We start from the raw sequence: 57208 nt of genomic DNA, 5'->3' as shown, positions 1-57208 counted from the left end.
GGTTAGCAGCCAGACTTCGCCTTACCCCTCTTGCATGCATCAAGGATCTGCGATGCCAAGCTGGCTCACCATCACAGACTGTAAAGCTGTTTTAAACGATTTTGTACGGGCAGAGTTGAGCGCGTACCGTGGAGCGCCCATCCCCGATGGGCAACAGCCATCGGAGCTCGATTCATTGGAGCGGCTGCATCTTGCCAGCTGCGTCAACGAGTTTTTCCGTTTGCATGAAACCGGGGCAGAAGATCGGTTGTTGATGACCAAAAGCCTGGATGAATGGGCAGCATTGATAGCAGCAGCCATTAGCGAAACTTCGGGGCTTACTTTCAGAACCTCTGGCAGCACTGGCTCTCCAACCCCTCACGTTCACACCTGGCGGCAGATTGAAACGGAAGCCGCTGCATTGGCTGAGCGACTGACAGCAAAGCAGCCTATCCAGCGTGTTGTGAGCTGGCTGCCACTGCATCACCTGTACGGCTTTATGCTGGCGGTAGCATTGCCCGCCTACGCCAAAGTGCCACGGATTTATGGCAACCAAACTTTACCTGAAGTGCTAAGTGGTGATCTGCTAGTGACTGTGCCACCTCGCTGGGACTATCTGGCACGAACGGGCAAAGCCTGGCCGGCACAGATACTTGGCGTTAGCTCTACTGCACCACTCAGCGACGCCACTGTAGCCAGCTTGCTGCAACAGGGATTGATTGGTTTGCTAGATATTTACGGCAGTACAGAAACGGGCGGTGTCGCTACGCGCTGGCGGCCTGAATCAAACTATCAGCTACTGTCGCACTGGCAGCGTTTTGACAACCAGCATATTCAACGTCGGGGGGATAGTACCATGACCCCATTGATGGATCAGCTGCACTGGCTCAACGAATGCGCTTTTGAGCTGCAAGGGAGGCTGGATGACACCATCAGCATTGCTGGCGTCAATGTCAGCCCAAGCTATATTGCCAGTCGTTTACGAGCGTTAAGTAGCGTACAGGACTGCGAAATACGTCCCACAGGGCTCAATGCGAAAAGACGCTTGAAAGCCTTTGTCGTCCCGGCAGGCGATCATGCAACTGCTAAGCATGATATCGCCAACACGATCGCACTCTGGCCAGCGCCAGAACGCCCCATTAGCATCACTTATGGTGACGTCATCCCAACCAATGTTATCGGTAAGCGGATAGACTGGTAGCGGTTGCCAAGGAAAAAATGCTATGCACGATGAGCAGTTCACGCTTGAAGCCATTGAGGCCATTGCTCTTGGCCGCCAAACCTTGGTTTTGTCTGAGGCACAACAACAAACAGTGTCTGAAGCACATCAGTTTCTGCTGGATGGCATCACCAAACGCCAGCGTATTTATGGTGTCACCACAGGCTATGGCCCCTTAGCAACCACGGAGGTGGACCCAAGGCAGTCGGCACAGTTGCAACAAAACCTGGTGTACCATCTTTGCAGTGGTGTAGGTAAACCGCTGGCGCGCCAGCATGTCCGCGCCATGATGGTCGCCCGTATCGCCAGCCTGGCGCTTGGTCACTCGGGGGCTAACCCCGCATTGCTGCAACGCATGCAAGCCTGGCTAACGGCAGATGTCGTGCCTGAGATACCGTCGCAAGGAACAGTCGGCGCCAGCGGCGATTTAACCCCACTGGCGCATTTGGCACGTGCACTCAGTGGCGGCGGCCGTGTCAGTATCAATGGCGGCTCCTGGATAGAGAGTGCCACAGCACATCAGCAGCTCGGTTGGCAACCACTGGTATTGCATGGCAAAGATGCCATTGCCTTAGTTAATGGCACCTCAGCAACCGCTGGTATTGCAGCTTTAAACGCTACCGCTGCAGAGCGAGCCGTGAAGCTGAGCACCTTGCTGGTGTTGCTCTACTCAGAGCTGTTGACAGGTCATCGTGAAGCCTTTCATCCAGCCATTGGTAAACTAAGGCCTCACCCTGGTCAGCAACAACTGCACCGCTGGCTCTGGTCGCTATCGGCCAGTAGTCAGGCGTTAACGCCCTGGCAAGCAACCCCCGAACGACTGGCGGAAATGTCAGAGGATATCGCGCAAAACCGTCCACTGCTACAGGATTCTTATACCTTGCGCTGTGCACCACAGGCGTTAGGAGCCGTGCTGGACGTAGTCAGTCAGCATGCCAGTACAGTGCGTATTGAAATCGGCTCAGTGACTGATAACCCGCTGCTGCTGGTGGATGAACAACTGGTACTGCATGGCGGCAACTTCTTTGGCCAACACTTGGCTTTTGCCAGTGACCACCTGAACAATGCCCTGATCCAAATGGCACTTTACAGCGAACGTCGGATTGCACGTATTACCGACCCGTTGAAAAATAAAGGCTTACCTGCCTTTATGCAACCACAGGATACCGGTTTGCATAGTGGCTTTATGGGAGCCCAAGTCTGCGCTACATCATTGGTCGCGGAGCTTCGTAGCCAGGCCATGCCTGCTTCCATCCAGTCGATCCCAACCAATGCCGACAACCAGGATATAGTCCCCTTAGGCACCATCGCAGCTAGGCGTGCCAGCATTAGTTTAACCCAGCTCTATCAGATCTTAGCAATTGAAGCTCTTATCCTGGCGCAGGGCGCCGAGTTAAAAAACCGCGAAGTGCTTAGCCATGCCTCGCAAACGCTCTGCGGCTGGGTTCGCGACTTTGCAGCGCCTTTGCAAAAGGATCGCCCGCTGGCTGAAGACATTGCCAACCTTGCAGCCGCATTGGCGGATCCGGATCAAGTAAGACCCTTGATGACATTATTTGATGAAGCAACCACAGACAGCCTCAATACGTTTTGAACCTTTAGCGGTTCTTTCATAGGCTTAGCTTATTGGCTGAGCTGTTGTAAGGTTGTCGATTGCACTGTTGCCTCTTAAACCGCTAGAATGGCGGCTGAATTGCTGTAGGAGGTCCCGGCGCTCATGCCACGACGTGATTATGTAAAAACCGCCCGCCCAAAAGCCAAGCCTCGCAAAAAAGCGCCGGCCAAAGCGCCGTTTCCCTGGTTGTTGCTGTCGGTGACGGCAGGCTTGATGCTGCTGTTTGGCTGGTTTTTGTGGACCATCAACCAGCAAGAGCCGGTTAGTACACCAGCTGCCCCGGTGGTTGAAGTGGAAAAAGATCCCTTGCCAGAGCGACCGACCGAAGAGCCGTTTCAATACATTCGTGAGTTGGAAAACCGTGAAGTGGCGGTGGAAGTACGGGAGCTTGAGTCGCGCGGCCCCTTTCAGATGCAGTGCGCTTCGTTTCGCAGCGAAGAGCAAGCCGATGCGATGCGGGCACAAATTGCGTTTGCCGGTTTTTCATCCAGCATTCGCCGCACCGAAGGCAGCAACGGCGTCTGGTACCGGGTGGTGTTAGGCCCTTACGACAGTCGTCGTCAGGCCGAAGCCGATCGCAACCGCTTGCGCCGCAACGGCATCAACAGTTGCCAAATCTGGAACTGGAACTAGCAAGCACCCTTGAAAAGCAAGCATGGAGCCCTCAGATAGCCGTTATCTGAACTGCCACTAAGGGCTCCTCATGACTACCATCGTTTCTGTTCGCCGCAATGGCCAGGTCGCACTGGGCGGCGATGGCCAGGTTTCGCTTGGCAATACCGTAATGAAAGGCAATGCCCGCAAAGTACGCCGCCTTTACCAAAACAAAGTGCTGGCTGGCTTTGCCGGCGGCACCGCCGACGCCTTTACCCTGTTTGAACGCTTTGAAGCCAAACTGGAGATGCACCAGGGCCACCTGATGCGCGCCGCCGTCGAGCTGGCGAAAGACTGGCGCACCGATCGCATGCTGCGCCGTCTCGAAGCCTTGCTGGCGGTTGCCGATGCCAACAGCTCGTTGATCATCACCGGCAACGGCGATGTGATTCAGCCCGAGCATGACTTGATTGCCATTGGCAGCGGCGGCCCTTTTGCCCAGGCGGCCGCAACCGCCTTGCTGGAAAATACCGAACTGTCCGCGAATGATATTGTGGAAAAAAGTCTGACCATCGCTGGCAACATTTGCGTCTTTACCAACCAGCACCACACCATTGAACAGCTATAAGCAGGTTACCTTATGTCCGATATGACCCCCAGAGAAATAGTGCACGAGCTGGATCGGCACATCATAGGCCAGCATCAGGCCAAACGCGCTGTTGCCATTGCGCTGCGAAACCGCTGGCGCCGGATGCAGCTGCCTGAAGCGCTGCGCCAGGAAGTGACGCCAAAAAATATTCTGATGATAGGCCCGACCGGTGTCGGCAAAACCGAAATTGCCCGCCGCCTGGCCAAGCTGGCCAATGCCCCTTTTATCAAAGTAGAAGCCACCAAATTCACCGAGGTGGGCTATGTCGGCAAGGATGTCGAGAGCATTATCCGCGATCTGGCCGACAGTGCGGTCAAGATGCTGCGCGAGCAGGAAATCGCCAAAAACCAGTACCGGGCTGAAGAAGCCGCCGAAGAGCGTATTCTGGATGCACTGCTGCCACGCGCCCGTGACAACTGGCAAGACGATAAGCCGGCAGAAGACAGCAACACCCGCCAGGTGTTTCGCAAAAAACTGCGCGAAGGCCAGCTCGACGACAAAGAAATCGAGATTGACATAGCGCAGCCTCAACTGGGCATCGAGATCATGACCCCACCGGGCATGGAGGAAATGACCTCACAGCTGCAAAGCATGTTTCAAAACCTCGGCACCGAGCGCAAGAAAAAACGCAAACTTAAGATCAAAGATGCCTTTAAACTGTTAACGGAAGAAGAAGCCAGCCGGCTGGTCAACCCGGAAGAGTTAAAGTTGCAAGCGGTTGAACTGGTCGAGCAAAACGGCATTGTTTTTCTCGATGAAGTCGACAAAATCTGCAAGCGGGAAAATGCCGGTGGGCCGGATGTCTCCCGCGAAGGGGTGCAGCGCGATCTGCTGCCGCTCATCGAAGGCTGCACCGTCAACACCAAGCATGGCATGATCAAAACCGATCACATTCTGTTTATCGCTTCCGGCGCTTTTCAGATGAGCAAACCATCGGATCTGGTGCCTGAGCTGCAAGGCCGCTTGCCGATTCGGGTCGAGCTATCGGCGCTCACTGCCGATGACTTTGAGCGGGTATTGACCGAGCCTAAGGCTTCACTGACCGAACAAAGCATTGCCATGCTGGCGACCGAAGGGGTCAAGCTGGAGTTTACCAAAGACGGCATTCGTAAACTGGCCGATGCAGCTTTTCATGTCAATGAAAAGACCGAAAACATCGGTGCCCGTCGCTTGTACACCGTGATGGAGCGTTTGCTGGATGAAATCTCGTATGAAGCGGCCGATCATGCCGGTCAGACGGTAGTGGTTGATGGTGCTTATGTCGATCAGCACCTGGATGCCCTGGTGCAGGATGAAGACTTAAGCCGCTTTATCCTGTAGCCATGAGCAGCAGCCCCCAACTGACCAAGCTGCATTACCGAAAGCGCAGCAAGCAGCTGGAACTGTACTTTGCCGACGGCAGCACTGCCAGCCTGTCGGCCGAGTTTTTGCGGGTACACTCGCCCTCAGCCGAGGTACGGGGGCATGGCAAGCCGGTGCTGGTGCAGGGTAAAGCCCAGGTTGGCATCCACCAGCTGGAGCCAAGCGGTCACTATGGGGTCTGCATTCATTTTGATGATGGTCACCGCAGCGGCATCTACCACTTTGACTACCTGCACCAGCTGGCAAGCCAACAGCAAGCCTTGTGGCAGCAGTATCAACAACGTCTAAAGGAAGCCCAGGCGAAGCAACAGCAGGTCCCTATTCGTTTTTTCGATGCCGACGCGCCGAAGTGAGCTGAATTTGGCGGCGCCCTCAATCGGGGGCTTTTCCATGCAGTCGCTGAAATGCTCGTTGCAAGCGTTGAATCAATGCCTCATCGGTGGCTTTGCTGGCAGCCAGGTAGGCGGTGGATCTGGATGCGGGGATCGACAGCAGCACTTGCACCGCATCGGCCGATTGCGGGTGGCTGGCCACCAAAGCGGAAGTCAACTGTGGATTTTCCAGCACCGCATCCACCCGCCCATTCAGCAATAACCGCATCGCTTCATCGGTACTGGCGGTGTAAAAAATATCGAGCTGTTCCGCTTCTGGCAAATACTGCACAAAACGCAGCGCCACATGATCGCGCGGCACAGCCAACACCAGGGTATCGCCTTGCTGCAAGCGCTGTTGCAACGACGACCGCTGACTGGCTCGCACCAGCAGCGCGTGCTCAAAACTCGCTATCGGCGCCACCCAATGAAACATCGCTTCCCGATCTGGAGTGCGAGCCAACGCATAAATCAACACATTGGGTTCAGACGATGCCAATTGATAGGCCCTGGGCCAGGGGTAGAGCGCAAAATCCGCGGTTAGTTCAGCCTCTTCCAGCAACTGGCGCACCCAAAGGGTGTTGCTGCCACTGACCTCACCGTTTTGCTGCATCTGGTAGGGTGCCATCGGTGAGGTCACAACTTTAAGTGGCTCAGCAAAGGCCCAAGCTGCCAATAAACTACAGAGTACCAGCCCTGGTCGCATTCCATTGTCCCTAAATATTCAACTACTTGACTATAGAGCTGTCCCTGAATTTGTCAACTCAGGCTTTAAAGCGATCCACCGTCTGATGCAAACGGGCCGCCTGCATGGCAACTTCTTCGCTGATTTCTGCATTGTGCTGAGCATGCTGATAGGACTGCACCGAAATATCGCGAATTTTCACCACATTTTGGTTCACTTCTGCTGCCACCTGACTTTGCTCTTCGATGGCCGCAGCTATCTGAGTGGTCATGTCCATAATGCCGCTGACATCTTCGGTAATTTGTTCCAGCAGCTGCCGGGCCAATTGCGCCTGCTCGGCACTGGATAAGCCCTGTTCACGGCAATGCAGCATCACCTGAACGATGTCTTTGGTACGGCCCTGCAAACCACCGATGATTTGCTCAATTTGCCGGGTGGACTCCTGAGTGCGCATCGCAAGGTTTCGAACCTCGTCCGCCACCACCGCAAAGCCACGGCCCTGCTCACCGGCACGGGCTGCTTCAATGGCTGCATTCAGCGCCAGCAAGTTGGTCTGCTCGGCAATGCCCCGGATCACATCCAGCACGGAGCCAATGGTCTGACTGTCCTGCTCCAGCGCTTCCACCACCTGGGTTGCATCCTGCAATTCGGTCGACAATTGCTGGATGCCGGCGACTGTTTTTTCCACCTCCTGTTGACCGTGCTTGGCGTTGTCATTGGTGGTGCTGGCTTTATCGGCAGTACTTTCGGTATTACCAGCAATTTCATTGATGGTCGCCCCCATTTCCGTAACCGCGGTCGCTACCATATCGCTCTCTTGCTGCTGCAACTGCATGCCATCGCTGGTTTCATTGGTCGATTTTGCCAGTTGCTGGGTAGCTGTATCCAACATATCCAGCGCCTGGTTGACGTTGTTGACCAAATCCTGGAAGTCCGCAATCATGCCATTCACATCCTGTGCCAGGGCCGTCATTTCATCCTTACCATCGACCTGAATGCGCTGACGAAAATCATTGTCCTGCCGCACCAGCCCAACCGTCTGGCACACTGCCAATATTGGCTGCAGAATACTGCGGCTGGTCATAAAGACCAGAGTCAACACCACCCCCAATACCAACACAAAGAAGCTAAGCGCCAACCATTGCGTTTGAGAGACCGAGCTGGCAATGGCCTGACCGGTCGCTTGCGACAATTGCTGCAAGCTTTGCTCGGTGGCATGAATGGCGCGGCGCATCTCGCCCTGCAAGCCTGAATTTTGATCAAGACCAGCCTGCTGATACGCCGAAACCAGATTGGCAAAGGCTTGCTGGTAGTCTGCGGCCAACCGCTGAACTTGCTGGCGCTCAACAGCATCCAACGACTGCATCAAAGCTTGCATTTGCTGAAAGGTCTGGCCAAAGCGCTGGTAGTAATCGGCATCGCGGCGCAATAAAAAATCTTTTTCATGCCGGCGCAGTTGCAACAGCTGCGCCATTAAACGATCATCACCACGCTGTTGCAGTAGATTTTCTATCTGCTGAGCCGCATGGCGAAGCTCGCCTTGCAGCCCCTGCTCCGGTGTTAAACCCATCTGTTGGTATTGTCGCACCAGCGCCGTAAAACTTTGCTGATAACGTTCAGTATCGCGTTGGAATTCAAGCAAAGGGCCACGGTCAATCCGATGCTGTTGCAACAAGGCATCCAATGAGTCGGCTTGTTGTTGCATCGCCCCATAGTGCTGCTGCATCCGTTCCAGATAACGCAATTCGAATCGCAACAAGAAATCTTTTTCATGCCGGCGGAACATCAACACATCGGTGTTCAACCGTTGAACCGTTTCCTGCGCCTGCGCCAGACTGGTCAATTGGCTGCTTTGATAAAACAGCAAACCAAGCATCACCAACATGGCCATAACAAGCGCCAGGCCATTGGCCAACAAACGCTGCTTGATACTGAATTGTCGAAACATACCGACTCCATTTGCTTAGAGAATAACAAGGTTCATGCACAAGCATAGTCAGACCTATTGCAAAGTGCGCACAACCACCAAAAAAAAGTTGCATAAAAACCACCCAACAGCTTGATCCACCACAAACAAAAGCCAAAGCAGTCAGCAAGTTCGGCTTGAGCTGTGGTGGAAGGTCGTTATACTAAGGGCAACCCCCTCGCTGTTTATCCGGAGCACCTGATGGAATACAACACCTCTGAACTTTGTGACCTGTACGCCGATTCCATTGATGTGGTCGAACCCATTTTTAGCAACTATGGCGGCCGTCGCTCTTTTGGCGGTCAGGTGCGAACCATCAAATGCTTTGAAGACAATGGGGTTATCCGCCAGGTTCTATCCGAGCCTGGTGTCGGCAAGGTCTTGCTGATTGACGGCGGCGGCTCAACACGTCGGGCTTTGCTGGATGCTGACTTGATTGCGCTGGCCACCAGTCAGGGCTGGGAAGGCATCGTCTGTTACGGCTGTGTGCGCGATGTCGATACCCTGGAAGATTTTGATGTCGGCGTGCAAGCCATTAATGCCATTCCGGTGGGAGCCGACGACAAAGGCTTTGGCGACATTGATGTGCCGGTGAATTTTGCCGGTGTCACCTTCTTACCAGACGACCATTTGTACGCCGATAACACCGGCATTATCTTATCGCCCGATCCCTTGGATATCGAGTAAAGCATGGCGTTACGCATCTACACCGCGGCCGAGCTGGCCGCCTGGAGCAGCACTCGACCGAATGAGCAACGTCTTGCTCAGCAGCTGCTGTTGCCCGATCCCAGTCTGCCACTGCATCAGACCTTGCAGCAAGCTCGAGCCCAGGGAGCCCGCTTTGCCATCCTTGGCATCCCGGAAGATATCGGCCCCAGAGGCAACCTGGGTAAAGGTGGTGCTGAACTCGGTTGGCAAGCCTTTTTGAAGGTCTGGCTGAACCTGCAAGCCAACCAATTTAGTGAGGCCTTTGGCCCTGTGCTGCTGGCAGGCGAAGTCGACTGCCAGGATCTGCTGCAACAAAGCCAGGCATTGGATCCGCAGCAGCCAGAGCAGCTGAGCCAACTGCGCCAGCTATGCGCTGCGCTGGATCAGCGGGTGGAGGATGCCGTAGCACCTTTGTTTGCTGCCGGTTTTGATCTGCTGGTGATTGGCGGTGGTCATAACAATGCCTATCCCCTGATTAAAGCTCTGGCCCAGCAAAGTGGTCAGCCGGTCAGTTGCGCCAATCTGGATCCCCATGCCGATTTTCGCCCGCAAGAAGGCCGTCACAGCGGCAATGGCTTCAGCTATGCCAAAGCCGAACAACTGCTGGACAAATACTTTGTGCTGGGTTTGCATGAATTAAAGAATAACCAGGCCAGTTTGGATGCGATGAGGCAAGCAGAGGTCGAGTGGATCAGCCTGCAGGCGCTAAGCCCGCGAGAAGAGCTGAGTTGGCCCGAAGCGCTGGATCGTTGTGTCGATTTTGTCGCCAACTCGGAAGGAGCCATCGGCATTGAACTCGATACCGACAGCATCGAGCTGATGCCGGTCAGCGCCTTTACCAGCAGCGGCGTAACCGTTCAGGCTGCCGAGCGTTACATCTACCAGCTGGCGCAACTGCCCCGTTGCCGCTATCTGCACCTGGCTGAAGCAGCACCCAGCCGTCACCCGGCAGGGGTTGAAGCCGGACTGGCACACAGTGGTCAGGTACTCAGTAGTCTCTGCTACGCCTTTTTGCAAGCCAGGGCTAAGCTCGAGGCGCAGACGATTGCTGCCACTGTTTAAGCCAGGGTACCAGACCTTTTAGTTCAAAGGGCCGGGAATAGTAGAAACCCTGCCCCCGGGTGCAGCCCATCCGTAGCAGCTTTTGCTCCACCTCCTGCTCTTCGATGCCTTCAGCCACCACTTCCAACTTTAAGTTGCGGGCGATATCAATAATGGCGCCAGCGATGGCGATGTGTGCATCGCTCTTGTGCAGGTCATTGATAAAGCTGCAATCGATTTTGACATGACTGATAGGAAGCTGTCGTAAGTAAAACAGCGATGAAAAGCCGGTGCCAAAGTCATCCAGTGCCAGCTCCACACCAAGCTGCTCCAAACGTTGCAGCATGGTCAGGGCCTGTACCGGATCATCGGCCAGGGTTTGCTCGCTTAGCTCCAACACCAAAGACGCTGGTTTGACCTGATGCTGCTCCAACAAGCTTTGTAGGTAGTCGATCAACTCAGCTTGCAGCAGATCTTTACTGGACAAATTCACTGCCAGCTTCAGACTCGGGTAGACCGCTTTCAGCTCGGCCAGAGCAGCCACACTGTGCTGCAGTACCCATTCGGTCATGGAGTACACCACTCCGAGTTGCTCCGCCATCTCGAGAAAGTATTCCGGCGCCAGCAATCCCAACCTGGGGTGCTGCCAGCGCACCAGGACCTCTGCGGCCAGCAATTGGCGTTGCTGCAAGTCTATCTGAGGCTGAACATAAAGCAGCAGCTGATTCTGTTCTATGCCCTGACGCAGCTCCGCCATCAGCCGTAACTTGTTGTCGGTGTAGGACAACAGCTCAGGATCAAACATCGGATTATTCGGCGCCTGCCAACGATGGTGCTGCAAGGCTAAAAAAGCATGCTCCAGCAATTCATTCAACTGGCTGCCGTGCTCCGGGTAACAGGCAATGCCAGTGACCAACTGCACATTCATCGCGCTGCTTTGCAACATCAATGGTTCCGAGATGGATTGCTCCACCTGCTTGGCCAGCTGCTCTGCCAGATGCGGCTTATTGCTGACATCAACCCAGGCAACAAAATCAACACCACCCAAATGACAAAGTCGAATGGCTTTTTCTTCACGCCACTCCAGACAAAGCAGGTTCTCATGCGGCTGCAGCAAGGCATTGATGCGGTGGGCCAGCTGCATCAGCAACAGATTGCTGTTCTGATAACCGAGCGCTTCGTTAATTTGCTCAAAATGGGTAATTTTGACCAACAGCAGCCCATAGTGCTTTTGCTCTGCTTGTTGCAGTAGAGGCTGCAGTTGCTGGCGCAGCAACTGTTTGTTGGGAAAGCCTGTGACCTCGTCGTGCCATAGGGTGTAATCGCCATTCTGCGCCTGATTTTTATCAGCCAGGCGCTGCTGCAATTGCCTTACTTTCCAGCCCAACCAAACGACCAGTGCCAGCAACACGACCAGCAACAGCGGCCAGGCAGTTTCCACGCTGAAACTCCCCAACGACTCGGCCTGCACAGCAGCAGTCCACAACAGCAACAACAGCCCTACCAGAACACCCATGCCAAACAACTCGTTCGTCTTGATAAAACGAGCATAGCTGGCTGGCATTAATTGTAAAGCCCTTTAAAGTGGCACCGCCTGCCCTGCGATCACCAATTGCCGCAAGGAATTCACCCCCTGCTGATACACCAGCTCCGCCGGCTGGCTGATGGCATAACAGCCAAAGTTGGCTTTGCTGCCAATGGCCAGGGTGCCTGCATCACGGATACCCAGCGCTGTCGCGGCATGACGGGTCACGCCAAGCAAAGCTTCTTCCGGGGTTAGCGCAAAGAAGGTGCAGGCCATATTCAGCATCAGCGGCAGATTGCACAGCGGCGAGGTACCTGGGTTGAGATCGGTCGCAACCGCCATTGGCACCTGATACCGGCGCAACAGCTCAATCGGTGGTTTTTTGGTTTCTTTTAAAAAGTAAAAAGCACCCGGCAGCAGTACCGCCACGGTACCGGCTTTCGCCATCGCCTGCACACCGGCCTCATCCAGATACTCAATGTGATCGGCCGACAGACCGCCAAACTCGGCCACCAGTGCACTGCCGCCGAGGTTGGACAACTGCTCGGCATGGGCTTTGACCGGTAATCCCAGCGTTTTGGCGGTTTCGAACAGCCTGCGGCTTTGTTCGACGCTAAAGCCGATACCTTCGCAAAACACATCGACCGCATCAATCAACTGCTGGCGGTGCAGCTCGGGCAACATGGTCTGGCACAGGTAATCGATGTAGGCATCGCTGTCGCTAAATTCCGGCGGCAGGGCATGAGCCCCTAAAAAGGTGGTATGGATACGAATGGGGTGATGCACCGCCAGCTCACGCGCCACCTGCAGCATTTTTTGCTCGCTGGCCAAGTCCAGCCCGTAGCCGGATTTAATTTCTACTTCGGTCACCCCTTGCGACAGCAAGGCATTGAGCCGGTCTTTGCCAAGCACAAACAGCTGCTCGGCACTGGCCTCACGGGTGGCGTTAACGGTTGCGCGAATACCGCCCCCGGCTTTGGCAATGGCCTCATAGCTGGCGCCTTGCAGCCGCATTTCAAACTCATTGGCCCGGTTGCCACCATAGACCAAGTGGGTATGGCAATCGATCAGCCCCGGCAGAAGCCACTGCCCCTGCACATCGTACAAAGGGGTACTAAGCGCATCAAAGGCGGGCAGTTCACTTTTCGGGCCCAGCCAGGCAATACGGCCATCTCTCACAGCAATAGCACCATCGGTGATGGCGCCATAGGGTTCGCTGCCGGCTTGCATGGTGGCCAGATTGGCATTGAGCCAAACCGCATCAAATTCAGTCATTAAGCTACTCCGGAATCAATTCAGTGCTGTTTTGATAAAAATAGTGTACCGCAAAAACTTGTATATACAACCAAGATCGGCTATTTTTATCAGCAACCGTTGCCACCAAGGGATCGCCACCGCATGGCCGTCGCCAAATTTGCCGAAATCAAAGATTTTATGCTGACGCAGATCGAAATCGGTGCCTGGCCCGAGCACAGCCGGGTCCCATCCGAAAACGAGCTGGCCGAGCAGTTTGCCGTAAGCCGGATGACCGCGCGCCGTGCGCTGCAAGAGCTGACCGAGCAAGGCATTTTGTACCGCACCCAGGGTGTGGGCAGCTTTGTTGCGGCACTGAAATCGCAATCCTCCTTGCTGGAAATTCGCAACATTGCCGATGAAATCCACAGCCGCGGTCACAGCTACCGGGCCGAGCTGCTCCAGCTGACCGAGCTGCCCTGCCCGGCCACCGTGGCGGCGGCGCTGGGTTTAAAGCACAACGAGCGGGTGTTTTTCTCACTGATTGTGCATTTTGAAGACCGCCAACCGCTGCAGCTGGAAGCCCGTTACGTCAATCCACGGCAAGTTCCGGATTACATGGCGCAGGATTTTTCTGCCATCACGCCGCACCTGTATTTAAGCCAGGTGGCACCGCTGACCGAGGCGGAGCATACGGTGGAAGCCATCTTGCCGGATAGCTTCACCTGCCAGCATTTGCAATTGAAAAAACCCGAACCCTGCCTGCGCCTGACCCGTCGCACTTTTAGCCGCGATGGTGCTGTCAGCCTGGCGTATCTGACCTCCCCGGGCAGCCGTTACCGGCTCGGGGGCCATTTAAATTTCGCGCCAGCAGGCGCAACCAGGAGCTCATGATGTCTGATCCACGTATCGATAACAGCCGGGTGATCCGCGCAACCAGAGGCGCGGAGAAAACCGCCAAAAGCTGGCTGACCGAAGCCGCCAAACGCATGCTGATGAACAACCTGGACCCGGATGTGGCCGAACACCCGCAATCGCTGGTGGTGTACGGCGGTATCGGCCGGGCGGCCCGCGACTGGGCCTGCTTCGATAAAATTGTTGAAGTGCTGGACCGGCTGGAAGACGACCAGACCTTGCTGGTGCAAAGTGGCAAGCCGGTCGGTGTCTTTCCCACTCACCCGGATGCGCCCCGGGTGCTGATTGCCAACTCCAATCTGGTACCGGCCTGGGCCAACTGGGAGCACTTTAACGAGCTTGATAAAAAAGGCCTGATGATGTACGGCCAGATGACTGCCGGCTCCTGGATTTACATTGGATCCCAAGGCATCGTACAAGGCACTTACGAGACCTTTGTCGCCATGGCCAAACAGCATTTCAATGGCGATGCCAGCGGCAAATGGATCCTGACCGGAGGCCTGGGCGGCATGGGCGGGGCTCAGCCACTGGCCGGCACCATGGCCGGTTTTCATATGATTGCCTGTGAAGTGGATGAAAGCCGCATTGATTTCCGCCTTCGCACCGGTTACGTCGATGTCAAAGCCACCAGCCTGGATCAGGCGCTGCAGCTGCTGGAGCAAGCCAAAGCCTCCGGCAAGCCGACCTCCATTGGTTTGTTGGCCAATGCCGCCGATGTCTTTGCCGAGCTGGTAGAGCGCAACATCATCCCGGATGTGGTGACCGATCAAACCTCCGCCCACGACCCACTGAATGGGTACCTGCCACAAGGCTGGAGCATGAGCGAAGCCGCCGGGCGTCGCCTGCAAAACCCGGAGCAGGTGGTCAAAGCCGCCAAGCAGTCAATGGCGGTGCAAGTTCAGGCCACGCTCGATATGCAGAGCAAAGGCGCGGTCGCGGTCGATTACGGCAACAACATCCGCCAGATGGCCAAGGACGAAGGCGTGCAGAATGCCTTTGACTACCCGGGCTTTGTGCCAGCCTACATCCGGCCGCTGTTTTGTGAGGGCGTTGGGCCATTTCGCTGGGTGGCGCTGTCGGGCGATCCGGAAGACATTTACAAGACCGACCAAAAAGTCAAAGAGCTGATCCCGGACAACCCGCACCTGCACCACTGGCTGGATATGGCGCGTGAGAAAATCCACTTCCAGGGTCTACCAGCCCGCATCTGCTGGATCGGCTTAAAAGATCGCGCCCGCATTGCGCTGGCCTTTAACGAGATGGTGAAAAGTGGCGAGCTGAAAGCCCCTATCGTGATCGGCCGTGACCATCTGGACTCCGGCTCCGTTGCCAGCCCGAACCGTGAAACCGAAGCCATGCTGGATGGCTCGGATGCCGTCTCCGACTGGCCACTACTGAACGCCTTGCTAAACACCGCCGGTGGCGCCAGCTGGGTCTCGCTGCACCACGGTGGTGGTGTCGGCATGGGCTACAGCCAGCACTCAGGTGTGGTAATCGTGGCCGATGGCACCGAAGCGGCCGCCAAACGACTGGGCCGGGTGCTGTGGAACGATCCGGGTACCGGCGTGATGCGCCATGCCGATGCCGGCTACGACATTGCCCAAAACTGCGCCCGCGAACAAGGGCTGGATTTACCGATGCTGAGCACCAAGGAGTAAGCCATGACCACCCCATTTACCTTGACACCCGGCCAGCTCAGCCTGAGCCAATTGCGCCAGCTGTGGCAAAATGACCAGGCCATTGCCCTGGATAAAGCAGCTTACCCGGCGATTGCAGCCTCGGCCAAAACCGTGGCCGATGTGCTGGCCAAAGGCAAAACCGTCTATGGCATCAATACCGGTTTTGGCCTGTTGGCCAATACCAAGATAGCCCCGGATCAGCTGGAATTGCTGCAGCGCTCCATTGTGTTGTCGCACGCGGCTGGCTATGGTGAGCTGATGGCCGATCAGACGGTGCGGCTGATGATGATTTTAAAGGTCAACTCCCTGTCGCGTGGCTATTCGGGGATCCGACCAGAAATCATCGATGCGATGATTGCCATGATCAATCAAGGCGTGTATCCCTGCATTCCAGCCCAGGGCTCGGTCGGTGCCTCCGGCGATTTGGCGCCGCTGGCGCACATGGTGCTGCCGCTGATTGGCGAAGGCGAGGTGCGTTATCAGGGCAAGCAACTGCCAGCCAAAGAAGGCTTGCAACTGACAGGCCTTGCGCCTGTAGTACTGGCGGCCAAAGAAGGTCTGGCGCTGCTAAACGGCACCCAAGCCTCCACCGCCCTGGCGCTGGAAGGTCTGTTTAAAGCCGAAGACTTGTTTGCTGCGGCCAGCGTGATTGGTGCACTCAGTGTGGAAGCCGCTCTTGGCAGCCGCTCGCCGTTTGATGCCCGCATTCATGCCATCCGTGGTCAGCAGGGGCAGATCGATGCCGCTGCCATTTACCGCCATCTGCTGACTGAGCGCTCTGAGCTTGGGGACTCGCATCAGGATTGTGAAAAGGTGCAGGATCCCTACAGCCTGCGTTGTCAGCCACAAGTGATGGGCGCTTGCTTAACGCAAATCCGTCAGGCGGCTGTGGTGCTGGAAACCGAAGCCAATGGCGTCACCGACAACCCGCTGGTGTTTGCCGATGAAGGCGACATTCTCTCCGGTGGCAACTTCCACGCCGAGCCGGTGGCAATGGCGGCCGATAATCTGGCGCTGGCGATTGCCGAAGTCGGCTCTTTGTCCGAGCGGCGGATGGCACTGCTGATTGATGCCAGCTTAAGCAAACTGCCGGCCTTTTTGGTCAACAATGGCGGTGTTAACAGCGGCTTTATGATTGCCCAGGTTACTTCGGCGGCTTTGGCATCGGAAAACAAGTCGCTGGCGCACCCGGCCAGTGTCGACAGCCTGCCCACCTCAGCCAATCAGGAAGATCATGTCTCGATGGCGACCTTCGCCGCCCGGCGGCTGGCCCAGATGGCCGACAATACCCGTGGTGTATTGGCCGTCGAATACCTGGCTTCGGTGCAGGGGCTGGATTTTCGCGCACCGCTCAAATCCACCGAGCGGCTGGAGCAGGCCCGGGCGCTGTTGCGCGAGCAGGTCAGCTTTTATGCCGAAGATCGCTACTTCGCGCCGGATATCAAGGCCGCCGCCGAGCTGCTGGCCAGTGGCTGTTTAAGCAAGCTGCTGCCTGCGGCCATGCTGCCCAGCCTGTAAGCGCTCACGCCCAGGTCCACTGCAGTGGGCCTGGGTCTTCTTGATAGCTCCAGAGCACACTTACTACCTCTTTATCTGGCTAGACCAGTTGTACAAAATTTGCTAAGGTCAGGACCAGCTATAATAAAAAAATCAAACCAGGCTGAGACCTTACCATGACACTGACCATTGCCCATCGCATTATTCTTGGCTTCGGCCTTATAGGCTTGTTACTGGTGGTAGCCAGCGGCTCGGCTCTGTTTAGTTTTGCTTCCATTGAAGCATCCAACCGTAATGTCAACGAACGCGCCATTCCCGTGCAGCAGCTCAGCAATCAATCGCAAATTCAGTTGCTTCGAATGGCCAATGCCAGTACCCAAGGCTTTACCGGCGATGAGCCTGCCCTGATCGCGCAGCAACAAACTCTGTTCCAACAAGCCGACGCAGAATTGCAAAAACTAGTGCAGCTGGCGCAGGCACTGAGCAATCAACAACAACGGCTGCAGCAAAGTTTGCAGCAAGCCGATGAGCAAAGCCGGGACTACCGAAGCGCGGCAACCGCTATGTTCGAACACAGACTGGCGGTGGAGCAAAGCCGGGATCAGGTGCAGCAGCTATTTATGCAGCTGGAGCAGCAGCTGGATGCGCTCGGGGCCTTGCTGTTGGACTTGTCTTATCTCGATGGCGTTGAGCAGGACACTTTGGAGTTGATTGAAGGCAGCGCCAGTCGCATTGATGGCCAATTGCTGGGCCTCATCAATACCCTGCGGGAAGTCGCCAATGCCACCGAGCTTGAGCAGCTGCAACGCAGTGAGGACAACATCAGTTTTGCCTTTAGCGATATGCAGGTCAATATCGACTTTCTGGCACAGCTGCTGGCGAACGTTGACAGTGGTGGTTTATGGCAGGATTTTCTTGCTGAGCTGCAGCAACTGGAGAACGCTTTGCTAACAGAGCAACAGTTGCTTCGCTTGCAAGTAACACGGCTGGAGCAGCAGCAACAAGCTCGTCAGCAATTGCAATTGGCAGAGCAAGCCTTTCAGGGCGCTATGAGCGCTTTGCAGCAGGTCGCACAGGAAGCAGACCAGCAACTGAGCCAGCTGCAACAAGCGGTCAGTCGCACCATTTCACAAGGCAACTGGCGCAATGGCCTTATTCTGCTCATCCTGATTGCGCTGGCCACCGCCATTGCCTGGGTCACCATTCGGGCTATGCTGCAGCCACTGGCCAGAATCAACCGGGTACTGGGTGTGATGGCGCAAGGCGATTTGACTGAGCGGCTGAACATTCAGCGGGACGATGAATTTGGTAAGCTGGCTGCGAACGTCAACCAATTGGTGGAAGCCTTAAGTGGCCTGGTGCATCGGATCCAGCGCGATGCCAGCGAACTGAACCAGAGTGCCCAGCGCTCCGGTTTGGATGTGCAGGATATCCGTCAGGCGCTGCAGCAACAAACCAACCAGATCGCCAGCGTCAATAACAGCACCCATCAACTAAGCGAGCAAAGCCAACACATTGCAGAGCAGGCCACACAGGCCGTGCAGGAAATGCAGCAAGGCATGGAACACAACCATCAGGTCAATCAATTGTCGACTCGCAACAACGAGCGCATTGGCCACCTGGCCCAGCAGCTTAATCGTATTGACGAGCTAATGGCTCAGGTCAATCAACAAACCTCGCAGATAGGCAGTATTCTGGACACCATTGGCAGCATTGCCGAACAAACCAACTTACTGGCACTGAATGCGGCGATTGAAGCAGCCAGAGCCGGTGAGGCGGGCCGGGGCTTTGCGGTTGTAGCCGATGAAGTCCGTACTTTGGCCGGACGCACACAGCAAGCAACTCAGGATATTCAGCAGATGATTGAAGCTTTGCAGCAGGGTACCAAGGCAGCGGTTCAGGCGGTGCAACAAGGCAACCAGGATGCCAATCAGTGCGTGGAAGAAAATCAGACGCTGCTGGCTGCTTTGCAGCACATCCACCATGCCATCGAGCAAATGCATCAAATCAATGCCAGCATTGCGGATGCCACAGCGCTTCAGCTGCAACAGGGTGAGCAGATCAATCAAACAATGGACGTGGTGGTGAAGCTGGCTCAAAACAGTACCGAAAAAGCCAGCAGCACCCAGGCGCACAGCGAGGATGTGACGCGGCTGGCTTCAGAGTTGGAGCAAGCCAGTGCGGCCTTCCGGTTGCGCCAGCGTTGACAGCCGACGAACCTGTTGCTGTGTATCTGGCTGGTACTCGATCAGTTCAATGTTGGCTTCACGGGCAAAGATCCGAGCCTGACTGGTAAAGCCTTGAAAACTAATAAGCATGCCTTGAGCACAGTCATAACTCAACATCTGCTGAAATTGATCACGTAGACACTCGATGGTGACCATGTTGTCTGCATCGGGATAGAAGTACACCAGGGTTTTACCGACGGAATGCTGCCAAAAAAACACTTCACTGCCATCATCCAGTACCGGCAAAAGCTTTCCCTGTTGCTGCATTTGCTGCTTTAAACGCGTGAAAAAAAACTCCTGCTGTTCGAGCCGACCCTGCTCGCCTTGCAATCGGTTCGATAACACACGCCAGCGGGTGCCGGAGTCCATTTCGATGAAGGCAAGCAAATTAAACATCAAAGCCGACACAAACAGCAGAACAAAGGCCCACAACAGGAATGTAGACCAAAACTCTGAGAGCACCAGAGCCGATTGGGAAAACACGATGGAATGTTCAGAAAACAACAAATAACAAGCCCCTGCAACAATCCCTAGCAAGGTACTAATGGTGGACAACAACAACCATTGACTGCGTAACATAACTCATTCCTGAGAAGCAAAAACTGCACTCATTATGTGCAGTTGCGGCCATCAAATCCTGACAAAAGCCTGATAAATCTCCGATAAAGTCAGCAGCAATCTGATAAAGTTACGAAACAGTGCATTTTTAAGCCAAATTCGTCAGTGCATTCAGCGCAGAGGAGTAACGGTACTGAAAACCAAGCTGTGCCGTTATCGCGGATGCAAGCACCCGCCGCGCTGCAGTGCTGGTCTCGCCTTCAACCAAAACCGGCTGCCCACTGAGCGCCCTCGCTCGCTGATAAAACTGCCGCCGGCTGACAGCATCAGGGCAGCACAGATTGAATACAGCCGGCCAATGCTGTTGTTGCAACAGCAGAAGTACGGCTCGAACCACATCCTCGCTGTGCACCATATTCACCGGTCCATCGGGATCAGCCAACAAGCCACTTCGCACAAAATTACCGGGGTGTCGTCCAGGCCCCATCAATCCACCCAAACGCAAAGTACAGGTAGGCAGCATCGAGCTAAGGATTTGCTCCCCCTGATAAAGCAAACTGGCTTTGTCGTCGTCCTGCATGATGGCTGATTGTTCATCCACCTCACCAGCAAGGCCCTGGTAGACCCCGGTCGAGCTAAAGTGGATGCAAGCCAGGCTGCCGCTTTGTTTCATCAACTGCGCCAGCGAAGCCAGACTCGCCAGATAACCCTCGCCGCCTTGCTTGCGCCAACCGGGTGTAATGGCGCAAATCACCACCGCTTGTGAAAAGTCTTGCCGCTGCGCAGCGTCATCTTCGGGTTGCAGGGGCAAGCGCAGTACCTTGCTGGTTACCTCTGGCGCAAATCCTTGCAGCGCTTCTGCTGAGCGACGGGTCGCCAGCACTTGATGCCCTTCGGCCAGCAGCACAGGGAGCAGCTGCTGGCCTAACCAGCCACAGCCCACCACGATGATCTTCATACTATTTCCTTGGAACCAATGCTTTGTAATGGCCATCAAATCGCGCTACTACTTTGTCGTCACTGAGTAGCTCCACCGCAATACGCTGACTGGCATGCTTGCCCTGGCGCAAAACCGTTAGGTCGCCTTTGGCCTCCAGCAGCGAAGTGCGGGCGGTTGGGCAGTGCTGCATCGGCTTTAGATAACGGATCTGTGCATCAGCCAGTACCAGATCGGCCTCCAGCGCCAGCGCCTTCAGTTGCAAGTGCAGCAATCCCCAACCGGTGAGCGTTGCCAGGCTGTACAGGCTGCCAGCAAACATGGTGCCGTGCAGATTGATATTGGGCCCCAGCGGCGCCTGGCAACGCAACTCGGTGCCATCAAAAGCGCCGATATCCAGCTGCATAAAATGACTGAGCGGAATTTGCCGATGCCAGCTTTGCTGCAAATCGTCGCAACGCTGTTGCCAGAGCGCAGCCGAACCTGGCAGACATAACCAGCGCTGCATCCGGTAATGCGGTATACCAAACTGGCTTGCTGCCTCTGAAATCACGCCGTAACCAAGCCGCTGGTAAAAGCCAACCGCGCTGTGCCGGGCATTGAGCACCACCTCGGAGCAACCAAGCTGATGCGCCTGTTGCTCCAGCGCTGCCACCAAGCGAGCGCCCAGCTGCTGGCCCTGGTAGTCCGCTGCCACCGCCATGTAACGAATTTGCGCCTGGCGCTCATCCAATTGATGCAGGCGTCCCACCCCCACCACCTGCTCACCATGGCGCAGCATGCAGTGATGACTGTTTGCTTCAAGCGCATCGCGTTCAGAGCCCGGCGGTTGTCCCCAAGGCTGGCGCAGCTGTTGCCAGCGAAATTGATAGTAAGCGTGCCAGTCAGCCTCACTGACAGGTGTTTGCAGACGAATGGTCATGACTTAGTGCTGATCCGTATCCAGTAAAAAGGTGACAGGGCCATCGTTGACCAGCGCAACCTGCATGTCTGCGGCAAATTGCCCGGTCGCTACCGGCAGGTTGTGCTCCTTACAGCGCTCGACAAAGTGCAGGTACAGGTGCTCGGCTTGTTCAGGAGCCGCTGCCTGCGAAAAGCTGGGCCGTAAGCCTGAGCGGGTATCGGCAGCCAGAGTAAACTGCGATACCACCAACATCTCACCTTTAATTTGCTGCACATTCAGGTTCATTTTGCCTTGCGCATCACTAAAGAGGCGGTACTTGCAGACTTTGTCAGCGAGCAAAGCGGCGCTTAGCTCTGTATCCTGCTGCTCAACCCCTAACAGGACCAGCAATCCCTGTTCGATGGCCGCTCTTTGTTGGCCAGCGACGGTGACACTGGCCGAGTTGACACGCTGAATTAACGCTTTCATGACGCCTCCTCCGGCTGAGGTTCATCGCAACAATCTGTTTCTGCCAAACCTTCCCAATCTTTTAAATAGGCGGTGAGTTCTGCTCCAATCAGCACCACCAGCCAACACAAATAGACCCAGACAAACAAAATGGGCACCAGCGCCAGAGCGCCGTAAATTACCTGATAAGATGGGAAGTGCGTAATGTACAGCGCAAAGCCGTACTTCAGCAGCTCAAACAACAGCATCGCCAACAAACCGCCGAAGAAGGCATGGCGGATCCGTACCTTGGTATTCGGCACCACCAGATACAAAATGCAAAATGCCAGCAGCGACATCAGATAAGGCACCAGGCCCAACAAAAAACTGGACAGTCCCGGCGTAAAGTCCTCGGCAAACTGGGTTAAAGTCACCAGATAGGAGCTCACTGCGATGGAGGTACCAAACAAAATCGGCCCTAGCGTTAATATCATCCAGTAAATCGAAAAGGAAATGACGGGTCTTGGACGCTTATTAATACGCCAAATTTTATTCAGCGTTTTATCGATGTTGTGGATCAGCAACAGCGCCACCACGATCAAGGCACTGATCCCTACCGTGGTCATGCCACGGGTATTGCCAATAAACTCATTGACGTAATCTTTGATTTCATCGCCACGCGACGGCACCACATTGGCGTACAGCAGGTTTTCCATGCTCTGGCGAAACTCGGCAAACATGGGAAAAGCACTCAGCATCGAAAACATCACGGCAATGAAAGGTACCAGCGATAACAACGAGATGTAGGCCAGATAGCCGCCGACCAGATTAATCTGGTCTTGCTGACACCGCTGAATGTAACCTTTGATAAACTGAGGACTGGCATTGAGAAACTCACGCCATTTAATGAGCGGCACAGCGCACTCCTTGGCCTTCGATTTGATGTCAGTGTATAAAAAAAGCCGAGAACTGACCAGTCAGTTCCCGGCTTTTCAAGCTGGTTTCATTCGTGAATCAGACGCTTATCAAGCCCCTGACTGACGACTGGCGCGTTTACGCTCATTTTCCGTCAGGTGGCGCTTACGAATACGGATAGAGGCTGGGGTCACTTCCACCAACTCGTCGTCATCAATAAACTCCAGCGCTTGCTCCAGCGTGTAGCGGATCGGTGGTACCAGGTTGATGGCCTCATCGGTACCGGATGCCCGTACGTTGGTCAGCTGCTTGCCTTTTAAACAGTTCACCGTTAAATCGTTGCTGCGGCTATGAATACCAATCACCTGGCCTTCGTAGACTTCTTCAGCATGGCCAATAAACATCCGGCCGCGCTCTTGCAGCGAGTAAATGGCATAACCGGCTGCTTTGCCCATGGCATTGGAGATCATGACGCCATTGTTGCGCAGACCAATGGTGCCGCCTTTGAACTCACCATAATGATCAAAGCTGTGGTACATCAGGCCAGTACCAGAGGTGAGCGTAATAAACTCGGTACGGAAACCAATCAAGCCACGGCTTGGTACCACGAAGTCCATCCGTACCCGACCTTTGCCGTCCGGCTGCATGTTGGTCATCTCGGCTTTACGCTCGCCCATTTTTTCCATCACAGCGCCTTGATGCTCTTCTTCGCAGTCTACGGTTAACTGCTCATAAGGCTCCATTTTAACGCCATCGACGGTCTTCATGATCACTTCCGGCCGCGATACCGCCAGCTCAAAGCCTTCACGACGCATGCTCTCAATCAACACGCCCAGGTGCAATTCGCCGCGACCTGAAACCCGGAACTTATCGCCATCTTCGGTCTCTTGCACCCGCAATGCCACGTTGTGCTTGAGCTCGTTTTGCAACCGCTCCAGAATTTGGCGCGAAGTGACAAACTTGCCTTCTTTGCCTGCGAAGGGTGAGGTGTTGACCTGAAAAGTCATGGTCACGGTCGGCTCATCGACCGTTAACGCTGGCAAGGCTTCTACCGCAGAAGGCGCACAAATGGTGTCGGAGATTTTCAGCTCACCCAGGCCGGTAAAGGCAACAATATCGCCCGCCGTTGCTTCGGTGGTGTCGATGCGCTCCAGGCCAAGGTAACCAAAGACCTGACCGACTTTGCCATTGCGTTTTTTGCCATCAGCCCCAATGATGGTGACTTGCTGGTTAGGACGCAAGGTACCGCGTTTGATCCGACCAATACCGATAATTCCCAGGTAGCTGGAGTAGTCGAGCTGCGAAACTTGCAGCTGGGTGTCACCTGACGGGTCCACATCTGGCGGCGTCACGTTATCAACGATGGCCTGGAACAACTCGGTCATGTCGGTTTTTGGCTCGCTGTGATCCAGCGTGGCCCAACCATTGAGAGCAGAGGCGTAAACAATTGGGAAGTCCAGCTGCTCATCGGTCGCGCCCAGGTTATCAAACAGATCAAACACCTGGTCGATGACCCAGTCCGACCGGGCACCAGGACGGTCAATCTTGTTGACCACCACAATCGGCTTCAAACCATGAGCAAAGGCCTTTTGGGTGACAAAACGAGTTTGTGGCATTGGGCCATCCACCGCGTCGACCAGCAGCAGGACCGAATCGGCCATCGATAAAACCCGCTCCACTTCGCCACCAAAGTCGGCGTGTCCCGGTGTATCCAGAATATTGATGTGGTAATCGTTCCAGCGCACCGAAGTGTTTTTCGCCAGAATGGTAATACCCCGCTCTTTTTCCTGATCGTTGGAGTCCATCACCCGCTCTTGCAACTTGGCACGCTCATCAAAGGTGCCAGACTGCTGCAGCAGTTTATCTACCAGGGTGGTTTTGCCGTGGTCAACGTGCGCAATGATAGCAACGTTGCGTAATTTCTGAATATCGGTCGCGGTAACGCTCATGCTTTTTCTTTCCTCTGTAGCACCCTGTGACCGTCAGATGACCACCAGGCAAACAACAAACTTTGTAAACAAGGGCGCATATTCTACTCTGTTTCAAGAAAAAGAAGAACTAAAGTCGGATTTTTTTCCAACATCAAAGCGTCCTGACTGGCATCCGGCGGAAATTATGCCAGACTAAAACGCACCAAGATGGCGAATAGCAGCACCAAAACAGTGCATTGCCACGGTGCAGAGTAGAGCACAAAAACTCAACCAGCTGATTAAATTAAACTTTCCTTACTGGCACAGTTTTGGCATCAACACGAGCGAACGAACCTATTCCTATGGAACCAACTGGAGGAACCCATGGCCGCATCTGTAATGAAGATGATTGAAGAGAACGAAGTGAAGTTTGTCGATCTGCGTTTTACCGACACCAAAGGCAAAGAGCAGCACGTAACGGTACCTGTTAGCCAGATTTCCGAAGACTTTTTCGAAGACGGCAAAATGTTCGATGGTTCTTCTATTATGGGCTGGAAAGGCATTAACGATTCCGACATGATTTTGATGCCGGACCCAGAGACTGCGGTGATGGATCCCTTCTTCGAAGAAAGCACCCTGAACATTCGCTGCAACGTGATTGAGCCTGGCACCATGCAAGGTTACGACCGGGATCCGCGCTCCATCGCCTTGCGGGCGGAAGAGTATCTGAAGTCCACCGGCATCGCCGATACCGTGCTGTTTGGCCCTGAGCCAGAGTTCTTTCTGTTCGACGATATCCGTTTCCATACCGATATGTCGGGCTCTTTCTTCAAAATCAACGATGGTGAAGCGGCCTGGAACTCGGGTGCCGAAATGAGCGACGGCAACAAAGGCCACCGCCCGCGTGTCAAAGGTGGTTACTTCCCACTGCCGCCGGTCGACTCGTCGCACGATATCCGCAGCGCCATGTGTACAGTGCTGGAAGAAATGGGCCAGGTGGTCGAAGCACACCACCACGAAGTCGCCACCGCCGGTCAAAACGAAATTGCTACTCGCTTCAATACTCTGACCAAAAAAGCGGACGAAGTACAAATTCTGAAGTACGTCATCCACAACGTGGCAGATATTTACGGCAAAACCGCCACCTTTATGCCAAAACCACTGTTTGGTGACAACGGCTCAGGCATGCACTGCCACCAGTCACTGGCCAAAGATGGCACTAACCTCTTTGCCGGCGACAAGTACGGCGGCCTGTCAGAGATCGCCTTGTACTACATTGGCGGTATCATCAAACATGCCCGTGCCATCAATGCCTTTACCAACCCGTCGACCAACTCTTACAAGCGTTTGGTACCGCACTACGAAGCACCGGTGATGTTGGCGTACTCAGCCCGTAACCGCTCTGCCTCCATCCGTATTCCGATGGTGCCAAGTGCCAAAGCGCGTCGTATTGAGTGTCGCTTCCCGGATCCGGCTGCCAACCCTTACCTGGCTTTCGTGGCTCAGTTAATGGCAGGCCTCGATGGTATCCAGAACAAGATCCATCCTGGCGATGCGATGGATAAAGACTTGTACGACCTGCCAGCAGAAGAAGCGGCTAACATTCCACAAGTGGCCACCTCGCTGGATCAGGCTTTGGATGCACTGGATGCCTCACGTGAAATCTTTACCAAAGGCGGCGTGATGTCGGACGATATGATCGATGCCTACATTGCCATCAAACGTGAAGAAGCACGTCGGGTCAACATTGCGATTCACCCGCTGGAGTTTGAACTTTACTACAGCGTCTAAACCGCTTTGCTGAAGTCCCCAGTCCAACAAGCCCGCCACTGGCGGGCTTGTTTCATTCATGAGAGCTTTGCCTTTGATTTCAAAGACCTCTGGTCAAATCCAACAAAGCCACGTAAAGTGGACTATAATTAGTCAGTTGAGCAACAAGGTTCAAACCGGTGATGACACGACTTCTTTGCATGGTAATTTTCTGCTTACTGTGTCTTCCAACCCCGTTGGATGCCAGTGGTAAAGTCTATGTGTGGCGCGATGCGAATGGGGTGCTGGTGTTTTCAGACAGCCCTAAGCCTGGCTCTGAAGAAGTGAACCTGACCACCAAAATTAACCTGATGGAAGCCCCAGACCCCTTCCAACCCAGACAGCAAGAAGAACACATACCCTTTAGTATTGAAATCACCTCGCCAGAGCAAGAAGCCACCATTCGAGACAATACCGGTACTGTCCATGTCCGTGGACGGGTGCAACCACGCTTTGTCCGTGGTTTTCAAATAGCTCTGAAAGTGAATGGAGACATATACGGCGAGCCTCAAACCAGCACCACTTTTATCCTGCGCGATCATGATCGCGGTGAGCACCAACTGCAACTGCTGTTGCTTGATCAAAGCGGCAAGCAACTTGCAGAGAGTGATATCATCACCTTCTATTTGCACAGAAGAACGGTGATACCCCCAAGATAGGGCATTTGTGGTGCATCCTGTGGTTTTTTAACCTACACTGGCATCGCAAGTGCACCATGATGGTGCGAGAGGGCGAGGCCGTGACCGAATCAGGACAGCAAACAGCGCAAACCATAGCGTTTGAACCACAGCAATTGAGTGACTTGCTAAACACAGCCGTGTTGGTGCTGAATCAAGAGCTGCAACTTTGCTTTTTTAACGCTGCCTGCAGCCAAGTGTTGGCCATCAGTGAAAAACGTTTAAGCGGCCAACGCTTTCCCGAGTTATTCCAATATTGTGAACTTGGCAAAGAGCCGCTATTACGTGCACTGCAGCAACAAACCAGTTTTGCCATCAGCGATGTTCAGACCATTTTGCACGACGGTCACCCGACCCTGCTGGATCTCTACCTGACCCCTTTTGAGCACCAGGACCACTGGTATTTGCTGCTGGAGATCCGGCAAATAGAGCGCCAGCGTAAAATAAGCCAGGAAAATGTGCAGCAACACCAACACCATGCCGCCCGCGAGTTGGTGCGCAATTTAGCGCATGAGATTAAGAATCCACTTGGCGGCTTGCGCGGCGCCGCCCAGTTGCTGGAGTCTTCTTTATCGGATGAGCAAAAAGAATACACCCAGCTGATCATTGCTCAGGCCGACCGCTTGCGTAAATTGGTCGACCGCTTGCTGGGCCCTTACCGCCCTCCCCAACAACAGTACGCCAATCTGCATCAGGTGATTGAGCGAGTCTATCAGTTGGCACAATTGGATAACCCGGCAGCCATTCAGTTTCAACGCGACTACGACCCCAGCATTCCGGTTTTTCGCTTTGATCCCGAGTTGATAGAGCAGGCCTTGCTCAACATCGTTCGCAATGCACAGCAAGCACTGGAACAAGGCGGGCAAATCTTGCTGCAAAGCAGGATTTTGTACCAGCATACCTTGCATGGTCAACGCCATAAGTTGGTCGCCGCCATCAAGGTGATTGACGATGGCCCGGGCATCCCGACCGACATCCGCGATACCCTGTTTTACCCCATGGTCAGCGGCAAAGTCGGGGGCAGCGGCTTGGGCCTGACCATCGCCCAAACCCTGTTGCACCAACATGGCGGCTGGATCGATTGCGACAGCTGGCCAGGCCATACCGAATTTACTTTGTACCTTCCCATCAGTGACACTGAGGAACCGCTATGAACCAGGATGTATGGATCATTGACGACGATAACTCCATTCGTTGGATATTGGAAAAGGCCCTGCAACGAGCCGAGATCCCTTGCGAAAGCTTTGCCAGTGCCGACCTGATGCTGCAACGGCTGGACTATCACCAGCCCGCTGTGGTGCTCTCCGATATTCGCATGCCAGGCACCGATGGCATGGCCTTGCTGCAACGTTTGCAACAGTTGGCGCCCGAGCTGCCGGTGATCATCATGACCGCGCATTCGGATCTCGACAGTGCAGTCAATGCCTTCAAACAAGGCGCTTTTGAATACCTGCCCAAGCCTTTTGATATGGATGAAGCTGTCGCTCTGGTCAGCCGCGCACTGGAGCACAACAAAGCCAGTCAACGCAAAACCAGAGTGACACAAGCCAAGTTATCGCCCGAGATTATTGGCGAGGCACCCGCCATGCAGGAAGTCTTTCGGGCCATTGGCCGGCTAAGCCGCTCCAGCATCAGTGTGCTGATCAATGGCCAATCCGGTACCGGCAAAGAGCTGGTGGCCCAGGCACTGCACAAGCACAGCCCGCGCAGTGAGCAGCCTTTTATTGCGTTGAATATGGCCGCTATCCCAAAAGACTTGATTGAGTCCGAGCTGTTTGGCCATGAAAAAGGGGCTTTTACCGGCGCTGCCAATGTGCGCAAAGGCCGCTTTGAGCAAGCCGATGGCGGCACCTTATTTCTGGATGAAATCGGCGACATGCCGCTGGATGTGCAAACCCGACTGCTGCGAGTGCTGGCCGATGGCCAGTTTTACCGGGTCGGAGGCCATCAGGCCATCAGTGTCGATGTGCGTATTATTGCCGCCACCCACCAAAACCTGGAACAGCTGGTGGCCAAACATCAATTCCGGGAAGACTTGTTTCACCGCCTCAATGTCATTCGGGTGCACATTCCACGCTTGAAAGAACGGCGCGAAGACATTCCCGCACTGGCCCGGCACTTTTTGCAGCAAGCGGCCAAGGAGTTGAATGTCGAGGCCAAGCAACTCAGCACCGAAGCAGAAAAGTACCTGCAACAGCTGGATTGGCCCGGCAATGTGCGCCAGCTGGAAAACACCTGCCGCTGGCTGACGGTGATGGCCAGTGGCAAGCAGGTGCTGATTGCCGACTTACCACCCGAGTTAAGTACCGAGCCGACGGAGCCACCCGCCCTTGGCGACGCGGAGCAAAACAACAGCACAGGCCGTTGGCAAGACAACTTTCGTCTCTGGATGCAGCAGCAGTTGCAACAAGGGCGAATGGATATCCTGAACGATGCCAGCCAGCAACTGGAAAGCATCGCTTTGCAGCAAGCGCTGCAACATACCCATGGCCATAAACAGGAAGCGGCCCGCCTGCTTGGCTGGGGCCGCAATACCTTAACCCGGAAATTAAAAGAGTTGGACTTGACCCAGTCTTAGCCCCTTTGAGGCCGACCTTGTTTAATAGTGGCAGCCGGCTTACGCTTTCCAGGCTGCTGCTGCAACTGGGCACGCTGCTCATCGGTCAGCAATTGCCAGACCTGATGGCGAAAAGTCAGTCGCGCCAGCTGCTGCTCAAGTTGGGCTTGTTGCCGCTGCTCCAGCAATAATCGTGCAGCAGTGGCATCAAAGCTGTCGGCTTGCACCAGTTGTCGCAATTGCTGATGCTGCTCACGCTGTCCGGCTCTGGCACCAGCTTCCGCTCGATGCTCGCGTCGTAACGCCCGCAGTTGCTGTTTCTGCGCTTCGGTCAGGTTCAGTTGCTGCCAACCATAACGTCCTGCCCAACCGGTTTGCGGGCCCGGCTTGCCAGAGCCTTGCTGCCAGCGCCGGTGACTGCGCTGTTCAAAGGTTTCGGCACCTTGCTCGGCACTCAGGTTGCTGCCAGTGGCCTGCGCTGGTGCCGCGGCCGCCAATAAAGAGCCGGCCATCAGTAAAGTCATCCAGTAGGTTGTTTTCATCATCTGTCTCCTTTTTCGTTGACGATTCCAGCTTAGCAAGCCGAATGCAAAGCAGTGCAAAGGCTGTGTAAAGGTTCGGTAAAGGCCTGTTCCACGGAGCAGGATGCCGTTAGACTAAGGTCATTGCTGCTAACGCAGGGGATGGCATGAACCGCATTCTAATGATCGACGATGACCGGGAACTAACCGACTTGGTGCAGGAGTACCTGGAGCCCGATGGCTATGTTTTTGCCGCCTGTCATCAGGGGCCTGAGGGCCTGGCTTTGGCCCAGCGCGGTGGGCACGACTTAATTTTGCTGGATATCATGTTGCCCGGTATGGATGGGTTGTCCTTGCTGCAGGAGCTGCGCAAAACCAGCAGCTGTCCGGTGTTGATGCTAACCGCCCGCGGCGATGACATTGACCGCATTCTCGGTCTGGAGCTGGGCGCCGACGACTACCTGGCCAAACCCTTTAACCCCCGCGAGCTGTCAGCCCGCATCAAAGCCATTTTTCGTCGCATCGAGTTGGTGCAGCAGCACCAACAGCAGCGCACAGCGGTGCTGCAATTGCACGATGTTCAGCTGGACTCCGCCAGTCATCAGCTGCAGGTGCAGCAACACCCCGTCCGACTAACCGCCACCGAGTTTCAGTTGCTGGACTATCTGATGCGGCGGGCTGGCCAGGTCATTTCCAAAGAAGAATTAAGTAAGCAGGTACTGGGTCGCAACCTGCAATTGCATGATCGCAGCCTGGATATGCACCTGAGCAACATTCGTCGCAAATTGGCCAAGCACAGCACCCAAGACTACATCCAAACCCTACGTGGCAGTGGCTTTCGCTTTATTCCGGAAACAGAGCCATGCTAAAGCATCCACTGCAATTTCTGGCCAGTCGGATTTTTCTTTGGTTTTGGCTGGTGATCCTGGCCACCGTTGCCGGCACCTTGCTGATAGCCAGAGGATTGCCCGAGCACACGGAAATCCGCCGCCTACCGCCTCCGATGCAACATCAATTGCAACATGCCGCCCGCTTGTTCAGCGATGCCGAATCTTTGCCGGACTTGTTGCAGCGACTGGAGCGACGACGCCAGGGCCGCTGGTTGCTGGTCGATCCTCAGCAGCAGCAAGTACTAAACCCGGCGGGACTGCCCCGAAACTATGACCAGCATTGGCTGACCGAGCTGGCGGACTTAGAGCAGCCCCGCTTGCTTCGTCACTCCAACCTTTACCTGGCCGGCCCTGTCGCCATTACCCTGGATGGCCGTACCTTAACGCTGTACCAGCAACGGCAAGGCCCTGAGCAACCCTGGTGGCAGCTGAGTGCCCTGCCCCAATCGATTCTGTTGTTGAGTCTCTTTCTGGTATCCGCCATTGCCAGTCTGCTGCTGGCGGTGTCCATTACCCGGCCATTGCGTGAACTGCTGCACAGTTACCAAAGCTTTGCGGCCGGCGATCTGACACAACGCAGCAGCCGTTTGGCCAAACGCCGGGATGAGCTCGGCAGCTTGGGGCGAGGTTTCAACGCCATGGCAGAGCGCATCAGCCAGTTGGTGCTGGCCCAACAGCGACTGCTTCGTGATGTATCGCATGAATTGCGCACCCCCCTCACCAGGGCGCAGCTGGCGCTGGCACTGGAAGAACGCCAACAACAAGGCCAGCAACTGCCCCGGTTGCAGCAGGAACTGGAACAGGTGGATGCCCTGCTCAATGAACTGCTGACTTACAGCCGCCTGCACAGCGGTCACTACCCAAGCAGTCCTGAGTGGCTGGATCCTGCTGAGTTGATGCTGCAGCTGATAGAGCGCTGTCAGCTGGAAGCCGACAGCAAGCAGCAACAGATCCAACTGCAAAGCATCACCGGACTAAGGTTGCTGGCCGATCAACGCTTATTGCTGCGCGCACTGGAAAATATCCTGCGCAATGCCATCAAGTACAGCCCGGCAGCCAGCACTATTCACTGTCAGCTGAAACAACAGAGCGCGCAGCTGTGCATTCGGATTTGCGATCAGGGTCCAGGCGTGCCTGCCGACGCATTAACAGCAATTTTTACCCCCTTTTACCGGCTCAGCGACAGCCGCACCCCGGACAGTGGTGGCTTTGGTCTTGGTTTGGCAATTGCAGCAGAGTCCATACGTCATCAAGGGGGCCAGCTAGCCGCCAGTCTTAAGCAGCCTCAAGGGCTCTGCATGGAGCTGCGCTTTCCAGAGCCCTTAATCACAACAGCCGACACCCCGAAGGAGTCTCCCAATGCCGGAGCCTAAGCAAAGCACTAACCCAGACAAGCAAATCTCGGTGCAACAGCAGTGGCAAACTCGGTGGCAGCCACTTTGGCAACGGATGCAGCACGGTCAACTAACCAATGCGCGGGGTTTTCAACTCAGTTACAGCCACTATCGGGTCCAGGATGCGACAGTCGCTGTGGTGATCAGCTCAGGCCGCATCGAAATGGCCATCAAGTACGCCGGAGTCATCTACCAACTGGTGCAAGCCGGCTACAGCGTTTTTATTCTCGATCATCAGGGCCAGGGAACGTCCAGCCGTGAGCTGGGCAACCCGCACAAAGGCCATATCAGCAGCTTCGATCACTACAGTGCGGACTGGCAGCAGTTTATCGATCAAGTGGTACTGCCCTCTGGGCATCGGCAGCACTTTGCACTTTGTCATTCGATGGGATCCGCCATTTTTGCCAATTATCTGCTGCAACACCCCACGCATCCGTTCACGGCTGCGGTGCTTTGCTCTCCAATGCTGGGCATTTATTCTGGCCCCATTCCATTCAAAGCCGCCATGCCACTGGTACGCGCTCTACGCTGGCTGAATCGCAAGTTGTCCACAGACGCCTGGTATTTACCGGGACAAGGAAACTTTGCGCCAGAGCCCTTTGAGCGCAACCGGCTGACCCAATGTCCAGAGCAGTATCAGTGGCTGCTGTCGCTCTATCAGTCTGAGCCAGAGTTGCAACTGGGCGGGGTGACTTTGGACTGGCTGCTGGCTGCGGCACAGGTCATGCAGCGACTGGCCTCGAGTGGGCATAGCATTGACCTGCCATTGCTTATCCTGCAAGCAGGGGCAGATAAAGTGGTCGATAATCAGGCCCAGCACCAATTTGCCGCCCAACGGCCAGAGCAACGTGAGGTACAGGTGTTAACCGGAGCAAAACACGAGTTGCTATTAGAAAAAACCGCCATCCGGCAACAGGCGATGCAGTTGATTTTGGCTTTTTTTGCCCGCCATCAGTCAACGGACAGGTGATCAGATCCCGCCAGCAAAGCCCTGCTGTCGCCAGGCTTCGTAACTAATGATAGCCACTGCATTGGCCAAATTCAGGCTACGGCTTTGTGGCTGCATCGGGATGCGAATGCGATGTTCTGCTGCAAAGCCATCGCGAATGGCATCAGGCAAGCCTGAGGTTTCAGAGCCAAACAGCAGCACATCCTCCGTTTGGTATTGCACCTGATGGTAAGGCTGGCTGCCTTTGGTGGTACAGGCCAAAACTCGGCGCTTTCCAATGACGCTCTGAAATGCAGCGTAATCAGCATGCCGAAAAACCTGAGTTAAGTCATGGTAATCCAGCCCTGCACGCCGTAATTTTTTTTCCTCCAGCTCAAAGCCTAATGGCTCAATTAAATGCAAACGGGCTCCAAGGTTGGCAGCCAGTCGAATGATGTTTCCGGTATTTGGCGCAATTTGTGGCTCAAACAAAGCGATATCAAACATAGAACCCCATGATCGAAGCAAGCAGCGTCTAGAATCAAACAGAAATATACCAGAAAAAAGGACAGGCAACAGCTTGCCAGCCTGTTTGTTGTAAAGCGTCTCGACAGTTAGCGTCCTGTTCGTTTGCAAGAAAAAAACCTTTCAAGTAAATTGTCGCGAAGATCCGATTAAAAGTTGCATTTACAGCGGTGCCAGCGCTATAGTAAGAGCTCAGATAATAGTCAACACAGGGATGTTGTTACCATGGCGCTGATCGGCCGCTTGATGATTTGCACAAGCCTGCTTAGCTTTAGCTTACCTGCCGCCGCTATGCCTGCGTCACCAACTCTATTGCCCGTTACTCTTGGCCTTGTCTTTCTGTTACTGATACTTAGTATCGCCCTTTGGACCAAGTTACGTCAGGCAAACAGTAAAGCCGATCAACTCACCACCTTTATTCATCAACATCAGGATGCTGTCTGCCTACTCAATGCTGATCTGCAGGTACTGGATGCCAATCAGGCCTTTACCCGCTTAACAGGCTTTTCGCTTGAACAGGTACAGGGTAAACCGCTTAGACTGTTCAATAGTCAGGGAGAGCCGGAAAGCATCGCGAAAGACATTCAAGGTTCACTCAGCAAAGGTCAATTCTGGCATGGCGATATTTGGAGCCGTAAAGCCAACCAACAGGTCTTTGCCATTGACTTGGTCATTTCCTGTCTACGACCAGCCAGTCACAACAAATCAGCTCTGTTTTTAGCAACTTTTTCTGACATTAGCAGCCGTAAGCTGAATGAACTGGAACTTCGCCGGGTCAATACCAAAGATCCCGGCACTCGCTTACCAAACAGAGCCGTATTTCTCGATTATCTGGAGCGAGAAATACAATCCACCACCGAGCAGTATCCTAATTTTGCCATCATGATCTTGCAGCTGGATACGTTGGATGGCAGCACCTTGTCCGCTCCGCGACTGGCAGAGCTTGCAACCAGCATTCGCACGAACCTTCCCAATGGCGTTTTTATGGCACGCTTAAGTGGTAACGAGTTTGGCTTTTTGATTCCAGCTTACTTGGGCAGTCCACGCCTTGATTTACAAGGCTATCGCTTGGCACGACAAGTACTGCCCCTGTTGGAGCAAGCCACCAAGGATACCCCACTGATACCGGCTTTCGGCATTGCACTTTATCCGGATGACGGCCACAGTTACGATCAACTGCTTCGCAGTGCCGATCATGCGTTGCAGCGCGCCCATACAAGCAAAGCTCAGCCTATCCAGTTATTCAATCAAGCGGCCTTACCTCGCTCCAGTGAGTCCTTCGCGCTTGAACAAGAGCTGCAGCAAGGGTTAAGTCAACAGGAACTGCGGCTTAGTTTTCAACCTAAGTTAAGCATCAGCAGCAACAGAGTCACTGGCTTTGAAGCTCTGGTGCGCTGGCAGCATCCTAAACGTGGCTTGTTAATGCCCGCTCAATTTTTGCCGGTCGCACAGGAGACCGATCTGATCATCCGACTCGATCAGCAGGTGCTCAAGCTGGCGTGTGAGCAAATGCAGCAATGGAAAAAAACCGGACTAATGCGTGGCCGAATGGCGCTGAACATTGCGCCGCAAACCTTTTTCCAGCCTGGCTTTTTGCAGCACTACTTGCAGCAGCTGCAAGAGCATAACCTGAGTGCCGAGCATTTCGAACTGGAGCTGGATCAACAAATTCTACAGCAACACCCCGAACTCAGCCTGCAACGCATGCAAGCAGCCAAAGAGGCCGGCTTTTTCCTGGTGCTGGATCGCTTTGGTAGTGGCTTATCCGCCTTACAGCATCTTCGCGACTATCCCTTAGACCAGATCAAAATTGATGGCTTATTGACGCAAAAGTTGGAGCAATCCGAGCTGGAGCGTAACCTGACGGCAGGTTTGATACGGATAGCGGGCTATTTGCAGCTGAGTGTGGTCGCCTGCCAGGTAGAAAATGAAATGCAGGCCTATTTGCTGCACGTGATGGGGTGCGAGACCATCCAGGGCCATGTGTTCAGCAAAGCGGTATTGCCTTCCGAGCTTGCAGCCGTCATTGCGCGCGAGTCCAGGTCCATCCAACAGCTTACCGGTTAAGCTGGAGCCATAAAAAAACGCGCTGCAAAGCGCGTTTTTTTATGGCATGGAAACCGCTTAGTTCACAGCAGCACCTTCACCAGCTTCAGCCTGACGCTTTTGCAGGTACTGAGCAAAAAGAGCATCAAAGTTGACAGGTGCCAGATTCAATTGCGGGAAGGTACCACGATTTACCAGGTTGGATACCGCTTCACGCGCATACGGGAACAGAATGTTCGGGCAAAAAGAGGCCAGCATATGGGCCAGTTGATTTTCTGGTAATTGGGCAATGCCGAAGATACCAGCCTGCTGAACTTCACACAAAAACGCCGTTTCCTCACCCACAGTGGTGGTCACCGTCAACGACAAAGTCACCTGATACACATCGTCTTCCAGCTTATCGCTGCGGGTATCCAAATCCAGTTTCACTTCTGGTTTCCACTCTTTGCGGAAAATTGCTGGGGCATTTGGGGCTTCGAACGAAATGTCTTTCACGAAGATACGTTGGATAGCAAATTGCAGCCCTTGTGGGTCTTGCTGGTCGGCGGCAACGCCGTTTGGTTGTTCGGCCATGATAAATCCTAAAGAATAATAAAAGTTAATTTAACAGCGGATCCAATTTACCGGCCGCCTCCAGGGCAACCAGATCATCGCAACCGCCAATAGGGTGATCATTGATAAAAATCTGCGGCACCGTGGTACGGCCACCTGACTTTTCAATCATCTGCGGGCGTAATTCAGGTTGCACATCAATTCGAATTTCCTGAAACGACACCTGCTTGCTTTTTAATAAGGCAATGGCGCGGACACAAAAAGGACAATACGCCTTGGTGTAAATAACAACGTCTGCCATCGATTCCTCACTTGCTTCGTACAACGGGTAAACTGGCGCCTTGCCAGTTGTTCATGCCACCTTGCAATACACTCACGCTGGTACAACCTTGCTTTTGCAGGGCAGCAGCCGCTTTTTGTGCAGAGACGCCGGCCTGACATACCACAATAATGGGGTTGCTTTTCAGCTTTTCAAGGCCTTTGGCTTTGCCTTGAACCAGGTCATTCAGAGGCATGTGTTTAGCACCCGTGATATGTCCCTTGGCAAAGTCGACATCGGCACGCACATCCACCACCACCGCATTCTGACGATTCACCAACATGGTCAGTTCGGTTGGGCTGACCAGCTTGATGCTGGACAAACGGGACCTGACAATACCGAACACCAGCATAAAAGCCAGCACTGCCCAGATTAGGCTTAACAGAAGGTTGTTGCCGATAAACTCTATCCACTGCTCCATGACGCTCTCTTGCACTCTTGCTCAACAGAAAGAGCACGAGTATACCCGCTTTAGACGGATAAAACAGCCCCATCGGCCCCGCTTGAGGGCTGCAGTCAGCGGAAAAAACGGGTAAGATACAGCCTTCAGTCTGAGACACTAGCCGATGGAGAAACCAACAGCATGAGCCTGGCAAAAAAACCGTTAGTATTGATGATTCTGGATGGTTGGGGTTACCGTGAAGAAGTGGATGCCAATGCCATAGCTCAAGCTCGGACTCCGGTGATGGACCGGTTGTGGCAAGACTACCCGCATACCTTGATTTCCGGTTCCGGCATGGATGTCGGCCTACCACATGGTCAAATGGGCAACTCTGAGGTCGGCCATGTGAATCTAGGCGCAGGCCGGGTGGTGTATCAGGATTTTACCCGCGTGACCAAAGCCATCGACGATGGCAGTTTCCAGCAGAACCCGGTGCTGCAACAAGCCGTAGCCAAAGCCGTCACCGCTGGCGGTGCAGTGCATGTTATGGGTCTGCTATCTCCAGGCGGTGTGCATAGCCACGAAGAACACTTGCTGGCCATGCTCGAAATGGCGCATGCCCAAGGTGCGCAGCAGGTGTATTTGCATGCCTTTTTAGATGGCCGCGACACACCGCCTCGTAGCGCTAAAGCCTCGCTACAAAAGGTACAGAACTACTTTGAGCAACATGGCAAAGGCCAGATCGCTTCCATCGTTGGACGCTACTATGCCATGGATCGGGATAATCGCTGGGATAGGGTCGAACAAGCCTATCAACTGCTGACCCGAGGGCAAGCCAACTTTCAAAGCTGCGACGCCCTTAGCGCTTTGCAGCAAGCCTATCAACGGGATGAAAACGATGAATTCGTCAAGCCAACCGCCATCACCAATGCAAAAGGCGATGTGATTCGGATGCAAGATGGCGACAGCCTGATTTTTATGAATTTCCGTGCCGACCGGGCGCGGCAGCTGACTCAGGCCTTTATCAATCGAGACTTTGCTGGCTTTGAACGCGGCCAACAGCCCGCGCTCAGCCAATTTACCATGCTGACCGAGTACGCCAAAGAACTGGATGCACCAGTGGCCTTCCCACCAGAAAGCCTGGATAACGTGCTGGGTGAATGGCTCGCAAAACACCACAAGACTCAGCTGCGTATTTCAGAAACCGAAAAGTACGCTCATGTAACCTTCTTTTTCAGTGGCGGCCGTGAACAGGAATTTGAAGGCGAATCGCGTCTTCTGATACCGTCACCCCAAGTGGCGACCTACGATCTGCAGCCAGAAATGAACTCGGAAGAGCTGACCAATCAATTGGTCGATGCCATTCACAGCGGTCAATACGATGTCATTGTCTGCAACTACCCGAACGGTGATATGGTGGGCCATACCGGCATCCTGCCAGCAGCCATCAAAGCGGTTGAGGCTGTCGATCACTGCATTGGCCGGGTGGTCGAGGCCTTGCAGCAAGTCGGTGGTGAGTGCTTAATCACTGCCGACCATGGCAACGCCGAGCAAATGAGCGACCATGAGTCCGGTCAGGCCCATACCGCCCACACCAGTTGCCCGGTTCCGCTGATTTACGTCGGCCGCCCCGCCAAGGCTGCAAAAAAGGGCATTTTAAGCGATATTGCCCCCACCATGCTGCGTTTGATGGATCTGGATATTCCGGCCGAAATGACCGGACACAGTTTGTTTGAACTGCAGTAACCCATGCCAATGCTGCGCTCTACGTTGACCTTAGTGGGCCTTTGCTGTGCCTGCCTGGTGCTGACATCGGTCAGCGCCGACCCGCGGGTTAGCTCGGAGCAAGAGCTGGCAGAATTGCAAAAAACCATTCGGCAAACCGAACAGCAAGTCCAGCAACAACGGCAGGCTTTGCAGCGGGCCGAGCAACAGCTGCAACGCGCTGACCGGACGCTGGCAGAAGCCAGTCAACAAGTACGCCATCAACAACAGGCTTTGTCGGAAACTGAGCGGCGTTTAACTGAGCTGCAGGATGAGCAACAACAGCTGGAGCAGCGCTTTGCTGAGCAGCAACAGCAATTGGCAGCCCAGCTTCGCAGTGCTTACCAACTCGGCCAGCACGATTACACCCAACTGCTGTTGAACCAACAGGATGCCGGCCGGCTGGAGCGGGTCCTGACCTACTATCATTATTTTAACCGCGCCCGAGTGGCACAGTTGCAATCAATTCGCGAAACGGCTGAGCGGTTAAGTGCGGTGCAACTGGAGCTCACTGACCGCCAACAGCAGCTGCAACAGCAATTGGCTAGCCTGGAGCAGCGACAGCAGGAACTGCAACAGGCTCGCAGTACTCAGCAAAGTACCGTGCAAGACTTGCAGCGACTGCTGGAAGAACAAGGCCAGCAGTTGGCCTACCTGCGCGAAAATGAAAGCAGCCTGCAAGCCACCATTGATGCATTAAAAGCCAAAGCCCGCCAGGTCGAATTGTCCGGACTAACGCCGTTAAAAGGTCAGCTGCAATGGCCACTGCAAGGCCGTTTGCTGCAACGTTTCAATGAATTGCGCCAGGGCGGCTTACGTTCACGGGGCATTTTGATCGAAGGCACTGAAGGCGGCCCAGTGAACGCCATTGCCAACGGCCAGGTGATTTACGCCGACTGGCTCAAAGGCTATGGCTGGGTCTTGGTGCTGGATCATGGCGAGGGCTTTATGAGTCTGTACGGTCACAATCAAAATCTGCTGAAAGAACCAGGCGAACAGGTGATGGCCGGCGAGCAAATTGCTCTGGTTGGCCGCAGTGGAGGCCAGGCCAACCCCGGTGTGTATTTTGAAATCCGTGATAAAGGCGAAGCAGTCAATCCGCTAAGCTGGTTGCAGAGTCGTTAGCAACAGCAACCCATTCCGTTAAATGACAAAATTACTCTTTCACTGGTTAAAAAACGTCTTATAATGAAATTATCCATTGGCTTAAAATCAGCAGGTTTTGGCCAGCAAACAATAAGAACGAACGCAACCCGTGCCTGTACTTATCAAACTCTTCTGCCTCTATTTGTTCTGCTGCAGCATTCAGGTTGTGGCCAAACCACAAATTGCCATCATCATTGATGACATTGGCTATCAACGCAGCGATTTGGACATGGTTCGGCTACCTTACCCGCTGACCATCGCTGTGCTGCCTTTTACACCCTACGGCCAACAATCAGCACAACTGGCTTACGGTCAGCGCAAAGATGTGATGCTGCACATGCCGATGCAGGCCAGCAACAACAAAGACATGGGCCCCGGCGGCCTGAGCCGGGATATGAGCCGGGCAGACTTTACCCGCCAGCTTAGCCAGGCGTTGCAGGACATTCCCTATGCCATTGGGGTGAATAATCATATGGGCAGTCTCTTGACCGAGCTGGATCAACCGATGAGCTGGCTGATGCAATACCTCAGACAGCGCCAACTGTTTTTCGTCGATAGTTTAACCACGGTCAACAGCCGCGCCCGCTATCAGGCGCAGCAACATGGTGTCACCAGCTTAAGCCGGCATGTCTTTTTGGACAATGATGTGCGGGAAGAAGCCTTGCAGCAGCAATTTGATTTGCTGATCCGCATTGCCAAACGGCACGACCGGGCCATTGCCATTGCTCACCCCTACCCGGAAACCTACCGTTTTTTGCAGCAGCGACTGGCTGAGCTGCCTGAGCTGGGCGTCGAACTGGTGCCCATTTCCCGTTTTTTACCGCAAGAACACCGGGTGATTGCCGCTGGCTACACAGCGCCCGCCATTGCAGCTCTGGAATAATGACGGCTCCCAGACAAAGCCTTTACCCAACAAAAAAACCACCGACATGCGGTGGTTTTGTGGAGACTTGAGCTGCTTAGCTCATGGCAGCTTGCAGCTTTTTCATGGCATTTTTTTCCAGTTGGCGGACTCGCTCGGCAGAAACCTGATAACGCTCAGCCAGCTCCTGCAATGTCATCTTGCTTTGTGCCAACCAACGGGCCTGAATAATGTCCTGGCTGCGCTCATCCAGCGTTCGCAGGGCAGCGTGCAACTGGTCGTGCGCCCTATCGTCCGACTGTTGGTCCTGCACCTGACTGGCCAAATCCGACCCTTTGTCTTCCAGATAGTAGGCCGGTGCTGTATAGGCCTGGTCGTCATCGCCTTCCGGCGCATCGAATGGCATGTCGTAATTGCTCATCCGAGATTCCATCTCACGCACTTCGTGCTCAGCCACCCCTAGCGACTCAGCCACACGGCTGACTTCATCCTGGCTGAACCAGCCTAAGTGCTTTTTCGATTTCCGCAGGTTAAAAAAGAGCTTGCGCTGCGCCTTGGTGGTGGCGATTTTCACAATGCGCCAGTTTTTTAACACGTACTCATGGATCTCAGCTTTGATCCAGTGCACCGCAAAGGAAACCAGGCGGACGCCAACAGTGGGGTCAAAACGCTTGACGGCTTTCATCAGACCAATGTTGCCTTCCTGCACCAAATCACTAACCGGCAAACCATAACCGGCGTAGCTACGGGCAATATGCACCACAAAGCGCAGGTGCGACATAATCAGCTGACGGGCGGCTTCTAAATCACCATCCTGATGCAGACGTTCAGCCAGTGATTTCTCTTCCTCGGCACTAAGCATCGGAATAGCACTCACCGTCTGGGTATAGGCTTCAAAGCTGCTGCTGGCGCCTAAGGTCAGGGTCATAAGTTCAGATGATTTCGTCATGGTTGCTTCCATCCATCTCAAGTTGAAGGCTATCTTAGCACTCTTTGATTGAGAGTGCTAATTTTAGTTTCAGCTTTGTCAGAACTATTTTTTCTAACAGAACTTTATAGATTGCAATCAGTAATATACGGCGGCAAAAAATTGCTTTAGACTGGGTTGAAGCGGCACAAGGAGCCCTGTTTATGTACGGTTATCTGGCACGCCAACCCATCTTTGACCGGCAGCAACAACTGCTGGGCTACGAGCTGTTGTTTCGTGACAGTGAGCAAAATCAGTTTCCTGACATCGATCCCAACGAAGCCACCAGCCGTTTGCTCTCAGAGCATCATTTGTTTTATGGACTGGAGCGCATTACCGGCCACAAGCTGGCCTTTGTCAATTTTGCCGAAGACAGTCTGCTGTATCAGTTTCCCACTGCGCTCGACCCTGCCACCACCGTGATTGAAATTCTGGAGTCGGTGCCATTTAGCAGTGAGTTGCTAACCGCCTGCCGCGAGCTGCATGAACAAGGCTACCAACTGGCCCTGGATGATTACAGCTTCAACCCACAGTGGCAGCGACTGATGCCTTACATCAGTTACCTGAAAGTCGATATCCGCCAAACCCCAATCAGTGTCTTGCCAGACAAGCTGGCGCAGCTGCGTGACTTTCATGGCAAACTGCTGGCTGAAAAAGTGGAAAGCCAGACCGAATTTGCCCAATTGCAACAGCTGGGCTTTGATTGCTATCAGGGGTTCTTTTTCGCCCGTCCCGAAATGATGCGCCACAAAAAGCTCGGCCATCACCAAATGCATTTGCTGGCTCTGATTGCCGAAGCGGCCGAGCCAGAGCTGGACTTTGATAAACTGGTGCAGATCATGGAGCGGGATCTGGGGTTGTCGGTCAAATTGCTGCGCTTTATCAACAGCGCTTACTATGCCCGCCCCAACCCCATCAAGTCACTGAAACATGCGATGGTGTTTTTGGGTGCCGTCGAGCTGAAGAAATTCATTGCGCTGGTGGCGCTGTCCAATCTGGCAGACACCAGGCAGCCGGAGCTGCTGAAGCTGTCCATCGTACGGGCACGCTTTTGTGATCGCTTGCTGGAGTCCGCCGGCCAGCGTGATCTGCAATCCAGCGCCTTTTTAACCGGCATGTTGTCACTGCTGGATGCCTTATTGGAACAACCGCTGGAGCAACTGCTGCAGCAATTGCCGCTATCCGATACCATCAAAGATGCGCTGCTACGGCAGCAAGGCCCCCTGGGTCAACCGCTGCAACTGGTGCTGGACTACGAGCAGGCCAACTGGGCATTGTGTCAGCAGCTGGCCAATCAATTGCTTCCCAGCAACACCGATGTCCGCAGCCTGTATCTGGATGCCATCGACTGGGCCGAACAGCTGCAGCTGTAGCTCAGACTAGTGCGGGCACTAAGGCCCGCTTGGCTCAATGGCCTGGATATGACGGCTGACCGAAATGTAAGAGCCTGCCAGGCCGAGCAACACCGACACCAGCAACAAGGTCAAAAACTCGGCAAAGCTCATGGTCATCAGGGTAAAGCTGCTGTGGTATAACTCGGTGATCTGACCAATGGCGCCTTCCAACCACCAGACCATGAGCTCCACCACCAAAAACGCCAGCAAACCACCAAAAACGCCAAACCAGACGCCAGTGTACAAAAAAGGCCGCTGGATAAAGGCATCGGTGGCACCGACCAGCTTCATCACTTCAATTTCTTCTTTTTTGTTGATGATCGACAGCCGGATGGTATTGCCAATAATCAGCAGCACAGCCGTCAGCAGCAACAGGGCTATCGCCAGCACCGCCTGACGCATCAGCAGCAAGATGGCATCCAACCGCTCCAGCCAGGCTATATCCAACTTGCCAAAATCGACAATACGCTCCTGCTCAATGCGGCGGCGCAATTGCTCTGCCGCCTGAGGCTGGGTATGGCGTGGCAACACCAAGATCACATTTGGTAAAGGGTTCTCATCCAGCAACTGCAACGCCTGACCAAAACCCGATACCTGTTGAAATTCGGCCATGGCATCGGCCTTGGAAATAAACTGCACTTGGGCCACCTCAGGGTCGGCACTGAGCATGGTCACCAAGGTCTGAATTTGGGTTTGACTGGCCTCCTCGGTCAGGAAAAAACTGATCTCTGCCGACTGAGTGAAACTACCGCTGATGCTTTGGACATTCTTTACCAGCAAATGCAAGGTGGTTGGCAAAGTTAAACTGACCCCAAGCACAGCAATGGTCATCAACGACGCCAGAGGAGTACGCCACAACTCACCAAGACTGCCGATGCACTGACGCAGGTGCTGCACCCAAAACATCAGCCAGCGCTGCAGCGCTGGGATCTTTTTGCTGCTAGCGCCGGCAGCACGACCGGAAAACAGAATACTCACAGCGGCTCCTCGTATTGCAGCAAACCATCGTTGATCATCTTGCCCTGCTTCAGGGTCAGAGTACGGTAACGCATGCGAGCCACCAGGCTGTGATCGTGGGTCGCCACCAACACCGAGACTCCCACCTGATTAAAAGCTTCGAACACCCGCATAATGTCTTTTGACAGTTCCGGATCCAGATTACCGGTCGGCTCATCGGCCAACAGTAAGGGCGGCTTGTTCACCACAGCACGGGCTATGCCAACCCGTTGCTGCTCACCACCGGACAGAGTTTCCGGCAAGCAGCTGACTTTATCCAGCAAGCCGACTTTATCCAAAGCGGCATGCACCCTTTTGACCATTTCTTTGCCGGTAAAGCCTTCGATCACCAGCGGCAGCGCCACATTGTCGAACACGGTGTGTTCCATCAATAACCGGTGGTTTTGAAAGATAATGCCGATGTCACGCCGGATATAAGGCACCTGAGAGCGACGGATGCGCTTTAGATCGACGTTGTTGATCAACACCCGGCCACTGGTCGGGCGTTCAATCAGGCTGATCAGCTTGAGCAAGGTACTTTTACCAGCGCCGGAGTGGCCGGTTAAAAAAACCATTTCGCCTTTCGCCAGCTCAAAACTGATGCGATCGAGTGCAATAAAACCGCCGGGGTAACTTTTACTGACCTGATCGAACGTCAGCATACTTAAGAGTCCTTGTTAAACAGTGCCTGGATAAAATCCGTGCTGTTGAAGGTGCGCAAATCATCAATGCCTTCACCCACCCCGATGTAACGGATCGGTACCTTAAACTGGTCGGCAATGGCAAAAATCACCCCACCTTTGGCGGTGCCATCCAGCTTGGTTAAACTGATGCCGGTTAGTGGCACCGCTTCATTAAAGATGCGCGCCTGACTTAACGCATTCTGCCCGGTACCGGCATCCAGCGTCAACATCACTTCGTGTGGCGCCTCCGGCTGAATTTTTTGCAGCACCCGGACAATTTTTTTCAACTCTTCCATCAGGTGGGCTTTATTCTGCAAACGGCCAGCCGTATCCGCAATCAGCACATCGGCTTTGCGGGCCTTTGCGGCCTGGTAGGCATCGAAAATCACCGAAGCGCTGTCGGCGCCGGTATGCTGTGCCACCACCGGGATCTGATTGCGCTCCCCCCAAACCTGCAATTGCTCGACAGCTGCAGCCCGAAAGGTGTCGCCCGCCGCCAACATCACGTTTTTCCCCTGCTGCTTAAACTGCTGTGCCATTTTGCCGATGGTGGTGGTTTTGCCCACCCCATTGACACCGACCATCAGAATCACAAAGGGGCCATCGCTTTGCTCCGGCTTCAGCGGTTGCTCAACCTCTTGCAGCATGGTCGCCATATCCAGTTGCAACTTTTGATACAGCTGGTCGGCGTCCTTTAACGCTTTGCGATCGGCATGCTGCGTCAACTGCTTAATCAGCTTCTGAGTGGTGTCGACCCCAACATCGGCCAGCAACAACTGAGTTTCCAACTCTTCGTACAGCTCGTCGTCGATTTTTTTACCGACAAAGAGCGATGCCAGGCCAGCACCCAGGTTTTGGCTGGTTTTGCTCAAACCTTGCCGCAAGCGGGCAAAGAAACCCGTTTTGGCCGCAGGGGCTTGCCCGGTCGAAGCATCCGCTGCACTGGCCTGAGGGGCCGCAGCTGCCTTGGATTCAGACTCAGCCCCCTTTTCAGGCTCTGCAGTCTCAGAACCGGTGGAGATTGGTGCGCTGGAGGCGGCCTGAGTATTGTCCTCAGGGTGCTCAGCTGGCGTTGGGGCGCTATCCGCCGTGGTTGCTTCCGGCTGCTCAGATTCTGCCGCAGCTTTTTTGCCAAAGCCCAGCCAGGAGAAGAGTTTGGATTCTTTGCTCATAAGTCGGTGTCAGTGCCGTTCAAATCGGGTAAAATTGGTCGTTATACTAGCATCTTCACCAACAGGCATAAACCATTAGATGAGACGAGCAGCCAGCGCTAAAAAAGCCAACAGCCCGGGCCAAATCCGCATCATCAGCGGACGCTGGCGGGGCCGTAAAATTCCAGTCGCCGACGCGGAGGGGCTCCGCCCCACCACCGATCGGGTTCGGGAAACCTTGTTTAATTGGTTGATGCAGGAAGTAACCGGCCAACGGGTGTTGGATTGCTTCGCCGGCAGTGGCGCTCTGGCGCTGGAAGCCTTGTCACGGGAGGCCAGCTTTGCCCTGCTGCTGGAAAAAGACCGCCAACAAGCACAGCAGCTAAACAGCCTGTGCCAAACCCTGGCTGCCAGCGCCAAGGTCGTGCAGACCGACAGCCTACACTATTTGCAGCAGCGCAGCAGCACCCAACCAGATAGCGATCAGCCCTTTGATTTGGTGTTTATCGACCCCCCCTTTCGACAACATCTGGCCGAACCCTGTTGTCAGCTGCTGGAGCAGCAAGGCTGGCTCAGCACCAATGCCTGGATCTACCTGGAAACTGAAAAAGAGTTGCCTTTGCAAGCGGTGCCAGCCAACTGGCAGCTGTACCGGGAAAAAATCGCCGGTCAGCTGGCCTATCGGTTGTTCCGCCGTCAGGCTGATACTTAAGTCACCTTTTGCTTCCTGGCTTTCGGCTTGCCTTTACCGGCAGCTTTGCCAGGCCGGCCTTTGGCAGCGGGTTTAGCGGCTATGGCTTTGCGCTTGCTGCCCGCTGGCTTTTTCGCACTTTTAACCACCACCTTGCCTGGCAAAGGCTTACTGCTGTCCTTGGCTTTGCCTTTGCCTTTGGCTTTGCTGGGGCGTGGCGTACCGCTTTCTTCCAGCGCCAGATCAATGGTCCGGCTTTCCAGATTCACCGCCATCACTTTGACCCGCACCAAATCGCCCAAACGGTACCCCTGGCGCGAGTGCTCCCCCATCAGCACCTGACGCTCGGCATCGAAATGGTAGTAATCGTTTTTCAGTGAGGTGACATGCACCAGGCCCTCGATGTACAAATCGGTTAACCGGACAAATAACCCAAAGCTGGTGACGGTCGACACCACCCCATCGAACTCCGTGCCCAGATGATCTTGCATGTACTCGCATTTCAGCCAGTCCGAAACCTCACGGGTGGCATCATCGGCCCGGCGCTCGGTCATTGAGCAGTGTTCACCCAGTTGTTCAACTTGCTCAGGGCTGTACCGGTGTGCCCCTTTTGGCGTCTGGCCCTGCTGCTGCAGGATGGACTTAATGCTGCGATGCACCACCAGGTCCGGATAACGCCGGATGGGCGAGGTAAAGTGGGCATAAGCCGGCAACGCCAGACCAAAGTGTCCTTCATTATCGCCCTGATAGACCGCTTGTTTCATCGAACGCAATAGGGTGGTTTCAATCAGCTCCCGGTCTGGCCGCTCGGCCAAACGCGCCAGCTCTTGCACCAGTTGCAGCGGCTCAGGTTCGTCCGGCAAGGTAGTTTCAATGCCCAGCTCCGCCAAAAAACGCCGGAAGTTGGCAAAACGGTCTGGGTCCGGCTGCTCATGCACCCGATACAGCGCCGGTGTTTTGTGCTTTTCCAGGAAACGTGCCGCCGCCACATTGGCCATGATCATGCATTCTTCGATCAGCTTGTGCGCATCGTTGCGGTGCACCGGTACGATTTGCTCAATTTTGCGGTGGCTGTTAAAAATAAAACGGGTTTCCACCGTATCGAACTCAATGGCGCCACGCTGGGCCCGGGTTTTCGCCAAGCGCCGGTACAAGCTGTACAGGGTTTCCAGAGTGGTGATGTTGGCCTGGTATTGCTGGCGCAGGGCCGCATCGCCCTGCAGAATGGCGTACACCTTCGAATAGGTCAGACGGGCCTTGGAGTTCATCACCGCTTCAAAAAAACGGTAACTTTGCAGCTTGCCCTGGGCACTGATGTCCATTTCGGCCACCAGGCACAGCCGGTCCACCTGTGGGTTCAGCGAACAGAGCCCATTGGACAAAGCTTCTGGCAGCATAGGCACCACCTGGTCCGGAAAATAGACCGAGGTGCCGCGCAGCAAAGCTTCCTGATCCAGCGGTGTATCCACCTGCACATAGCTACTGACATCAGCGATGGCCACCCACAGCCGCCAACCGCCATCGTCGCGAGACTCGGCATAGACAGCATCGTCAAAGTCGCGGGCATCTTCACCATCGATGGTCAGCAGCGGCATCGCCGTCAGGTCGATACGGCCCGCTTTATCAGCAGCCGATACCTCAGCACCATAGCGGCTGACCTGTTTGTTGACGGCATCCGGGAATTGATGCGGGATCTGATGGTTGCGAATCGCCACTTCGATTTCCATGCCTGGGGCCATGTGCTCACCCAGCACTTCGATCACCCGGCCAACGGCATTCACCCGCTTGGTAGGGCGCTCAGTAATATCCACCAGCACCACCTGGCCATGACGAGCCTCACCTTGGGCCCCTTCCGGGATCACAATGTCCTGGCCGATGCGTGGATCATCCGGCACCACCACTGCCAGGGCATAATCACGGTAATAGCGGCCGACCACCGCCTCGGTTCTGGGCTCCAGAATGCGCACAATACGGGCTTCAGTTTTCTGTCGGCCACGGCCTTCGGCCAGGGTGGCAAGCACCCGGTCGCCATGCAGCAAGCGATGCATTTCGTAATTGGGAATAAACCAATCCGGACCACCGTCATCCAGCTTTAAAAAGCCAAAGCCATCTCTGTGGCCAATGACCCGGCCTTTTTTCAGGTCCATCCGATCGACAAGACCATAGCGCTTGTTTTTGGTAAAAATCAGCTGACCGTCACGCTCCATCGCGCGCAGCCGCTTTTTCAGTGCGAAAATAGCGTCGTCGTCGGTCAATTTGAGCTCGGCAACCAATTCCTCAAAGTAGGCAGGTTGTTGCCGCTTTTCAATGTGCTCAAGAATGTATTCCCGACTTGGGATAGGGTTGTCGTACTTTTCTTGCTCACGGGCAAGATGTGGATCTTGTATGGTCATGCCTGACCCTTGTGTTACCAATAAGACCTTTAGTGTAACACCTTCCGCAGATCCTTGTATGACATTCAGGAAACCGGACGCCGCGCCCGCTGCACCACCCGTTCAGGCATGCGCTGCTCAAACTGGCGCAGCAAGCGGCTGATTTTTTGGTGGGTTGCGTTGTCCGCTGTGACCGAATGATGCAGCCAGCGGTAGACCTGCTCGTAATCACGTGGACTACCGGCTTCATCAAGCAAAATTTCCGCCAGCCGGATGGTCGCCGGCAAATTGCCCAGCGCCGCAGCTTCACGCAAGTACAGAATGGCTTTTTCGGCATCCGGCTGCACAAAACGACCTATGTGGTAGTAACGTCCGACCTGCTCCAGCCCCTCCGGCAAGCCTTGGGCTGCAGCATCCAGCATCAACTGCCAGCCGCGTTCAATATCCCGCGGCACGCAGACGGCATAGGCCAGCATATCGCCCCACAAAAACTGGTAGGACGGCAACTTCATAATATCGGCCCGGGCTTCAATGTCACGGACCAACTGACAATCGTCATCCTGCACTTGCCTCAAATGGCTGTTGGTTCGAATCAACGCCAGCAGTTCATCTTGGGTATAGAGCTGCACAGCCTCCAGTTGCTGGATCCGCACCTCGTCCGCCAGCACAGACGAAGTCAAGCCTGCCAATAGTCCCATCACCACTAATCGCCGTACATACCGCATTTGAAACGCTCTCTTAGCCTTCACAGATTTACCGGGTTGAACAACACGCCCATCAAAACTATAGCATGACCCAACCAGCTGCATGGTTAATATCAAAGCAAAAAAAAGGCCAACTTATAGCTGGCCTTGATGATTCAGCACGAACTAACGCTGAGTGCTAGTGCTCATCCCACTGCTCCCAGAATGGCTGAGCCAGATTTCGGCGAGGTGCTTGCAAACGAACCGGGCCGTCGGATTGCAGCAACAGGCTGTCAAAATAGGATTGCGATGGATCCGAACAGGCACCATGCTGTACATAGTATAAGGCTTCTTGCAATAAAGCCTCTGACGTCAGTCCCCAATCCCCAGGAATGGTTTCTTGTACCGGACAGTTCGGCATTAAGCCATCAAAATAATCACCAAAACCCACTGCATTAACCGTTTGAAAGTTAACTGCAAACATCACCTGACGACGACGGTCAAAATACTCTGGCTGTTGACCAACCGGCTTGCCACAAGTTGCTTCACCAATTTGTACCACATCAATAAAGGGAGTTAACGAGTTAATCACCAGCTCGCTGGATGAACAAGAACCTGGGGTTGTCAGCACCAGAACCCGCGACAAATCAAGGAAAGACTGGCCTCGTTGCCCCAGGCTAAACTGCCATGTCTGGTTGTTCTGAGGATTTTTATCGTTGTAGGCGAAGGTGACAAAGGTTTCACCTTGCACCGAAGGCCAGGCAATGTGCGAAGCCAACTGACTGGCGACCCGGATTAGACCACCACCGTTGTAACGCACATCCAGCACCAGCTCATCGATGTTTTGCTCTTTAAAATAGCTAAATGCTTGCTCGAGCTCGGTCTCAGACAGTTCAATAAAAGAGTTGAACACCAGATAGCCGACCCGCTTGCCCTGATGCTCCAGTACGGAACGATGCAATACGGTGTTGGTCGTCACTTCCCGCTTAATAAAATCAGCCTGAAGCTCGGTGCCATCAGGCTTTTGCCAGACAAAATTGCGCAAAACCCCGTCGTTATTCGGGCCGAACATATCTTCATTGCTGGCCGTACCGGCTTCCAACTCTTCATTCCACTGAGCAATCGACTTTCCTTCAATCTCGACAATCCGATCGCCACGGCGCAACCCATTCTCTGCCGCAGAGCCATCATCGTAAACAAAACGCACTAGCAAGGCACTGTCGTTATCGACCCAGTTGAAGGACATGCCAAAACCAAAAAAGCGTGCATCAATAAAACGCGCTTCGTAATCTTCTGCAGTCATGGTGTAGCTAAAACGATCTTCAGGTGCGCTCAACGCCTGCACCAACTGATTGGTGGTACTGTATTGCAGCAGATTCACTGTCTGCGGCATCTCTTGGTACCAGAGATAATCACGAAACATTAAACAAAAGGCTTCGGCATTGGCCGACAAAGTTGAAGGACAGTTGGCACCGGAAAACTGCGCAGGATTCGGCCCCAGAGCTCCGGCAGGATTCGAGTTAGAACCGGATCCGCCACAGCCACCCAACAAAAGAGATGCAAATACAACAAGATACCACTTCATCTTACTAACCTCATTTTTACTTCATAAGGTATGATATAAAAAAAGCTGCCTTTTGGGCAGCTTTTCAGCGACGATTCATCAAAATAACTCAGGCTTCTGTAAAAGGGTGCCGTAAAGTTATCGTTTCATTTCTGTCCGGTCCGGTCGAAATAATATCAATCGGCACGCCCGTCAGCTGTTCCAGCCGGGCAATGTAGTTGCGGGCAGCTTGTGGCAGAGCATCCACTGACTGGCAACCGAAAGTGCTTTCCTGCCAACCCGGCATGGTTTCGTACACCGGCGTGACTTGCTCATAGCCTTCTGCGGCCAAAGGCGGTACATCCAACACCTCGCCATTGGGCATTTGATACCCGGTGCAGATGCTGACGGCTTCCAGCCCGTCCAGTACATCCAACTTGGTCAGGCAGAAACCGGAGATGCTGTTTAACTGAACAGCACGGCGCACAGCAACCGCATCAAACCAGCCGGTGCGGCGCTTACGGCCGGTGGTGGCACCAAATTCGTGACCCTTGACGCCGAGATGCTCACCCGCGGCACAGCTAAGCTCGGTAGGGAATGGCCCCGCACCGACCCGGGTGGTGTAGGCTTTCACAATCCCCAGTACATAATCCAGATAACGCGGACCGAAACCACAACCAGTGGCAACACCGCCTGCCGTGGTATTGGACGAAGTGACGTAAGGATAAGTGCCGTGGTCAATATCCAGCAAGGTACCCTGAGCACCTTCAAACATAATGGCTTTGCCATCGTGCCGGGCTTTGTCCAGCAGGGCCGTGACATCGGTCACCATGGCTTTTAAGGTATCGGCAATGGCCAGAGCATCTTGCAGCGTTTGTTGGTAATCTACCGCCTCTTCCTGATAGTACTGCGTCAGGGTGAAGTTGTGCAGCTCCATCACGGTTTTCAGTTTTTCGGCAAAAAGCTCAGGATTAAAGAGATCGCCAACCCGCAAACCACGGCGTGCCACTTTGTCTTCATAGGCAGGGCCAATGCCACGTCCGGTGGTGCCAATGGCTTTGGCACCCCGAGCCTTTTCCCGGGCAACATCCAGGGCCACGTGGATAGGTAGAATCAACGGACAGGCTTCACTTAACACCAGGCGCTCTTTGACTGGAATACCGCGCTGTTCCAGCATGGCCATTTCCTTCAGCAGGGCTTCGGGCGACAACACCACGCCATTGCCGATGACACAGGTCACATTATCCCGCAGGATACCCGATGGTATCAGGTGCAACACCGTCTTCTCACCGCCAATCACCAGAGTATGGCCTGCATTATGACCGCCCTGATAACGCACCACATAAGTGGCTTTATCGGTCAGCAAGTCGACAATTTTACCTTTACCTTCGTCACCCCATTGGGTGCCTAACACAACGACGTTTTTGGCCATGGTTCCTACATCATGGAAAAAAATTAGGCGAGGATTCTACCAAAAGTCTTGGCAAACTGCATCTGGATGGCTGAAAAAAAGTCAGTCCTTTGGCCGATACTGTGTCAGACAGCCTAAGTCAAACTGCTCAGCGCACTGATACAATGCAAAACCAAAACGCAGCCGATTGCCTCGAAAATCGGTAAGGATATGATTTTGCTTTAAAAATTCAGCAAGAGCAGCAGCGTCTTCTGCCGTTGGTAACGCAAAGGTCAGAAAATGGCCATGCTGCTTGACATCGCGCAGCAACAGCTGCTCCTGACGAAGCGCCTGCTGCGGTAGCTGGCTTAACTGCTGCAAAAAGTGCTGTTGCAGCTGCTGCACATAGCGATGGATCTGCAAAACGTCGATGCGCTCGCGTTGAAGCAGCTGCAACACAGCCCGCAGCCGAAACAGAGCGCTAAAGTCCATGGTTGCTCCGGCAAAGCGAAAACCATCAGGACTGTAAGGTACTTCGGTGCTGCGGGCCTCCGTTAAAGCACCAAACTCGGCAAACCAGCCGGTATAAATGGGTCGGTAGTGGTTCCCTTTCGGACAGAGCATAAAGCAGCAGCCTTCACCGGCCTGGGCGTATTTGTAACTGCCCGCCAGATAAAAAATGCGATCTTCTATCGGCGCTAACGCCAACGGCAATGCCATAAACGCATGGTAGCCGTCGATGGCGATCATCGCATCCGATACCGCTGCCAATTGCTGCACAAAGGCGGTCAGATCGCATAGCGCCACGCCGGAATTAAAAAACACCTGACTGCAAAAAATCAGCTCAAAAGGCTGCGCCGCAGCTGCTGCTGCAAAGCGCTGCTCAAAATCGGCAAAAGGCTCGGTGGGCACCACCGTCAGCTCGACCAGCGCGGCTTCTTGCATCCGGCTCACCTGACGCTGAAAACTGTAAAACTCGCTGTCGGTGGTCAAAATACGGATCGGCTGTCGCCAATCAAAGCAACTGAGCAGCCGCATCACCAACTCATGGGTGTTGGGAGCAAACACCAGTTGCTGCGGTTGCTGGCTGCCCAACTGCTCCGCCAGCAGCTGCTGCGTCTGTGGCAGCACCTGGCCAAACACCTGCTGCCATTTTTCGTCCGAGTGCCTGGCACTGAGATCCCAGTAATCCAACATGGCCTGGCGAGTCACATCGGGCCAGAAATGATGCGAATGACTGACAAAATGTTGTTTGCCGCTATGGCCTTGCAAAAAGTGTTGGTACAAATGCTGATACATGGCTCTTACCTGCAAAAAAAGGCCCCGCAGGGCCTTTTGGGTTTCAGTTCTGATAACAGGCCGATGTCCTGTTACGGCCGTCCCTGAACGGTTTTCATATGACGGAAGAAGTCGCTATCCGGCTGAATCACCAGCACATCATCTTTGCTGCGGAAGCTGCGTTTGTAGGCTTCCATACTACGGATGAACGAGAAGAACTCGGCATCCTTGTTGTAGGTTTCAGCGTAGATGTTGGCTGCCTGAGCATCGCCATCACCGCGAACGGTGCGGGAGTTACGCTCGGCATCGGCCAACATAACCGTGACCCGGGCATCGACGTCGGCACGGATTTTTTCAGCTTCTTCCATACCACGGGACCGGTGCTCACGCGCGACCGCCTGACGCTCTGCCCGCATCCGGGCAAAGATGGAATTGCTGATTTCATCCGGCAGGTTGATTTGCTTCACCCGCACATCAATCACTTCAATTCCCAGCTCGTTGGCAGCAATACCGGCTTGCTGCAAGGCGCTTTCCATCAGCTCGGTCCGCTCGCCGGAAACAATTTCCGGAATGGTGCGGGTACCAAACTCCGTCCGAAGGCCGTTGTTGATGTACTGTCGCAACAGCACTTCGGCCTGACGGGTGTTGCCACCGGTACTCAAGAAATACTGGCCGAAATCCCGGATACGCCACTTCACGTAACTGTTGACCAACAAGTCTTTTTTCTCGGCGGTGACAAAACGGTCGGCCGGATCATCCAGGGTTTGCACCCGGGCATCCAGTTTACGGACGGTTTCAATCAATGGGATCTTAAAGTGAAGACCCGGCTCAAAGGTCCGTACATCACCGGCAGCATCCCGCTGAATTTTACCAAATTGGATGACAATGGCGCGCTCGCCTTCCGGCACCACAAAAAGTGCCGAAGAAACAATCAGACCAGCCACCACTAAAATTGCTACGATTAGGTTTTTCATGGCTTAACGTCTCCCATCACGACTGGTGCTGCCACGGATCCCATCCTGGCGCGGGGCGGTGTTCTGCGAGTCCTGCAGGTTACGCGGTGGCGTCACCGGTAGTGCACTGGAGGAACCCGAAGTCGAACCACCTTTGAGCATCTGATCCAACGGCAGATACATGATGTTGTTGCCACTGGACACATCCACCATTACCTTCGAGGTGTTGCTAAAGACTTCTTCCATGGTTTCCAGGTACAGACGTTCACGAGTTACCCGTGGGGCTGCCAGGTACTGAGGCAGCAACTGCTCGAAGCGCGCCACTTCACCCTGAGCACGAAGAATTACTTGCTGACGGTAGGCTTCTGCTTCTTGCATGATACGGTTGACCTGACCACGCGCACGAGGCTCGATTTCACGGGCATAAGCTTCCGCTTCACGCACAAAGCGCTCCTGATCTTCCTGTGCAGCGATGGCATCGTCAAAGGCATCACGAACTTCTTCAGGCGGACGGGCATCACGGAAGTTGACATCCACCAGTACCAGACCCATGCGGTATGGCGTAATGATGGTTTCCAGCTCCTGACGGGTGTTTTGCCGCACCACTTCCCGGCCCCGGGTCAGAACATCATCCATCAGCGAGTGACCAATGACAAAACGCAAAGCGGCATCGGTAGCCTCTTGCAGGCTGTTGTCAGCATTGACTACTGAGAACAGGTAAGCGCGGGCATCAAACACCCGGTACTGCACCTCGAAAGTGACCCGAACCAGGTTTTGATCCTGCGTTAGCATAAAGCCATCGGTACGGAAGGAGCGAACGCTGGTTAAGTCCACCGGACGCACCTGATCAATGAAGGTCGGTTTCCAGTGAATACCAGGCCCGACTTCGGTATGGAACTGACCAAAGCGCAAAATCACGCCACGCTCGGACTCCTTAATGGTGTAAAAACCACTGAAAGCCCAAACCAGCGCAGCGACAATGGCCACCAGCAGCAACAAGGTTGAGGCCGAGCCACCGCCCGATGAGCCTTGGCTGCCCCCACCGGAGCCACCAAAAATTCCACCAAACTTTTTACCAAAGTTACGAAACACTTCATCTAAATCGGGCGGGCCCTGATCACGACCACCCTGTTTCCAGGGATCGTTATCCTTGCCATTCTTGCCCGGCTCGTTCCAAGCCATGGTCTACTCCACTCAATTGTAATTTGCGTTAATGTATCAAAAAAGCGATTCGCTGACGATATAGTTTTCCAGCACACCCCGACTTTGTTGCAACAAGCGTCCCCAGTCGGCGATCGACAGCCTTACCAGCAGCTCAGTCGCCCCTTCGTCGTTAAAGCGCTCTTGCTGCACCGCCTGAAGTTGATGCAAACGCGCACGCCAGAGACCGGCATCGGCTGGCAACCGAAGCTGCAGCTCCAGATGGTGACGCGCTAACCGCTGGCTAATTGCTTCCAGCAATATAGAGAAACCAGCCCCACTTTGAGCCGACACATAGACAGCGCTCGGCTGCCCTTCAGCATCGTAATCTATACGGGGTGCCAGCTCGGCTTGATCAATTTTATTCCACACCAGCAGCTGGGGTACTGCAGCAGCATCAATCTCAGCCAGCACTTTTTGCACCTGCGCCAACTTAGCTGGATGATCCGGGTCGGCATAGTCCACCACCAACAGCAGCAAATCGGCATCGCGGCTTTCTTGCAAGGTGGATTGGAAGGCAGCAACCAGATCGTGTGGCAGGTCGCGAATAAAACCAACAGTATCGGCCAGCACCACGGTACCAAACTGCGTCAGCTCCAGCCGGCGTAAAGTCGGGTCC

52 protein-coding genes (1 of these 52 only partly in view) are annotated in these 57208 nt (G+C 54.4%); 25 read left to right on the top strand and 27 right to left on the bottom strand.

The window, feature by feature from the left end; genetic code table 11:
* The first annotated feature begins 52 nt into the window (after positions 1-52).
* From Q3O59_RS01050 to Q3O59_RS01025, 6 genes are all read left to right on the top strand, one after another.
* Positions 53-1180, top strand: coding sequence for an AMP-binding protein (locus Q3O59_RS01050; RefSeq protein WP_305943837.1), 1128 nt, complete (start codon positions 53-55; stop codon positions 1178-1180).
* Between the two features lie 22 nt (positions 1181-1202).
* The gene (locus Q3O59_RS01045; protein WP_305943836.1) at positions 1203-2792 is read left to right on the top strand and encodes an HAL/PAL/TAL family ammonia-lyase; all 1590 of its coding nucleotides are present in this window, start codon (positions 1203-1205) and stop codon (positions 2790-2792) included.
* A gap of 123 nt (positions 2793-2915) precedes the next feature.
* On the top strand, positions 2916-3446 hold the full coding sequence (locus Q3O59_RS01040) for an SPOR domain-containing protein (protein WP_228593424.1): 531 nt from the start codon (positions 2916-2918) through the stop codon (positions 3444-3446).
* A gap of 70 nt (positions 3447-3516) precedes the next feature.
* Positions 3517-4035, top strand: coding sequence for an ATP-dependent protease subunit HslV (gene hslV / locus Q3O59_RS01035; RefSeq protein ID WP_305943835.1), 519 nt, complete (start codon positions 3517-3519; stop codon positions 4033-4035).
* 12 nt (positions 4036-4047) lie between these two features.
* Positions 4048-5376 (top strand): ATP-dependent protease ATPase subunit HslU, encoded by a 1329-nt coding sequence (gene hslU, locus Q3O59_RS01030; protein WP_305943834.1) that lies wholly within the window; start codon positions 4048-4050, stop codon positions 5374-5376.
* Between the two features lie 2 nt (positions 5377-5378).
* Positions 5379-5771, top strand: a complete 393-nt coding sequence (locus Q3O59_RS01025; protein ID WP_305943833.1) for a gamma-butyrobetaine hydroxylase family protein — start codon at positions 5379-5381, stop codon at positions 5769-5771.
* 19 nt (positions 5772-5790) lie between these two features.
* On the opposite strand, the gene Q3O59_RS01020 is transcribed toward Q3O59_RS01025, so the two are convergent.
* Together Q3O59_RS01020 and Q3O59_RS01015 are read right to left on the bottom strand one after the other, a co-directional pair.
* A complete protein-coding gene (locus Q3O59_RS01020; protein WP_305943832.1) occupies positions 5791-6495 on the bottom strand; it encodes a substrate-binding periplasmic protein in 705 nt (234 codons plus the stop codon).
* Between the two features lie 58 nt (positions 6496-6553).
* Positions 6554-8422 carry a methyl-accepting chemotaxis protein gene (locus Q3O59_RS01015; protein WP_305943831.1) on the bottom strand — a complete coding sequence of 623 codons (1869 nt, stop codon included), beginning with the start codon at positions 8420-8422 and terminating at the stop codon, positions 6554-6556.
* A 219-nt stretch (positions 8423-8641) separates the two neighbouring features.
* Here Q3O59_RS01015 and rraA point away from each other — a divergent pair, with 219 nt between their 5' ends.
* A complete protein-coding gene (rraA, locus tag Q3O59_RS01010) occupies positions 8642-9127 on the top strand; it encodes a ribonuclease E activity regulator RraA (RefSeq protein WP_305943830.1) in 486 nt (161 codons plus the stop codon).
* Positions 9128-9130: 3 nt separating this feature from the next.
* Positions 9131-10210: a formimidoylglutamase gene (locus Q3O59_RS01005; protein ID WP_305943829.1), complete on the top strand. Its 1080-nt coding sequence runs from the start codon at positions 9131-9133 to the stop codon at positions 10208-10210.
* On the opposite strand, the gene Q3O59_RS01000 is transcribed toward Q3O59_RS01005, so the two are convergent.
* Together Q3O59_RS01000 and hutI are read right to left on the bottom strand one after the other, a co-directional pair.
* Positions 10173-11753, bottom strand: a complete 1581-nt coding sequence (locus tag Q3O59_RS01000; protein WP_305943828.1) for a putative bifunctional diguanylate cyclase/phosphodiesterase — start codon at positions 11751-11753, stop codon at positions 10173-10175. The two genes, Q3O59_RS01005 and Q3O59_RS01000, sit on opposite strands and share 38 nt — an antisense overlap.
* A 15-nt stretch (positions 11754-11768) precedes the next feature.
* Entirely contained in the window at positions 11769-12989 is a 1221-nt protein-coding gene (gene hutI, locus Q3O59_RS00995) for an imidazolonepropionase (RefSeq protein ID WP_305943827.1), read from the bottom strand.
* A gap of 123 nt (positions 12990-13112) precedes the next feature.
* Here hutI and hutC point away from each other — a divergent pair, with 123 nt between their 5' ends.
* The 4 genes from hutC (at position 13113) to Q3O59_RS00975 (ending at position 19245) form a co-directional block, all read left to right on the top strand.
* A complete protein-coding gene (gene hutC, locus Q3O59_RS00990; protein WP_305943826.1) occupies positions 13113-13841 on the top strand; it encodes a histidine utilization transcriptional repressor HutC in 729 nt (242 codons plus the stop codon).
* Complete coding sequence (hutU, locus tag Q3O59_RS00985) at positions 13841-15520, top strand: urocanate hydratase (RefSeq protein ID WP_305943825.1); 1680 nt, start codon at positions 13841-13843, stop codon at positions 15518-15520. The genes hutC and hutU overlap by 1 nt, the downstream gene beginning before the upstream one ends.
* 3 nt (positions 15521-15523) lie before the next feature.
* On the top strand, positions 15524-17059 hold the full coding sequence (gene hutH, locus Q3O59_RS00980; RefSeq protein WP_305943824.1) for a histidine ammonia-lyase: 1536 nt from the start codon (positions 15524-15526) through the stop codon (positions 17057-17059).
* 155 nt (positions 17060-17214) lie between these two features.
* Positions 17215-19245 (top strand): methyl-accepting chemotaxis protein, encoded by a 2031-nt coding sequence (locus Q3O59_RS00975; RefSeq protein WP_305943823.1) that lies wholly within the window; start codon positions 17215-17217, stop codon positions 19243-19245.
* On the opposite strand, the gene Q3O59_RS00970 is transcribed toward Q3O59_RS00975, so the two are convergent.
* The 6 genes from Q3O59_RS00970 to typA form a co-directional block, all read right to left on the bottom strand.
* Entirely contained in the window at positions 19198-19845 is a 648-nt protein-coding gene (locus Q3O59_RS00970) for a restriction endonuclease (RefSeq protein ID WP_305943822.1), read from the bottom strand. The two genes, Q3O59_RS00975 and Q3O59_RS00970, sit on opposite strands and share 48 nt — an antisense overlap.
* Positions 19846-19972: 127 nt before the next feature.
* Entirely contained in the window at positions 19973-20782 is an 810-nt protein-coding gene (locus tag Q3O59_RS00965) for an NAD(P)H-binding protein (RefSeq protein ID WP_305943821.1), read from the bottom strand.
* Position 20783: 1 nt separating this feature from the next.
* On the bottom strand, positions 20784-21683 hold the full coding sequence (locus tag Q3O59_RS00960) for a bifunctional GNAT family N-acetyltransferase/hotdog fold thioesterase (RefSeq protein ID WP_305943820.1): 900 nt from the start codon (positions 21681-21683) through the stop codon (positions 20784-20786).
* Between the two features lie 3 nt (positions 21684-21686).
* Positions 21687-22133 (bottom strand): D-aminoacyl-tRNA deacylase, encoded by a 447-nt coding sequence (dtd, locus tag Q3O59_RS00955; protein ID WP_305943819.1) that lies wholly within the window; start codon positions 22131-22133, stop codon positions 21687-21689.
* Positions 22130-23008, bottom strand: coding sequence for a virulence factor BrkB family protein (locus Q3O59_RS00950; RefSeq protein ID WP_305943818.1), 879 nt, complete (start codon positions 23006-23008; stop codon positions 22130-22132). The genes dtd and Q3O59_RS00950 overlap by 4 nt, the downstream gene beginning before the upstream one ends.
* Positions 23009-23116: 108 nt before the next feature.
* The gene (typA, locus tag Q3O59_RS00945; RefSeq protein WP_305943817.1) at positions 23117-24955 is read right to left on the bottom strand and encodes a translational GTPase TypA; all 1839 of its coding nucleotides are present in this window, start codon (positions 24953-24955) and stop codon (positions 23117-23119) included.
* Between the two features lie 345 nt (positions 24956-25300).
* On the opposite strand from typA, the gene glnA reads away from it, so the two are divergent.
* The 4 genes from glnA (at position 25301) to glnG (ending at position 29980) form a co-directional block, all read left to right on the top strand.
* The gene (gene glnA / locus Q3O59_RS00940) at positions 25301-26707 is read left to right on the top strand and encodes a glutamate--ammonia ligase (protein ID WP_305943816.1); all 1407 of its coding nucleotides are present in this window, start codon (positions 25301-25303) and stop codon (positions 26705-26707) included.
* Positions 26708-26868: 161 nt separating this feature from the next.
* Entirely contained in the window at positions 26869-27384 is a 516-nt protein-coding gene (locus Q3O59_RS00935; RefSeq protein ID WP_305943815.1) for a DUF4124 domain-containing protein, read from the top strand.
* A gap of 56 nt (positions 27385-27440) precedes the next feature.
* Entirely contained in the window at positions 27441-28556 is a 1116-nt protein-coding gene (gene glnL / locus Q3O59_RS00930; protein ID WP_305943814.1) for a nitrogen regulation protein NR(II), read from the top strand.
* Positions 28553-29980, top strand: coding sequence for a nitrogen regulation protein NR(I) (gene glnG / locus Q3O59_RS00925; protein ID WP_305943813.1), 1428 nt, complete (start codon positions 28553-28555; stop codon positions 29978-29980). The genes glnL and glnG overlap by 4 nt, the downstream gene beginning before the upstream one ends.
* Here the strand turns inward: glnG and Q3O59_RS00920 are convergent.
* Positions 29977-30504 (bottom strand): Spy/CpxP family protein refolding chaperone, encoded by a 528-nt coding sequence (locus tag Q3O59_RS00920; protein ID WP_305943812.1) that lies wholly within the window; start codon positions 30502-30504, stop codon positions 29977-29979. The genes glnG and Q3O59_RS00920 overlap by 4 nt on opposite strands.
* A 143-nt stretch (positions 30505-30647) precedes the next feature.
* Between Q3O59_RS00920 and Q3O59_RS00915 the strand changes: the two genes are divergently transcribed.
* The 3 genes from Q3O59_RS00915 to Q3O59_RS00905 are packed head-to-tail and all read left to right on the top strand — an operon-like array spanning position 30648 to position 33734.
* Positions 30648-31349, top strand: a complete 702-nt coding sequence (locus Q3O59_RS00915; RefSeq protein WP_305943811.1) for a response regulator transcription factor — start codon at positions 30648-30650, stop codon at positions 31347-31349.
* Entirely contained in the window at positions 31343-32743 is a 1401-nt protein-coding gene (locus Q3O59_RS00910) for an ATP-binding protein (RefSeq protein WP_305943810.1), read from the top strand. The genes Q3O59_RS00915 and Q3O59_RS00910 overlap by 7 nt, the downstream gene beginning before the upstream one ends.
* Positions 32730-33734 (top strand): alpha/beta fold hydrolase, encoded by a 1005-nt coding sequence (locus Q3O59_RS00905; protein ID WP_305943809.1) that lies wholly within the window; start codon positions 32730-32732, stop codon positions 33732-33734. The genes Q3O59_RS00910 and Q3O59_RS00905 overlap by 14 nt, the downstream gene beginning before the upstream one ends.
* Here the strand turns inward: Q3O59_RS00905 and Q3O59_RS00900 are convergent, their stop codons facing one another.
* Entirely contained in the window at positions 33735-34199 is a 465-nt protein-coding gene (locus Q3O59_RS00900; protein WP_228590788.1) for a tRNA (cytidine(34)-2'-O)-methyltransferase, read from the bottom strand.
* 243 nt (positions 34200-34442) lie between these two features.
* Here Q3O59_RS00900 and Q3O59_RS00895 point away from each other — a divergent pair, with 243 nt between their 5' ends.
* Positions 34443-36284: a putative bifunctional diguanylate cyclase/phosphodiesterase gene (locus tag Q3O59_RS00895; protein ID WP_305943808.1), complete on the top strand. Its 1842-nt coding sequence runs from the start codon at positions 34443-34445 to the stop codon at positions 36282-36284.
* A 57-nt stretch (positions 36285-36341) separates the two neighbouring features.
* Here Q3O59_RS00895 and secB read toward each other — a convergent pair whose 3' ends face one another.
* From secB to Q3O59_RS00880, 3 genes are read right to left on the bottom strand one after another with little or no spacing between them, the layout of a single operon-like run.
* Positions 36342-36836, bottom strand: coding sequence for a protein-export chaperone SecB (gene secB, locus Q3O59_RS00890; RefSeq protein WP_305943807.1), 495 nt, complete (start codon positions 36834-36836; stop codon positions 36342-36344).
* A 25-nt stretch (positions 36837-36861) separates the two neighbouring features.
* Positions 36862-37116 carry a glutaredoxin 3 gene (gene grxC / locus Q3O59_RS00885; RefSeq protein ID WP_305943806.1) on the bottom strand — a complete coding sequence of 85 codons (255 nt, stop codon included), beginning with the start codon at positions 37114-37116 and terminating at the stop codon, positions 36862-36864.
* Positions 37117-37123: 7 nt separating this feature from the next.
* The gene (locus tag Q3O59_RS00880; protein WP_305943805.1) at positions 37124-37555 is read right to left on the bottom strand and encodes a rhodanese-like domain-containing protein; all 432 of its coding nucleotides are present in this window, start codon (positions 37553-37555) and stop codon (positions 37124-37126) included.
* Between the two features lie 162 nt (positions 37556-37717).
* On the opposite strand from Q3O59_RS00880, the gene gpmM reads away from it, so the two are divergent.
* The 3 genes from gpmM (at position 37718) to Q3O59_RS00865 (ending at position 41309) form a co-directional block, all read left to right on the top strand.
* Entirely contained in the window at positions 37718-39262 is a 1545-nt protein-coding gene (gene gpmM, locus Q3O59_RS00875; protein ID WP_305943804.1) for a 2,3-bisphosphoglycerate-independent phosphoglycerate mutase, read from the top strand.
* Between the two features lie 3 nt (positions 39263-39265).
* The gene (locus Q3O59_RS00870; protein WP_305943803.1) at positions 39266-40405 is read left to right on the top strand and encodes a murein hydrolase activator EnvC family protein; all 1140 of its coding nucleotides are present in this window, start codon (positions 39266-39268) and stop codon (positions 40403-40405) included.
* Positions 40406-40592: 187 nt separating this feature from the next.
* Complete coding sequence (locus Q3O59_RS00865; RefSeq protein ID WP_305943802.1) at positions 40593-41309, top strand: divergent polysaccharide deacetylase family protein; 717 nt, start codon at positions 40593-40595, stop codon at positions 41307-41309.
* A 76-nt stretch (positions 41310-41385) separates the two neighbouring features.
* Here Q3O59_RS00865 and rpoH read toward each other — a convergent pair whose 3' ends face one another.
* Positions 41386-42237: an RNA polymerase sigma factor RpoH gene (rpoH, locus tag Q3O59_RS00860; protein ID WP_228589885.1), complete on the bottom strand. Its 852-nt coding sequence runs from the start codon at positions 42235-42237 to the stop codon at positions 41386-41388.
* Between the two features lie 182 nt (positions 42238-42419).
* Between rpoH and Q3O59_RS00855 the strand changes: the two genes are divergently transcribed.
* Positions 42420-43628 (top strand): EAL and HDOD domain-containing protein, encoded by a 1209-nt coding sequence (locus tag Q3O59_RS00855; RefSeq protein WP_305943801.1) that lies wholly within the window; start codon positions 42420-42422, stop codon positions 43626-43628.
* An 18-nt stretch (positions 43629-43646) separates the two neighbouring features.
* On the opposite strand, the gene ftsX is transcribed toward Q3O59_RS00855, so the two are convergent.
* The 3 genes from ftsX to ftsY are packed head-to-tail and all read right to left on the bottom strand — an operon-like array spanning position 43647 to position 46500.
* Positions 43647-44627, bottom strand: a complete 981-nt coding sequence (ftsX, locus tag Q3O59_RS00850) for a permease-like cell division protein FtsX (RefSeq protein WP_305943800.1) — start codon at positions 44625-44627, stop codon at positions 43647-43649.
* Positions 44624-45307: a cell division ATP-binding protein FtsE gene (gene ftsE, locus Q3O59_RS00845; RefSeq protein WP_305943799.1), complete on the bottom strand. Its 684-nt coding sequence runs from the start codon at positions 45305-45307 to the stop codon at positions 44624-44626. Before ftsE ends, ftsX begins: the two co-directional genes overlap by 4 nt.
* Before the next feature lie 2 nt (positions 45308-45309).
* Positions 45310-46500, bottom strand: a complete 1191-nt coding sequence (gene ftsY, locus Q3O59_RS00840) for a signal recognition particle-docking protein FtsY (protein WP_305943798.1) — start codon at positions 46498-46500, stop codon at positions 45310-45312.
* Between the two features lie 79 nt (positions 46501-46579).
* On the opposite strand from ftsY, the gene rsmD reads away from it, so the two are divergent.
* Positions 46580-47191 carry a 16S rRNA (guanine(966)-N(2))-methyltransferase RsmD gene (gene rsmD, locus Q3O59_RS00835; protein ID WP_305943797.1) on the top strand — a complete coding sequence of 204 codons (612 nt, stop codon included), beginning with the start codon at positions 46580-46582 and terminating at the stop codon, positions 47189-47191.
* Here rsmD and rnr read toward each other — a convergent pair.
* The 8 genes from rnr to hflX all read right to left on the bottom strand — a co-directional run.
* On the bottom strand, positions 47188-49563 hold the full coding sequence (gene rnr / locus Q3O59_RS00830) for a ribonuclease R (protein WP_305943796.1): 2376 nt from the start codon (positions 49561-49563) through the stop codon (positions 47188-47190). The two genes, rsmD and rnr, sit on opposite strands and share 4 nt — an antisense overlap.
* A gap of 65 nt (positions 49564-49628) precedes the next feature.
* Positions 49629-50267 (bottom strand): tetratricopeptide repeat protein, encoded by a 639-nt coding sequence (locus tag Q3O59_RS00825; RefSeq protein WP_228589900.1) that lies wholly within the window; start codon positions 50265-50267, stop codon positions 49629-49631.
* Positions 50268-50424: 157 nt separating this feature from the next.
* Positions 50425-51810: a S41 family peptidase gene (locus tag Q3O59_RS00820; RefSeq protein ID WP_305943795.1), complete on the bottom strand. Its 1386-nt coding sequence runs from the start codon at positions 51808-51810 to the stop codon at positions 50425-50427.
* An 88-nt stretch (positions 51811-51898) separates the two neighbouring features.
* Positions 51899-53200, bottom strand: a complete 1302-nt coding sequence (locus tag Q3O59_RS00815) for an adenylosuccinate synthase (RefSeq protein ID WP_305943794.1) — start codon at positions 53198-53200, stop codon at positions 51899-51901.
* A gap of 81 nt (positions 53201-53281) precedes the next feature.
* A complete protein-coding gene (locus Q3O59_RS00810) occupies positions 53282-54457 on the bottom strand; it encodes an aminotransferase class V-fold PLP-dependent enzyme (RefSeq protein ID WP_305943793.1) in 1176 nt (391 codons plus the stop codon).
* A 71-nt stretch (positions 54458-54528) separates the two neighbouring features.
* Positions 54529-55410 (bottom strand): protease modulator HflC, encoded by an 882-nt coding sequence (gene hflC, locus Q3O59_RS00805; RefSeq protein ID WP_305943792.1) that lies wholly within the window; start codon positions 55408-55410, stop codon positions 54529-54531.
* Between the two features lie 3 nt (positions 55411-55413).
* Entirely contained in the window at positions 55414-56571 is a 1158-nt protein-coding gene (hflK, locus tag Q3O59_RS00800) for an FtsH protease activity modulator HflK (protein WP_228589910.1), read from the bottom strand.
* A 36-nt stretch (positions 56572-56607) separates the two neighbouring features.
* Positions 56608-57208, bottom strand: partial view of a ribosome rescue GTPase HflX gene (gene hflX, locus Q3O59_RS00795; RefSeq protein WP_305944431.1) — the 3' end only. 683 nt of this gene lie beyond the right edge of the window; the window shows 601 of its 1284 coding nt (coding positions 684-1284); the start codon falls outside the window, past its right edge; it ends in the stop codon at positions 56608-56610.

It is taken from the genome of Alkalimonas delamerensis (genome assembly GCF_030717955.1).
GTDB lineage: Bacteria > Pseudomonadota > Gammaproteobacteria > Enterobacterales > Alteromonadaceae > Alkalimonas > Alkalimonas delamerensis.
This window is presented reverse-complemented; position numbering and strand designations above follow the sequence as displayed.

What these genes read in the sequence shown, in the direction of transcription:
- Q3O59_RS01050 (WP_305943837.1), top strand. Translation starts at nt 53, where the DNA reads ATGCCAAGCTGGCTCACCATCACAGACTGTAAAGCTGTTTTAAACGAT.
- Q3O59_RS01045 (WP_305943836.1), top strand. Translation starts at nt 1,203, where the DNA reads ATGCACGATGAGCAGTTCACGCTTGAAGCCATTGAGGCCATTGCTCTT.
- Q3O59_RS01040 (WP_228593424.1), top strand. Translation starts at nt 2,916, where the DNA reads ATGCCACGACGTGATTATGTAAAAACCGCCCGCCCAAAAGCCAAGCCT.
- hslV (WP_305943835.1), top strand. Translation starts at nt 3,517, where the DNA reads ATGACTACCATCGTTTCTGTTCGCCGCAATGGCCAGGTCGCACTGGGC.
- hslU (WP_305943834.1), top strand. Translation starts at nt 4,048, where the DNA reads ATGTCCGATATGACCCCCAGAGAAATAGTGCACGAGCTGGATCGGCAC.
- Q3O59_RS01025 (WP_305943833.1), top strand. Translation starts at nt 5,379, where the DNA reads ATGAGCAGCAGCCCCCAACTGACCAAGCTGCATTACCGAAAGCGCAGC.
- Q3O59_RS01020 (WP_305943832.1), bottom strand. Translation starts at nt 6,495, where the DNA reads ATGCGACCAGGGCTGGTACTCTGTAGTTTATTGGCAGCTTGGGCCTTT.
- Q3O59_RS01015 (WP_305943831.1), bottom strand. Translation starts at nt 8,422, where the DNA reads ATGTTTCGACAATTCAGTATCAAGCAGCGTTTGTTGGCCAATGGCCTG.
- rraA (WP_305943830.1), top strand. Translation starts at nt 8,642, where the DNA reads ATGGAATACAACACCTCTGAACTTTGTGACCTGTACGCCGATTCCATT.
- Q3O59_RS01005 (WP_305943829.1), top strand. Translation starts at nt 9,131, where the DNA reads ATGGCGTTACGCATCTACACCGCGGCCGAGCTGGCCGCCTGGAGCAGC.
- Q3O59_RS01000 (WP_305943828.1), bottom strand. Translation starts at nt 11,753, where the DNA reads ATGCCAGCCAGCTATGCTCGTTTTATCAAGACGAACGAGTTGTTTGGC.
- hutI (WP_305943827.1), bottom strand. Translation starts at nt 12,989, where the DNA reads ATGACTGAATTTGATGCGGTTTGGCTCAATGCCAATCTGGCCACCATG.
- hutC (WP_305943826.1), top strand. Translation starts at nt 13,113, where the DNA reads ATGGCCGTCGCCAAATTTGCCGAAATCAAAGATTTTATGCTGACGCAG.
- hutU (WP_305943825.1), top strand. Translation starts at nt 13,841, where the DNA reads ATGTCTGATCCACGTATCGATAACAGCCGGGTGATCCGCGCAACCAGA.
- hutH (WP_305943824.1), top strand. Translation starts at nt 15,524, where the DNA reads ATGACCACCCCATTTACCTTGACACCCGGCCAGCTCAGCCTGAGCCAA.
- Q3O59_RS00975 (WP_305943823.1), top strand. Translation starts at nt 17,215, where the DNA reads ATGACACTGACCATTGCCCATCGCATTATTCTTGGCTTCGGCCTTATA.
- Q3O59_RS00970 (WP_305943822.1), bottom strand. Translation starts at nt 19,845, where the DNA reads ATGTTACGCAGTCAATGGTTGTTGTTGTCCACCATTAGTACCTTGCTA.
- Q3O59_RS00965 (WP_305943821.1), bottom strand. Translation starts at nt 20,782, where the DNA reads ATGAAGATCATCGTGGTGGGCTGTGGCTGGTTAGGCCAGCAGCTGCTC.
- Q3O59_RS00960 (WP_305943820.1), bottom strand. Translation starts at nt 21,683, where the DNA reads ATGACCATTCGTCTGCAAACACCTGTCAGTGAGGCTGACTGGCACGCT.
- dtd (WP_305943819.1), bottom strand. Translation starts at nt 22,133, where the DNA reads ATGAAAGCGTTAATTCAGCGTGTCAACTCGGCCAGTGTCACCGTCGCT.
- typA (WP_305943817.1), bottom strand. Translation starts at nt 24,955, where the DNA reads ATGAGCGTTACCGCGACCGATATTCAGAAATTACGCAACGTTGCTATC.
- glnA (WP_305943816.1), top strand. Translation starts at nt 25,301, where the DNA reads ATGGCCGCATCTGTAATGAAGATGATTGAAGAGAACGAAGTGAAGTTT.
- Q3O59_RS00935 (WP_305943815.1), top strand. Translation starts at nt 26,869, where the DNA reads ATGACACGACTTCTTTGCATGGTAATTTTCTGCTTACTGTGTCTTCCA.
- glnL (WP_305943814.1), top strand. Translation starts at nt 27,441, where the DNA reads ATGATGGTGCGAGAGGGCGAGGCCGTGACCGAATCAGGACAGCAAACA.
- glnG (WP_305943813.1), top strand. Translation starts at nt 28,553, where the DNA reads ATGAACCAGGATGTATGGATCATTGACGACGATAACTCCATTCGTTGG.
- Q3O59_RS00920 (WP_305943812.1), bottom strand. Translation starts at nt 30,504, where the DNA reads ATGATGAAAACAACCTACTGGATGACTTTACTGATGGCCGGCTCTTTA.
- Q3O59_RS00915 (WP_305943811.1), top strand. Translation starts at nt 30,648, where the DNA reads ATGAACCGCATTCTAATGATCGACGATGACCGGGAACTAACCGACTTG.
- Q3O59_RS00910 (WP_305943810.1), top strand. Translation starts at nt 31,343, where the DNA reads ATGCTAAAGCATCCACTGCAATTTCTGGCCAGTCGGATTTTTCTTTGG.
- Q3O59_RS00905 (WP_305943809.1), top strand. Translation starts at nt 32,730, where the DNA reads ATGCCGGAGCCTAAGCAAAGCACTAACCCAGACAAGCAAATCTCGGTG.
- Q3O59_RS00900 (WP_228590788.1), bottom strand. Translation starts at nt 34,199, where the DNA reads ATGTTTGATATCGCTTTGTTTGAGCCACAAATTGCGCCAAATACCGGA.
- Q3O59_RS00895 (WP_305943808.1), top strand. Translation starts at nt 34,443, where the DNA reads ATGGCGCTGATCGGCCGCTTGATGATTTGCACAAGCCTGCTTAGCTTT.
- secB (WP_305943807.1), bottom strand. Translation starts at nt 36,836, where the DNA reads ATGGCCGAACAACCAAACGGCGTTGCCGCCGACCAGCAAGACCCACAA.
- grxC (WP_305943806.1), bottom strand. Translation starts at nt 37,116, where the DNA reads ATGGCAGACGTTGTTATTTACACCAAGGCGTATTGTCCTTTTTGTGTC.
- Q3O59_RS00880 (WP_305943805.1), bottom strand. Translation starts at nt 37,555, where the DNA reads ATGGAGCAGTGGATAGAGTTTATCGGCAACAACCTTCTGTTAAGCCTA.
- gpmM (WP_305943804.1), top strand. Translation starts at nt 37,718, where the DNA reads ATGAGCCTGGCAAAAAAACCGTTAGTATTGATGATTCTGGATGGTTGG.
- Q3O59_RS00870 (WP_305943803.1), top strand. Translation starts at nt 39,266, where the DNA reads ATGCCAATGCTGCGCTCTACGTTGACCTTAGTGGGCCTTTGCTGTGCC.
- rpoH (WP_228589885.1), bottom strand. Translation starts at nt 42,237, where the DNA reads ATGACGAAATCATCTGAACTTATGACCCTGACCTTAGGCGCCAGCAGC.
- Q3O59_RS00855 (WP_305943801.1), top strand. Translation starts at nt 42,420, where the DNA reads ATGTACGGTTATCTGGCACGCCAACCCATCTTTGACCGGCAGCAACAA.
- ftsE (WP_305943799.1), bottom strand. Translation starts at nt 45,307, where the DNA reads ATGCTGACGTTCGATCAGGTCAGTAAAAGTTACCCCGGCGGTTTTATT.
- ftsY (WP_305943798.1), bottom strand. Translation starts at nt 46,500, where the DNA reads ATGAGCAAAGAATCCAAACTCTTCTCCTGGCTGGGCTTTGGCAAAAAA.
- rsmD (WP_305943797.1), top strand. Translation starts at nt 46,580, where the DNA reads ATGAGACGAGCAGCCAGCGCTAAAAAAGCCAACAGCCCGGGCCAAATC.
- rnr (WP_305943796.1), bottom strand. Translation starts at nt 49,563, where the DNA reads ATGACCATACAAGATCCACATCTTGCCCGTGAGCAAGAAAAGTACGAC.
- Q3O59_RS00825 (WP_228589900.1), bottom strand. Translation starts at nt 50,267, where the DNA reads ATGCGGTATGTACGGCGATTAGTGGTGATGGGACTATTGGCAGGCTTG.
- Q3O59_RS00820 (WP_305943795.1), bottom strand. Translation starts at nt 51,810, where the DNA reads ATGAAGTGGTATCTTGTTGTATTTGCATCTCTTTTGTTGGGTGGCTGT.
- Q3O59_RS00815 (WP_305943794.1), bottom strand. Translation starts at nt 53,200, where the DNA reads ATGGCCAAAAACGTCGTTGTGTTAGGCACCCAATGGGGTGACGAAGGT.
- Q3O59_RS00810 (WP_305943793.1), bottom strand. Translation starts at nt 54,457, where the DNA reads ATGTATCAGCATTTGTACCAACACTTTTTGCAAGGCCATAGCGGCAAA.
- hflC (WP_305943792.1), bottom strand. Translation starts at nt 55,410, where the DNA reads ATGAAAAACCTAATCGTAGCAATTTTAGTGGTGGCTGGTCTGATTGTT.
- hflK (WP_228589910.1), bottom strand. Translation starts at nt 56,571, where the DNA reads ATGGCTTGGAACGAGCCGGGCAAGAATGGCAAGGATAACGATCCCTGG.